Here is a 54,403-nt window from a genome sequence, read left to right on the forward strand (position 1 = left end):
GGCGCGGGCGGCCAGCGCCCCGATACAAAGCGCGGTCACCAACGGCAATGGGGTATGCATGGGAGATTTGCGATGCGTGGATGCCATGAAACTACTGGACCCTGGAGCGTTCGTCGGCCACTGGCAATGGACTAATTGGGGCAACGCTTCAGCAAGTCTCGCTTTGGTCATCGTCTACGGAGGCGCGTTGGCAGTCGTCCCGCCTTCAGGCGGCTACCGAGTCATTGATCGCTGTCCTGTCCGTAGGATCGTACCGGTGGATGCGCCCGTTCTGTCGCTCCCCGGTCACCCAATTAAAGGGACAGGTGCAGCGTTTGTAATTATCTTTCACGTTCGCGTAGTTGCCAGCCCTGCCCGGTTCGCGTACCAACCGGCTTCGGTTTTGTGATGTTTTTATTGGAATAAAAGTGACGAACCCCAGAACCAAGCCCTCGTTGACGCTGGCGCAGATGGACGAGTTGAAGGCCCAGGCCGCCAGCGCCGCCGAGTATTACGGATAAGAATCTGCTTTCAGGCTTCGCGGAAGATGCGACCTCTCTGGAACACCCGAAGTCTGTGGACGTTGGCCGTGCTCGCCTTGGTCCTGGGCGTGGCGGTCGGGATTCTGTTCCGACGAGTTTCCCGGAACCGGGCTGCCAGGGCTGCGGTCCATCAGTGGATCGGGACAATGGATTGGTGGGATCGGAATGGAACTGTAGCCGAGAACGACCGCCGGAAGCTGGAGGCGCTGCGCGGCCTGGGTAGTACCGCGGTGGATGTGCTCCGGCAGGACCTCCAGTTCGACCCAACCTGGATACGGCTGCTGCAACGGTTCCCCGTCTTGCAGCGGTTCGTCGGAGGACCAGGACCCTCGGATGAACCCAACGAAATCCGCCATCGGGCCATCTTCCACCTTGGACGACTCGGACCGGCTGCCCTGACGGCAGTTCCCGACGTGGCAAGGCTGGCTTCAGACCCCGACGGACGGATCCGGTCCGAAGTCGCCTTCACCCTGGGTCTGCTGAGGTCCCCCTCTCCGCTGGCGCGGAACACCCTGGAGGCGTTACGGACAGACGCCGACCGAGATGCCCGATTCGCGGCCATGCTCGCCTTGTGGAACTTGGATCGGACGAACTCGACCCTACTGCAACAGATCGCGGCCCTGATCACGACAAACAACCTGTCCTGGCCAAGCATCTGTCTCGGATACCTGGGTCCGGACGCAGCCCCGTTCGCACCCACCTTGCGGCAGGCGATGCTACAGTCCGAGTGGTCAATGGCCCGGGCGCAGGCGCTTCGTGCGCTCTGGTTGGTCGAACGTAACCAGGCATCGGTGCTCTCCCAACTGGCTGCACTGGAGGCTGAGTTGACCCGAAGCCACGGAGCGACGCACACGAGCCGTGGATTTTCCCCGGCGGAAAGCAGCGTTGCCCACCTCACCGAATACCTCATGGATGAGCGTGAGTTCCGGAGTCGGGTCAGGCCGATGCTCCGCCAGATCCGGGACAATCCAGAAAGCAGAGCGCAGCGGTTTGCCACCATCTACTTGCAGAAGTTTGATGAACTCGACCGTCGCGGCTCCGGACCCGCCGCCGGCGATCCTGATCCCGGTAAGCTTCCACCCCGGACATCGCCTTGACCTCGCGGACACTCCACCCGCCCATGAGGGGCGGGACACGGCCACCGATCAGCGCGCAGATAAAATAAAGTAAAATATAGTGACAGGTTCAAAGATTGACACACTGGGGGTCACCAAGTAGAGATGCTCCATGCGCATGGCACGGATGAAGGTGAAGGCGGAGGAGGGGCGGGTGGGGGTGTACCACTGCATCTCCCGCGTCGTTGGCGGTCAGCGACTGCTCGACGATCTGTGCAAGGAGAAGCTCGCCGAAATCCTCCTCAAACTCGCCCGGTTCTGCGGGATCGAGATCATCACCTACTGCATGATGGGCAACCACTTCCACCTGCTCCTGCGCGTCCCGGCAGCGCGGGATATCCCGGATGCCGAACTGCTCCAACGCCTGGAGGGGTTCTACGGCAAGAGAGGGATCCTGACCGTCCTGGCCCGGGAGGGATTGGAGAAGCGTGGGGCAGTGGATCCGGATCTTCGCCAGTCGCTGCTGGAACGAATGGGCGATGTGTCCGCGTTCATGAAGGAGTTCAAACAGCGCTTCAGCCGCTGGTACAATCGCCAGACCGGCCGCTTCGGCACGCTATGGGCCGAACGTTTCAAGAGCGTCCTGATCGAGGACAACCCGGGAACGGTCCGCATGGTGGCCGCGTACATTGATCTGAATCCGGTGCGGGCCGGCATCGTGCAGGATCCCAAGGACTACCGGTTCTGCGGCTACGCCGCGGCGCTGACGGGCAACCGCATGCTGCGCAAGGGATTGATGAGCGGTCTGACGCCCGGGGACTGGGGGGTGGCGGCGGCGGAATACCGGCAGAGTCTGTTCGTGACGGCGGGGAGCCCGGGGCGGAGCGACAAGGTGGCGCTGGATCGGGAGACGATCCTGGAGGAGTTGCGACGCGGCGGGGCGTTGAGCGTGCCGCAGGTGCTGCGCTTGCGGGTGCGGCACCTGACCGACGGGGTGGTGCTGGGATCCAAGGCGTTCGTGAACGAGGTGTTCGTCCAGCATCGGGAACGGTTTGGCGCCAACCGCAAGGACGGGGCGCGTCGGATCCGGGGTGTCCCTCTACCCGGGATCAGCGTGCTGAGGGATCTGCAGGTGCGAACGGTCGGGTAGGGGTAGCGGCTCCCATGGAGAAGCAGAAGTTGAAATGACTGATTTGAAGTTTGCGTTGCAGGGTCGCCCACTCTTGGGATCCTGTGCTCTGGAGGCATAGGGTGAGTTGGACGAAGCGAGAACAATGGGGTCGCATCTGAATGTTTGACGTCGTACGGTGATGCTGACGGGTTTTGCCCATCGCCGGGATGTTTCGGGTTGTTGTGGCGAAGGGGCGTTATCCTGTGAAGGCGCATGGGAAGTGAGGGGGAGCGCAGTCCTGAGAAGGGATGAACGGCGTCGTCGCCCGGGGCTTGTGTCGGAGCGTTGGTGTCCCTTCGGCAAGCGTGCGGGATCGGGTCTCGCGGGGTCAGGCAGACCGAGGAGCGATGACAGCACTTACGACGTTCTGCTCGACGGACCTGCGGCTCCTGCAAATCAAGGTCGAATGCTGGTCCGGAGAGGCGTGCGCCTGGCCCCAGCTTGCTGGATGAAGTTCTTCCTCCTCCTGGTGACGGCCCTCGTCCTTGTCGGGGCTGCTGCTCAGTCGCCCGGCATCACTCTGCGTCGCGACGGGCACTGGCTGCTGATCGAACGTCCGGACCTCCCCGGCGGCACCATCCGCATCAACTACCTCGAAGCCTATTGCCGCCCCGGGGCGCACGACGCCGACTGGGTGCGTCACACCGTCATCCCACATACCAACGACCTGGTGGAACTCGCCCCGGACCGCCGTCGCCTCCTTCTGCGCGACCGGCTTGCGGATGGCGTGGTCGTCGAGCACGTCATCACCGCCGCCGCAGACGAGGTGGACTTCCGGCTCACGGCGAGGAACCCGGCGCAGACGGTCTCCGAGGCGCATTGGGCGCAGCCGTGCGTGCGGTTGGGCGAATTCACCGGTTTTGGGGCAGCGTTCCGCGGCGGCGAGGAGGATTACCTGCCCAGGTGCTTTCTCTTCCTCGACGGGCGGCTCTCCCGCCTGCCCTTGCAGCCGTGGGCCAAACAGGCCCGCTACACACCCGGCCAGGTCTGGCGCGGGCCGAGGGTGCCCGCAGACGACGTCAATCCGCGTCCGCTCAGCCCGCTCCTGCCCAGCCACGGATTGATCGGGTGCTTCAACGCGGACGAATCGCTGATCTTCGCCACCGCCTGGGAGCCGTGGCACGAGCTGTTCCAAGGTGTGGCGCGCTGCCTGCACAGCGACTTCCGCCTTGGCGGGCTTCTACCGGGCGAAACGAAGGAGGTGCGCGGAAAGATCTACCTCGTGGCACCCGACGCGACGGCGCTGCTCCGCCGGTATGAGGCAGATTTTCCCGGGCGGGTGGGCCACTGACCGGCATCACCCAGCCGTTGCCGTGTGTCACTGGACGACCCGCAAGAAGGCGACGTCCGGGAGGGATGCCGCCGGCAACGTGAGGGTCGCCGGTGACACATCGGGAACGACCGACTGGAGCGGGCTCCAGGCAGACTCCGGCGTTGCGGACTGCTCAAGCTCCAGGGCGATCCCCACCCGGCAGGTGACCACCAGTTGGAGTGCTCCGGCGGGATCCAGGGTGATCGAGGTGATCACCGGCGCTGCGGAGCCTCCAGACGTGGTCCTCAGGGGCAGTCGGGTGGTGGCGAGTGTCGCCGCAAGCCGGTGGGGGAGCGCGCTGTCGTCTTCGAAATCCCGGCGCGCCAGGATGAGCTCAACCTCGTAATCCCGCCCGGGCTGGAGCAAGCCTGCCGGAATCAGCGCGGAGGTCGCTGGCGTGTCGAATTGCTCCAGTTCGAACACCAGGTCGCCTGTGTTCAGATCCCAAATTTCCAGGGACACCCCGCCATCCTCCGGGGCAGGCGGCGACCATTGGATTGGGAATACAGCGCCGGGGTCCACCTGCTGTGCTGCATCGAAGTTGGTGACGCGCGCCGGCGTCAGCAGGGACTGCTCGGCTACGGGAACCTGGAATATCTGGTCCCCTGTGATCAGGCTTCCAAAGGTGAAGCGGTAGGTTCCGGCACGATAGGCGTTCTCCAGCCCGTCGGCCGACTGAAAGCCCTCCTCTTGAGTGAAGCCGCCATAGAATTCGACGAATTGAAGGGTGCGCAAAGGGCCGGAAGGTGGCTGCAACGTGACGCCACGGACAAACAAGAGGTTGTCGGGGTCGCTGAGAAAGTCGTCCGTCATCTCCATGTTGGCGAAGGCAGTATATGGCAGGACCCCGTCCTCCGGCGGCTCCGGGGCGACGTTGTCCACCGTGCTCTGGACGTAGTTGGCGGTTCGAAACAGGGTGACCGCACTCACATCCTGGGCTTGCATCGCTCCCAGGAGGGTGAGCGACACCGCCAGGAGGAGACCGGCGCTGGGCGAATCGTTTTTCATGCAGCTCGACAAACGCCACCGGAATTCGGGAGTGGGGTCAAGGATCCTCCCCGCCTGCCCAGGATCCCTCCGGGCGGCACCCGGTGGAATGTACGCAATCGCCGGCCCCTATTGCCATGTCTGTCAGAATTTCTGCGTCCTTTTCGCGGATCGTCCGTCAGTACGGGTGAACGAAGATGAATACGAACCTCATGAAAGACCCCCATGCGCTGCGCGCGGAAGTGCGCAGAACCTACGGCCGGATTGCGGGCATTGAGCCCGCTGGCTGCTGCGCCCCGGACCGTCCGGCGGCGACCGACGCCCACGCGCTGGGTTACAGCACCGAAGATGTGACGGCACTGCCCGCTGGTGCGGACCTCGGACTCGGCTGCGGCAATCCCCAGGCCATCGCCTCGCTCAAGCCGGGAGAGGCGGTGCTCGATCTGGGCAGCGGCGCGGGTTTCGACTGCTTCCTCGCCGCCCGCCGGGTCGGGCCCACGGGGCGGGTGATCGGCGTGGACATGACGCCCGAAATGCTCGCCAAGGCCAGAGCGAATGCAACCACGGCATCCGCCACCAACGTTGAATTTCGCCTGGGCGAGATTGAGCATCTGCCCGTGGCGGATGATTCCATTGACGTCATCCTGTCCAACTGCGTGATCAACCTCTCGCCGGACAAGGGCCGCGTCTTCCGCGAGGCGTTCCGCGTGCTCAGACCCGGCGGCCGGCTCGCCATCGCCGACGTCGTCCGCACGGCCGAACTCCCGCCAGAGGTGGCCGACGACCTCGCCGCGCACTGCGGTTGTGTGGCCGGGGCCGCACGTGTGGATGAGATTGAAGCGTGGTTGCGCGACACCGGTTTTGCTGACATCCGCATCCAGCCCAAGGACGCCAGTCGCGAATTCATTCGCCACTGGGTGCCCGGCCGCGATGTGGCAAACTTTGTCGTTTCGGCAACGATCGAAGCCGTAAAGCCCACCGGACGCTGCTGTGAGCCGGAATGCTGCCGTGAATGACGATGCCGGAGCCGACCGGTGGGAGCGTCAAGGCCACATCTCTTCTCGCCGCACCATGAGCACGACCTCCACTGTGGAAGAACTCTGGGCGGACTTCGCCGGCAGGATGCGAAACTTCATCCGCAGCCGGGTGCGCCATCACGCGGACTCGGAGGACATCCTGCAGGAAGTCTTCCTGAAGATTCACCGCAACCTCCCGTCGCTGCGCGCGGACCAGAAGATGGAGGCATGGGTCTGGCGGATCGTGCGTCACGCCATTGCCGACCATTTCCGCGATCAACGGACGGGCGATCCCCTGCTCCACGACGTGGAACCCGCCACGGAACGGTCCGCGGATTTGCCCGACCTGGCCTGCTGCCTCCGCGAGTTTGTTGATCAACTGACGCCGGCGCATCGCGACGCCCTGCGACTCACCGATTGGGAGGGGTTGACCCAGGCCGATCTGGCCAGGCATCTCGGCCTCTCGATCTCCGGCACCAAATCGCGCATCCAACGGGCGCGAGCCGCGTTGAAGTCCCGGCTCGACGCCTGTTGCCGTTTCGAGCTGGACCGGCGCGGCACCCTCATCGAGGCGACTCCGCGGGAACCGGCCTGTGAAGACGAGTGCGGTGATTGATTCCCGATCCGGCACCGCCCACGGGTGTGCCGAAAAGGGTCCCACCATTGGACCTGTCATGGACGGACGCGCCGGCGCCACCACCTCCGGCGACCTGGTGCAAAGCCGGTGCGGCGCAGGGGCAACGCGTGGCTCAACGGTTCGCCCAGATGGGGACTGTTCGCCATACCCCCGGAGCGGCGATGGCTTCAGACCGGTTTCTTGACGCATTCACGCGCAATCCCCACGGTTCAACGCCGGACGCGGGCGGGTGCCGGATCCCGGGGCCCGTTTTCCCGCGTTCCTTGTTGTCCCGCGCATGAGCACACCGCAGACCCCGTTCGACACCCGGAAGACTTTTGACCTCGGAAACGGTCGGAAGGGCTGGTTTCACTCGCTGCCCGCCCTCGAGCAGGCCGGCCTCGGCCCGATTTCGCGTCTGCCGGTGTCCATCCGGCTGGTCCTGGAATCCGTGCTCCGCAATTGCGACGGCCTGAAGGTGCAGGAATCCAATGTGCGCGAGCTCGCCGCCTGGAAGCCCAACGAACCCAGGACCGCCGAGATTCCCTTCGTCGTGGCCCGGATTGTCCTGCAGGACTTCACCGGAGTGCCCCTGCTGGTGGACCTCGCCGCCATGCGCGCGGCCGTGGCCGCGCTCGGCCGGGATCCCAAGATCGTCGAACCGCTGGTGCCGGTGGATCTGGTGGTGGATCACTCCGTCCAGGTGGATTTCGCGGGCACCCCGGACGCCATGGCCCGCAATCTCGACCTGGAATTCTCGCGGAACCGCGAGCGATATCAGTTCCTGAAGTGGGGCATGCAGGCCTTTGACACCTTCAAGGTCGTGCCTCCGGGCATCGGCATCGTCCACCAGGTCAACCTCGAGTACCTGGCCCAGGGGGTCCTCGTGTCGCCCGACGGCACGTATTATCCCGACACCCTTGTCGGCACCGACTCGCACACCACGATGATCAACGGCCTGGGCATCGTCGGCTGGGGCGTTGGCGGGATTGAGGCGGAGGCGGGCATGCTGGGGCAGCCGGTTTACTTTCTGACCCCCGATGTCGTGGGCGTGCACCTCACCGGCACGCTGCGGGAAGGGGTCACCGCCACGGATCTGGCACTCACCGTCACCCAGCTGCTCCGCAGGACGAAGGTGGTCGGCAAGTTCGTGGAGTTCTTCGGTTCGGGCGCCACGGCCCTGCCGGTGGTGGACCGGGCAACCATCGCCAACATGGCCCCGGAATACGGGGCGACCCTGGGCTTGTTCCCGGTGGACGCCGAATGCGTGAACTACCTGCGGGCCACTGGGCGCTCCGAGGCGCACTGCGCGCTGTACGAAAATTATTACCGGGCCCAGGGCCTGTGGGGCATCCCCGAGGCCGGCGAGGTGGACTATTCGCAGGTGGTCGAACTCGATCTCTCCTCGGTGAAGCCCAGCGTGGCGGGCCCGAAACGTCCCCAGGACCGCATCGAACTGCCTGACCTGCGCCGGGAGTTCTTCCAGGCAATCCAGCGTCCGGTGGGCGAGGGCGGCTTCGGGAAAACCCGTCAGGCCTTCGGACAGCGGGTCGCGGTGCAGACGGCGGCCAATAAGAAGGCGACGCTCGGAACGGGTTCGGTGGTCATCGCCGCCATCACCAGTTGCACCAACACCAGCAACCCCAGCGTGATGCTGGCCGCCGGTCTGCTGGCGAAGAAGGCGGTGGAAAAGGGCCTGAAGGTGAACCCGGCGGTCAAGGCGTCGCTCGCCCCCGGGTCGCGCGTGGTCACGGAGTACCTGCGCAAGACCGGCCTGACCCCGTACCTCAACAAATTGCGCTTCAACACGGTCGGCTACGGCTGCACCACCTGCATCGGCAATTCCGGCCCGCTCGATCCGGCCATTGAGGATGCCGTGCTCCGGCACGACCTGGTCACCGCGTCGGTGCTGTCCGGCAACCGGAACTTCGAGGCGCGCGTGCACCAGAATGTGAAGTCCAACTTCCTCATGTCACCGCCCCTGGTGGTCGCATTTGCGCTCGCCGGACGGGTGGACATTGACCTGAGCTGCGAGCCGCTCGGGACCGGGAAGGACGGCCAGCCGGTGTATCTCGCCGACCTCTGGCCGTCGCTTCAGGAGGTGCGGGACGCCATGCAGGCCGCCCTCACTCCGGCGGTCTTCCGCAGGCTCTACCGGAACTTTGCCGCCCAGAATCCGAAATGGAACGAGATCCCGTCCAGCACCGGCAACGTCTACGCTTGGGATCCGCAATCCACCTACATCCAGGAACCCCCATTCTTCACCGCGTTCTCCCGGGAGCCGGGGGGCATTCGCTCGATCACCGGTGCCCGCGCCCTGGGTCTCTTTGGGGACAGTGTCACGACCGACCACATCTCGCCTGCGGGCGCGATCAAGAAGACCTCGCCCGCCGGCCGTTATCTGGAGCAACACGGGGTGGATTTCGCCGACTTCAACAGTTACGGGAGCCGCCGCGGCAACGACCGGGTGATGACCCGTGGCACTTTTGCCAATGTGCGCATCAAGAACCTGATGCTGGGTGGTGAGGAAGGTGGAAACACCCTCGGGCCGGACGGCTCGAAGATGTCCATTTACGATGCCTCCATTGCCTACCAGCAGCAGGCGGTGCCCCTGGTGGTGCTTGCCGGGCACGAATACGGAACCGGCTCGAGCCGTGACTGGGCGGCCAAGGGCACGAGCCTGCTGGGTGTGAAGGCGGTGATCGCCCAAAGTTTCGAGCGCATCCACCGATCCAACCTCGTCGGCATGGGCGTGCTCCCCCTGCAGTTCCACGAAGGGACCAGCGTGCAGACCCTCCGCCTCGACGGCACCGAGACCTACGACATCGCAGGGCTCGACGCCGCACTGCGCCCGCAACAGGACCTCACGCTGCGCATTACCCGTCGCGACGGCACCGTCGAGCCGGTGCCGGTGCGGTGCCGCATTGATACCCCCATTGAAATTGATTACTACCGCCACGGGGGGATCCTGCCCTACGTCCTCCGGCAACTCCTCGCCGGGGCGTAAGAGGCGGGGCTCCCATCCCCGCTCCCTCCTGTTCCCGGGAGCGGCTCACGGCGGGGCTCCGCCGGGCAGCCTTCGGAGCAGGTCCGGGCCGTTTTTGATGAACTCCGGGAGCACGCCCATCAACGAGCCGCCCGCGATGACCCCGGACGCCACGGGAACGGTGAGCTCCCTGGCGAGGAGCGCACGCCGGCGCTCCACCCACCAGCCGACCACGGCGCCGAGGAAGAACAGCCGGCTCCGTTGGCCGAGGACTGCATGCAATGGTTTTCCAGGTTGGTCATGGGCTTCGATGGGGGAGTCCTCATGACGCTGTCCGGGGAAAGGTCACCGATGAGAACTGCGGCCGCCAGCTCCAAACCCGGAACCAAGAGGCCCGCAGGGGTCCGACAGTGCTTTGAGGAGGGTGGGTGGGGGCCATCGGAGGCGTCCGTTCGATCCCGGAATGCTCCGGGTGGGAAGGAAGTTCCGGACGACAGGCCGCTGGATTCCCTCCGAAAGGGTTGAGGAGATCCCCGGACACGCCTACCCCGCCACGTACACGTTCTTCAGTTCGGTGTAACCCTCCATGGCGAACATTCCGAGATCGCGGCCAAGACCGCTCGACTTGAACCCGCCAAACGGTGCCTCCACATGCACGCTGCTATGGGAGTTGATGCTGAGGACCCCGCTCTGCACCGCCCGGCTGACCCGCAGCGCCCGCCGCAGGTCGTTGGTCCAGATGGAACCGCTCAGTCCGTAGGGCGACGCATTGACCTCGCGAAGCATCGCCGCCTCATCGTCGAAGGGGGAAATGGCCACCACCGGGCCGAAGATCTCCTCGCGCCAGCAACGGTCCGCATACCCGACATCCAGCAGCACGGTGGGCTCGAGGTAGTAGCCGCGCGGATGCGGCCGCCCGCCGCCGAAGGCAAACCGGCTGCCCCGCGACCGCGCGTCGTCCAGGAACGACTCCACGCTCTGGCGTTGGGATGCGGACACCATCGGACCCATCTGGGTTTCCGGACGGGTGGGATCGCCCACCACCAGGCGCCCGGTCGCCGCCACGAACTCCTCGACGAAACGGTCAAACACGGGCCGCTCGACAAACATGCGGCTGCGGGCGCAGCAGTCCTGTCCGGTATTGGCAAACACGCTCAGCGGCGACGATTTGGCCGCCAGTTCCCAATCGGCGTCAGCGAATACAATGTTCGGCGACTTGCCCCCCAGTTCCAGCGACACACGCTTCAGATCCCGGGATGCCAGCTCCATGATCCGGCGTCCGATCCCGGTGGAACCGGTGAAGGACACCTTGCGCACGAGGGGATGGGTGACCAGGGCGTCGCCCACAGTGGCTCCTGAACCCGGCACGACCTGGAGCACGCCCGCCGGAACTCCGGCGGCATGGGCGATTTCACCGAGGGCCAAGGCGGTGAGCGGGGAGAGCGACGCCGGCTTGAGGACAACACAGTTGCCCGCGGCCAGGGCGGGCGCCGCCTTCCAACAGGCGATGGGAAACGGGAAGTTCCACGGCACGATCGCCGCCACCACGCCCATGGGTTCGCGACGGGTGAAATCGAACCCGCCGCGCGCCACCGGCAGGGTCTGCCCCCCGAACTTGCCCACAGCGCCGGCGTAGTACTCGAACACCCGGGCCCCAAGTGCGATCTCGTCCCGCGCGTCGCTGATCGGCTTGCCGATGGCCAGCATCTCGAACGACGCCAAGTGTTCCGCGTGGTCGCGAATCCGTCGCGCCACCTGGAATAAAATCTCCGCCCGGCGCCCCGGGGCCAGATCCCGCCACCCGTCCTCCCAGGCGCCATGCGCGGACGCCACCGCAGCGGACGCATCAGCAGCCGAAGCCGCCGCCACATCGGCAAACGGCTCCTCGGTCGCTGGGTTGACCAGGACCGTGCGTTCACCCGAGGTTGCGTCCCGGTGGGTCCCGTCCACATACAACTGCCTGGGAAGTTCCATGGCGGGATTCAGGCGAAGTCGTACACCGTCACCCTTTTCCAGAGCCGGCTGTACTCAGTCACGAACTTCACGTGTTCCGGATGCACCTGGTAGTCGTCCTGTGCCTGCTTGTCAGGGAAGATGAGGTTCAGCGCCACCTGGTAGGTCTGGTCCACCACCGGGCGATGGCTCCCCACCATCCGGCCCATATGGAAATGCAGCACTCCGGGAATGGGCTTCAGGTACTTCTCACCGCCTGCGACCAATTCATCAGCGGCCTTGGGATTTGCGGGGTCTGTCCAGAATACAACAACGTGCGAAAACATGGCGACGTCAGGCTAAAGAGCCGCCCCGGGGGCGATACAAGCCTGCACTTGATCCAATCGATTCCGAGTGGCTGACGCTCAGCCGCTCCGATTCCAGGAGGATTTCGTCCCGGGAGGATTCCGACGGAGCCAACACGCCACCCGCTGCCGCTGCATCCAGTTCAGCACCCGGACGGTGCAGGCATGGGGAGGATGCCCTATTTCTTGCTCACCGCGGCCTTCACACTCCAGCCATGGTGCTCCAGCGCCTCGCGGGCCGCCTCGGGACCGACGCCGGTCAGTTCTTGAACCATCCGGCAGGCCCGGTCCCGCAGCTTCGCGTTGGATGGGTGGAGATCCACCATCAGGTTCCCCATCACCTTGCCCATCCGCACCATCGCGAGGGTGGTGACGAGGTTCAGGATGAGTTTGGTGACGGTGCCCGCCTTGAGCCGGGTGGACCCGGTAAGCACCTCGGGACCGGTGTCCACCGCCACCACGAGATCCGGCTTCCAGCCGCCCCGAAAATCCAGGTGCGGATTGCAGCACACCAGCGCCGTTCCTGCACCGAGCAAGCGAGCACGGGCCAGGGCGCCCCAGACAAACGGCGTTCGCCCGCTGGCGGCGATTCCGATCACGCAATCGGACCGGGTGACCCCGCGAGACACCACCGCCAGTGCCCCGGCCGGGCCATCATCCTCGGCACCCTCGACGGCGCAGTACAGAGCCCGTTCACCGCCGGCAATGATGCCTTGGACCTGGTCCGGAAGCGTCCGGAATGTGGGCGGGCACTCACTCGCATCGAGCACCCCGAGGCGGCCGCTGGTTCCAGCGCCCACATAAAACAGCCGCCCGCCGCAGCGGAAGGTCCGCACCACCTTGCGAACGAGCCGCTCCAGGGTCGCGCGATGCGTGGAAAGCGCGGCCACACCCCGGCGTTCCTCGGCGAGCATCAGGGCGACCGCTTCCCCAAGGGACATCCGGTCCAAGGCCCCCGATCTCGGATTTCGGCGTTCCGTGGGGGACTGGGCACGCGTCCCCGGGATCCAGTCCACCGGAGCCTTTGGCGATCCGGAGCCGGACCGCGGTTGGGTCCTGGGGGCCGGGGGGGCGGGGGGAATCGAGGCGCCGGCCTGCCTGGCCATGACGACGGCGCCCCAGACGGATTCCCGGGGCAGCGGCTGCACCACCGATCCCGGGCGTGCCTTCCGAATCCGCACGCCGATCCGGCGGGCAAAGTCCTTTTGGTTCAACAGCACGCTCCCGGCGAGGACGAACTGAACCGGGCGCCCGGCAGGCGACAGGTGGTGGGCGCAGGCCAGCGCGTCCCCGGCCAGGATGGCCTCCACCTCGATCAGCAGGCGTCGTGCACCCGGGTCTCCCTCTCCGGCTGCGAGAAACACCTCGGGAGCCAGGGCCGCCACGGACGTTTTGTCCGCGGTCTGCATCCATGCAATGAGCTCGTTGGGCTCATTGAGCATCAGGGCACGCAAGGCCCGCCGCCCAAACGGACTCCAGATCCCTGAATGATCGAGGGAATGGGCGGCCTCGCGCAGGGCGCGGTAGGCGATGTCGTACGCGCTGCCGCGATCGCCGAGGTGATGTCCCCAGCCACCCACCTTGGCCGTGACGCCCCGGCGGTTGCGTCCGAAACAGCACGAACCGGTGCCGCTCAGGAGGATCACCCGCGCGTCAAAGGGTTCCGACCGTCCCGCCGGTGGCTCGGCGGCAGCGAGGGCCGATTCCAGATCGTGGTCCACGCGGCGGGGGACTCCCGGCCAGACCCGATCCAGAACCGCCTCCACGCGCTGGCAGTCGGCCCGGTCGCGAACCCCCGCCATGCCGACGCCGATGCCCGAGGGCGGTGGCAGCTTTTCAGACAACGAGCGGAAATGCGCCTCGAGGCGCGCGTCGTCCAGCAGGCGGAGGTTTGCGGGGCCGGACGTCGCCCGGACGTCGCGCCCGCCTGCGTCGTCCACGGCCAGCGCCACCGTGCGCGTGCCGCCACACTCGACGCCGATCCACCAGTGCCCCGCCTCCATGGACGAGACGATGGGGTGGAGACAAACCGCGAGCCAAGCGCGCAGCGGTCCGAAGAACTCACTTGGTCATTGCAGGGCGCGGCCGGGGTTTGTAGAGGGCCAGGACATCGGTCTGATGGCGCGACCCCGGGCGGTCGCCCCGGGAGACCCGGCCAGCGAACACCGGGCTGTCGAGATGGTCGGACGGCTTGCCGGTCAGCACCTCCTGGGTCAACTCCGCCACGCTCTGCAGCACGCGCGTAGGCTGGTACACGTAGTCCCCAATCCCTTCGAGTTGCGTGGATCCGGTGAGGACCAGGTAGCCGTGAATTCCGGCCTCCACGGCACCCCGGATGTCGGTCTCCATGGTGTCACCGATCATGATGAACTGATCCGGTTCCCGAAGCGCGGTTTCGGTGAGCCGCCGGCAGGCGCGGTGAAACATGTAGCCGTTGGGTTTGCCGAGGTAGTAGGCGCGGCGTCCCGTGCTGGCCTCCAGAAATGCGGCCGTGGCCCCGGCGCCGGGACGCGTCCGATCGGACGCCACCGGGCACCAGTTGTCCGGATTGGTGGCCAGCAGCCGGGCGCCGCGTTCGATGCATTCGTGCGCCTTGGCCAGCCGTTCCGTGGTGGGAGTTCCCTCGCCCACGACCACATACGCCGGCCGGATGCCGTCATTGGCAATGCCCCGCTGGTTGAGGGCCGTGAGCAGGCCACCCTCACCCAGCACGAACACGGTGCAGACCGGATCGGTTTCGCACAGGAAGTCCGCCGTGTTGAGCGCCGAGGTGTAGAAGTGCCGGGACGACAGTCCGGAAATGCCGAGATGCTTCAGGCGGACGGCGAGGTCCTCGGGCGTTGGCGCCGAGTTGTTGGTCAGGAAGAGGAAGGGGGTTCCGGTGCTGACGAGTGCCGCCACGAACTCGGCGGCGCCCGGAACGAGGTGATTCTCGCGATAAATCACCCCGTCCATGTCTATGAGGAATCCAGATTTCATGCGTTTGAGTTGCCGGCACGGGTTTGGTGCCCGCATCCACGAAGCAATTTTACTGCCGTCCGAGGAATTCCGAGGGGATTCCCGGCCCCAACAGCAAGGCAACCACCTGTCCGGCAAGCTGATGGGATCCGGGGATTTCGTGGACCGGGTTGCCGCGCGGGGAGCCCGGTTACCGATGCACAGCCGGATTCCTCGCAAGCTGCGCAAAAGCGCGCAGAAACCGGGTCGCTGGCGGTCCCGGTCGCGGCCCAACTCTCCCGAACACGGCAGATTCCCGGCTCGAGGGTTGCCGCGGCCATCCGAGTGGTGAAGCGTTTCAGGACCGGCCTGGCCGGCGATCGAAGGACCGCCCGCCGTGCCGCCCGGCCTCGCGACCAATTGTCATTCGTTTAGATGCGACCCCATTGTTCTCGCTTCGTCCAACTCACCCTGTGCCTCCAGGGCGCAGGGTCGCAGGAGTGGGCGACCCTGCAGCGCAAACTTCAAATCAGTCATTTCAACTTCTGCTTCTCCATGGGAGCCGCTACCCCTACCCGACCGCCCGCACCTGCAGATCCCTCAGCACGCTGATCCCGGGGAGTGGGACACCCCGGATCCGCCGCGCTCCGTCCTTACGGTTGACGCCAAACCGTTCCCGATGCTGGACGAACACCTCGTTCACGAACGCCTTGGATCCCAGCACCACCCCGTCGGTCAGGTGCCGCAGCCGCAGGCGCAGCACCTGCGCCACACTCAACGCCCCGCCGCGTCGCAGCTCCTCCAGGATCGTCTCCCGATCCAGCGCCACCTTGTCACTCCGCCCCGGGCTCCCCGCCGTGACGAACAGGCTGCGCCGGTATTCCGCCGCCGCCTCCCCCCAGGCCCCTGGCTCCAGGCAGCTCATCAACCCCTTGCGCATCACCCGGTTGCCTGTCAGCGCCGCGGCATAGCCGCAGAAGCGGTACTCCTTGGGATCCTGCACGATGCCGGCCCGCACCGGATTCAGGTCAATGTACGCGGCCACCATGCGGACGGTTCCCGGGTTGTCCTCGATCAAGACGCTCTTGAAACGTTCGGCCCACAGCGTGCCGAATCGGCCGGTCTGGCGATTGTACCAGCGGCTGAAGCGCTGTTTGAACTCCTTCATGAACGCGGACACATCGCCCATTCGTTCCAGCAGCGACTGGCGAATATCCGGATCCACCGCCCCACGCGTCTCCAACCCCCTCCCCGGCCAGGACGGTCAGGGATCCTCTTTCTTGCCGTAAACCCTCCCAGGCGTTGGTTGTTCGGCATCCGGAATTTCCGCGCTGCCGGACGCGCAGGAGCAGAGGGGAAGTGGTTGCCCATCATGCAGTAGGTGATGATCTCGATCCCGCAGAACCGGGCGAGTTTGAGGAGGATCTCGGCGAGCTTCTCCTTGCACAGATCGTCGAGCAGACGCTGACCGCCAACGACGCGGGAGATGCAGTGGTACACCCCCACCCTTCCAGCTCCACCTTTTCGATCCAGCTGTAATGCGCGATTGCTCACCCCCAAAGAGGGGCATGTCAATTTTTGAACCTGTCACTTTAACTGACGTTGATCGTGGCTTTGACGGGGACCTCGTGTTCTCCGCGATAAGAGCGGTTCCAAGACGTTTCCGGGCTGGTGTCCGCCATGCAGGCCTATTCGCGAGGTCTCACCCATCGAGGTCTGCCGTTGCCCGAGACCGTTTGGTTGGATGATCTGGTGCGCCACGGCTTCATTCCGGGCAGCAGCGTCCGCGCCTTTGAGGGCATGGAAGCCAGGGTGTGGTTGGGCGGCAGTGAGACCGTGCCACAAAGGGTGTTGATGGCCGCCCGTCAGCCGGACGGACGCGTGATTGCGACGTTGGCGGACGGTACGGTTCAGCAGTTCTCCGCTCAGGATTTTGCTGAGCGCCTCAAGCAGACCGGCCAGTCCGACGGTGCAACGAACAGGGGCCAGCCGACGCTTTGAACTCCGAAGCGCTGCGGCAAGGCCAGCCATCGCATCGCGCGCCGCTTGATCGCACGGGGTGGTCCTCCCGGTGGTGTCCGTCCACCTATTTGGGCAGGGGGGCTTTGGGTTGGGGTCGCGCGGGCGGGATCGCCGGGGCGCGCGTTCCCGGTGATGTCTGCCGGAGGAACGACTCCAGCACCTCACCATACGTTTCCAGGATTCCGCCCAGGGCGTCATCGCCAAACTCCTTCTGGGCCGCCCGCAATTCCTTCAACGTCGTCGCCGCCTGCGTGCGCACATCTCCAAGAGGCACCTGACCCGACTGCACCCCGCGAACCAGTTCCTGAAACAACTGGTTGGCCTCCGGCGTCGCCGTGGCGAGGTACTCGTTCTGAATCCGCTCAATGGCCGCGGCATCGAACTGGAGACCCTGGCCATCGCGCACGGGAGCACTGGCCGCCGCCCTGGGTGCAGACGGCGCCGGTGTCTGGCCCAGCCGAATTCCCACAATCCGGTTGCGGGGAATGGTCAGCGTGCCGGAAATGTCGTTCTGCAGCTTCACCTCCTTCGCGTCCATGGACAGGACCTTGCCATTGTAGCGGTCGCCGTTATCGCACTCGATGACGTCCGCCCGGGCCAGAGGCAGGGTTGAAACCAGAAGGAGAATCAGGATCGTGCGCATAGGGTCGAATCAGGCCCGGGATGGACGTGCTGTCGGCGCTTGCCCCGCCGGGCCGGAGCATGCGTCCCCGCCAGGACTGGAACGGCGCGTGCCCCCTGTCTTCGGCGTTGGGGGTGATCCCACACTTCACGAAAGTAAACGTCAAGGCCGGATTGTGGCCCGCTTGTGCGATGGAACGACCGCGGAACGGCGCGCAACCCTGGGACGTTCGGTGGTGGGGCAGGACTGCCTCGGCTGGCGCAGGACGGGGCCGTCGGGGTTCCATCTCCCGGTTCCGGCCGGCGGACACCGACAATCGGCTCGCCGCTGGCGTGTGGGCCGCGACATGATGCTCCCCATGCGATCCATGACGGGCTTTGGGCGGGCCGAGGAGGTTCGGGAGGGGCTCCGGATGGCGGTCGAACTGCGGGCGGTCAACCGGCGTCAGCTGGAAATCTCCCTGCGGCTGCCCCCGGAGTTGGAGGCACTGGAGGGGCGGATCCGCACCGAGATCGCCCGCAACGTGTCGCGCGGCCGCGTGGATGCGCGGGTGCTTGCCGAGCTGCCTCCCGAGTGGACCGGCGCGCGGGTCAACGCGCCCGTGGCCGCCGCCTATGCACGCGAGCTTGGCAGTCTCGCCGCGCGGCTTGGGCTGCCAAACACCCTCACCCTCGAAACCCTCGTGCGTTGCCCGGGCGTTCTGCAGGCGGACGCCACCGCAGCGGACCCCGAGGCCCTGTGGGCGGTGCTGGAGCCGGCCATGGGCAGGGCCCTGGAGTCGCTGAACAAGATGCGCGAGCGGGAAGGCACCGCCCTGGCGGCCGACCTGGCCGCACGCATCTCCGCGATGCGGGCGGCCGTGGACCGGATCCGGATCCAGGCCCCCGGGGTGCTGCAACGACATCGGGATCAACTGCTCCAGAGGGTCCGGCTCGCAGGGGTCGAGGGCGTCCACGGCGACGACGAGCGCGTCCTGCGCGAAGTGGTGCTGTTTGCGGACCGCACCGATTTGAACGAGGAGCTGACCCGTCTGGAAAGTCACTGCGCCCAGTTCGACCACGCGCTGGAATCGCCCGAACCGCAGGGACGCCGTCTGGACTTCCTGGCCCAGGAGATGAACCGCGAGGTCAACACCATCGGATCGAAAGCCAACGACGCGGCCATCGCTTCGGAGGTGGTGCACCTCAAGACCGAATTGGAGCGGTTCCGGGAACAGGCCCAGAACGTGGAATGACGATGCGCATCCCCGTGATCCTGCTGCTCTCCGCGCCATCCGGTGCCGGAAAAACCACCCTCGCCAGCAATCTCACTGCGGTGGCGCCGTCCTTGAAACGCGTGATCACCTGCACGACCCGTGCTCCCCGGGCTGGAGAGATGGATGGCCGCGACTATCACTTCCTCCAGGAGGCGGATTTTTCAGCCCGGGTGCAGCGTGGGGAGTTTCTCGAACATGCCATGGTGTATGGCCGGGGTTACGGCACTCTGCGGGCGTCCGTGCTCGACATCCTCGACCGCGGCGATGACGTCTTTCTTGTCATTGATGTCCAAGGCGCCGCCTCCGTCCGCGAGGCGGCGGCATCCGACCCGCGACTGGCTCGCGCCCTGGTGACGGTTTTCCTGACCCCTCCCTCCCTGGCCGAGCTCGAGGGACGCCTTCGCGGACGGGGCACCGATGCGGACGCGGTGGCGCAGCGGCGTCTCGAATCGGCGCGTGCCGAGGCCGCCCGCTGGAGCGAGTTCGACTACCTGATCGTCAGCGGAACTCGCGCGGAGGATCTGGAACGGCTTCGTGCGATTTACACGGCCGAAGCGCTCCGGAGCCATCGCAATCAGCTGACGTTCGGCTGATCGCACGCGGGTGATGACCGCGGACTGCGTCCGGCCCGGCGGGTCCGCAACGGGGGATGGGGCGAGGTGCCGGCCGGGTGCGACCGCTCCGGATCCGCGCTTCAGCCCGGCCGCGTTACCCCGGCGAGGCGGGTGGCCTTGAATTCGCCGAAGCCACACGGCTGCCCCATTCGAGCAGTTCCCTGGTGCAATCGTCCCGGTCGAGGGCGCACTCGATGAGCACCAGCCCGGTGTGGTGCCGGGCGCGTTCCACGGCCGCGGTCAATTCTGCACTGGTGGTTGCCTTGAGGCCCAGCCCGTTGCCCTCGCCGGCATTGAACACCTGGATCAGCCCGGCGTAGTCCCAGTTCTTGATGTTGTTGTAGGGGCCGTCGTGAATCTCCACCTCGATGGTATAACCCCGGTTGTTCAGCAGGAAAATGATCGGATTGACGTGGTATCGAATCATCGTGGACACCTCCTGGGCAGTGACCTGGAACGAGCCGTCCCCGATCAGCGCAATCACCCGCCTGGCAGGACCCGCCCCGATGGACACGCCGAGCGTTGCCCCGGTGCACCAGCCGATGGAGCCGTATTGCATCTGGAAGTGGTAGCCGGCACCGGCGGGCAGCGTCAGTTTCTGTCCGTTGAACCAGGAATCGCCCGTTTCCACGACGATGTGGGAACGGGCGTCCAGCAGGTGCTGCACCTGCGCGCGCAACTCGCGCAGCGACAGAGGCGTGTCGGTCGCCGCCAAAGGGGGTTGCGCGGGGTTCTCGTGCAGGCGCCGGTACGCCAGCAGCGAGGCCTCCTTCCTCGACACCCGTGCCGCCAACGTCGTCAGAAAATCATCCAGCCGGACGTTGTGGAACCGGGTTCCCGTGACGGTGACCCGGTCGGGGTCCGCGGTGATCGCCTTGTTGTGATGGATGAGCGCCGTCCATCCGGTGGTGGTGTAGTCGTTGAAGATGGGCCCGGCGATGATCTGGCAGTCGCTGGACTCGATGACCTCGGCGCAGTCCTCGCTGCTGACCGCGCCCCAATAGGTGCCGACAAAACCGGGATGGTTCTCACGGAACAATCCCTTGGCGTTGGGCATCACGGCCACGGCACAGCCCAGGGCGTTGGCCAGCTTTTCGAAGCTGTCTTGAGCGCCGGCGGGGGCGAGTTTGACCCCGGCAAGCAGCACGGGCTTGACCGCTGCCGTCAGGTGCGCGAGCGCGGCATCAACGGCGGCCTTCAGGGAGGCCGGGTCGCTTGGGGTCCGGGCGGGCGGGAAGCTCATCGGTCCCGGGGCGGGGACCCGGGCGCCGGCCAGGTTGCAGGCCACTTCCAGATAGACCGGCTTCCGGTCGCGCAGACAGAGCGTCAGCGCCTCGTCAATCATCGTCGTGGCGTCGTCGAGATGGCGGATGACAAAGGTCTTGCGAACCACCGGCTCAAAGCATTTCGAGGCCTGGTCAACGTCCTTCTCGCCGATGGTGTGGTGGAGGATGCGGCGGGCCGGGGCGTCGTTGGTGTTCGGTCCACCGGAGACGACGAGCACGGGCAGGTCGTCAGAATACGATCCCGCCGTGGAATTGAGCAGACTGGTGGCTCCCACCATGTAGGTCACCACCACCGCCGAGAATCCGCGCACGCGGGCATAACCATCGGCGGCGTAACCCGCGTTGAGTTCGTTGCAGCACCCGACCATGCGCAGCCCGGGCTGCTTGAGCAGTTCGTCCAGCAGCACCAGGTTGTAGTCCCCGGGCACGCCGAAGAAGTCGGTGATGCCCGTCTGGGCAATGCGGGCGGCCAGGTAGCCACCAAGTGTCGTGGTCGGGGCCGGGGACGTGATGGATCCTCCTTCAGACATAGGGTGTGTAGACGGGGGAGTAGGCACAGCGGCGCACGTGCGCGGGGACGTCGGCAGGACGCGGAACGCGCGCCAGCCCGCGATCAAAGATCCGCTGGGCCACACGGGTCGCGGCGTGCTGGGATGCTTCGAGAATGCGGCTTTGCGGCGGATAGATGAGGCCGCTGTCGAGCTGATCCTGCGTCACCTGCTCCGCAACGGCCTGCGCGGCGCAGATGAACAATTCCTGGGTGACGCGGCTGGCCTCGGTGGCCAGGACCGCCAGACCGATGGCGGGGAAGATATAGACATTGTTGCCCTGTCCGGGAATGAAGGTCCTGCCGGCGAAGTCCACCGGGGCGAAGGGGCTGCCACTGGCGAAGATCGCCCGGCCTGCGGACCAGGTGTAGGCCTCCTCCGCCGTGCATTCCGATCGGGAGGTTGGATTCGAGTAGGGGAAGATGACCGGACGCGGATTGATCCGGCTCATGGCCTCGATGACGGCTCGATTGAACAGCTTCGGGACCGTGCTGACGCCGATGATCGCGGTCGGTCGGATCGCCTCGATGGCGGCAACGAAGCTCGGCACTGCCGGGTGATCGTGCGAGAAGGGTTTCTGGAAATCCGTCAGATCGTTGCGGTCGGCCGTGACCAATCCCTGGATGTCGTAGAGCCAGTTCCGCCGGCGCGCCTGTTCGATCGTCAGCCCTTCGAGGGCCATGGCGTCGCTGATGAGTTCGGCGATTCCCGTGGCCGCGGCGCCGCCCCCGAGGAAGAGCACGGTCTGTTCGCTGAGCTTCCGGCCGCTGATCCTGATGGCACCGTACAGGCCCGCGAGTGCCACGGCCGCCGTGCCCTGGATGTCGTCGTTGTAGGTGCAGACCTTGTCGCGATAACGATTCAGGATGGCGTAGGCATTGAAATTCGCAAAGTCCTCCCACTGGATGCAGCACTTCGGATGGAGTTCCTGCACCGCCGAGACAAATTCGTCCACGAACGCATCATAGGCTGGCCCGCGGACACGCTCCTGCCGCAGGCCCAGGTAGAGCGGATCCTCCCGCAGATCCTGGTTGTTCGTTCCGACGTCCAGGGTGACCGGCAGGGTCAGATCCGGCGGCACGCCGGCGCAGGCCGTATAAAGCGCGAGCTTGCCGACGGGGATGCCCATGCCGCCCACGCCCAGGTCTCCCAGACCGAGAATCCGCTCCCCGTCTGTGACCACAATGAAGCGTACGTCCGTCTCCGGCCAGTTCTTCATCAATTCACGGACCCGGCCTTTGGCGGTGATCGGCAAGTAGAGCCCGCGTGAGCCCCGGAAAACATGGTCGAATTTCTGGCAGGCCTCACCCACCGTCGGCGTGTACACCAGCGGCATGAAGCGGGCCGGATCCGACATCAACACCGCATAAAAGAGCGTCTGGTTCCGGCTCTGCAGATCCGACAGGAACAGATACTTCTGCAGATCATCCGGGATGGACTCAAGCTGGTTGTGCACGCGGGCGATCTGCACGCGGATTTCCTGGACCTGATCGGGCAGGAGGCCATTGAGTCCAAGCGCATCGCGTTCCGCCTGTGTGAATGCCGAGCCTTTGTTGAATCGGGGATTGTGAAGCAGGGCGAAGCCGCGGAGGTCTTTATCGAGAGTCATATGGATTGCGTGCTCCAACGATCCGCCCGGATGGCAGGGTTGATCCGATATCAGGTTGCGTTTTTTCTGCCGCCGGCTGGAAATTCGGTTTAAACGCCGCGATCGAGGATGGAGATCCGGCTGGAATGCTCCAAATCCCTGTCGAGTGAACCGGGCGACCCGGGCTGTGTCAACAGCGGGCGTTCTGTCGCAACGGAGCACCCTGTTGCGGGAATGGGTTGAGAGGCTGTCGAACGACTCCGGCGCGGGCGGCGCACGCCGGGACGTGGTGTGAGGCCGCAGACCCGAGGCTGGAGGCTGGAGGCGACCGATTTTGACGCCGGGGGCGCAGACGCCGCTCCTCACCTGGAGCGCGCTCCAGGCGGAGAGAACTCAATGGGGTGATTCCCTTTGACCGTTTGTTCGGTGAGGGCTCCTTGAACGCAGCCTTCATCGCCATTTTTGGACGCTGCATCCAGAATCGCCAAATGCACTGCGCCGGCAGTTTGAAGCTTCCTCTGCGGGGCTTCCGATTCCCCTCGGAGCGTACCGGCGAATCGTCGGCCGCGCGACTGCCGCTTCGAGGGCGACGTTGCCGAGGTTGACGGCCGGCCCGTTCAAGAGTCCAGCCACTGTGGGGAATCGGGCCTCTCATCAGGGCGGAATGCCTCAGGTGAAATAGAACCGCACCAAATGAAAGAACACCGGCGCGGCGAAACAGAGGGAATCCATCCGGTCCATGACGCCGCCATGGCCCTCGATCAGTGCGCCGTAGTCCTTCACGCCCCGGTCGCGTTTGATGGCGGACATGACCAGCCCGCCCGCGAAGCCGAGGCAGGCAATCGCCAGCGCCATGCCGGCCGATTGCAGCGGTGTGAACGGCGTGATCCGCCAGAGTGCCGCGCCGATGGCCGTGGCCGAGGCGATGCCGCCGATGAACCCCTCCCACGTCTTGTTCGGGCTGACCGTGGGCACGATGCGATGCCGTCCGAGCGTCTTGCCCCAGACGTATTGCAGCACGTCGCCGAGCTGGGCGACGACCACGAGGTAGAAGATCAGCTCGGCGTTCCGCCCTTCGTAGCCGGCGATCTCCAGCGTCATCAGGGCGGGCACGTGGCTCACGCAATACACGCAGAGCAACAGCGCCCATTGGATCTTGGCGGTCCGTTCCAGGAACCGTTCGCAGTCGCCCACCACCGCGCTGCGCACCGGGATGAAGAGGAAGACATAGACCGGGATGAGGATGCTGAAGAGTCCATACCACTCCTCGGCGATCAGCCAGTATTGCAGGGGCGTGATGATGAAGAAGGCCCAGAAAAGTGTGCGATGATCTGCGGGTCGCGTCGGGGTGAGGGTGATGAATTCCCGCAACGCGAGGAATGATGCGACGCCGAAAAGCGCGATCACGCCCGGCTTCCCCAGCAGCAGCGCGCCCGCGAAGACCGCCGCCATGACCCACCACGCGGCGGTGCGGGCATTGAGATTGGCCACGGTGGCGCGCCATTCGTCGTCGCCGGGCCTCCGGGCCAGCCACCCACCGACGACGCTGGCCACGACGAGGATTCCGAGGATCCCGCCGAAGAGCCCTAGCAACTGGGGATCGAAGTTCATGGGTTTCGAAGGTTCCAGACGGCGCGTCGGGCGCGTTCGAGGAAGCCGGGCTTGGTCTCGCCCGCCTCCAGCCTCATCGGCGCCCCGACGGTGAGGCTGCACAGCATCGGGACCGGCAGGCCTTCACCCCTGGGCAGGACGCGGTTCAGGTTCTCCAGGTAGACGGGGATGAACTCGACGTCCGGCTTCTGCTTCGCCAGGTGATAGAGCCCGCTCTTGAAGGCCTCGGGCTCGGGGCCGTTCTTGCGGCCGCCTTCGGGGAAAATGATCAACGAATCCGTCGCGCCCATCGCTTCGGTCATGGCGGTGAGCGGGTTGGTGCTGGGGGTGACCTTCTGCCGCTCGATCAGCACGGCATGGAAGACCCGGTGCGCCAGGAAGCGGCGGATCGGGCCCTTTTCCCAGTAGTCGCGCGCGGCGACCGGACGCGTCGTGGCGCGCAGGCCGGGAGGCAACGCCGCCCAGATGACGAGGGCGTCAAGGTTGCTCGTGTGGTTGGCGAAGTAGATCCGCTGCCTGGGAACGGGGGCGCAGCCCTGCCAGTGAGCGCGGACGCCGCAGAGCAGCCGGACCAGGCCGGTGAGCAAGAGCGAGGTCATCGAGATTCCAGATCGCGGACGATCCGGCCGGTGCGACGAACGATGGTGACGAGGCTGCCGACCACGACGACCGACAGTCCGATCGTCAGTGCCTTGGCGGCGACCGCCCACCATGGTGCGGCGCAGGCGATCAGGCACGCGACGGTCATCACGGCCATGCGATGTTGCTTGGCCATCGGGCCGCAGAAGTGCTGCGAAGCGCCGCCCGCCGCGCCCATCGCCCGGACGTAGGCTGTGGTCACGGCCAACACCGCTGCCAGCCAGCCCAACGTCGGCATCCACGCATGGCCGGTTGACAACGCGTGGCCCGCGCCGGCGAAGACGAAGGCATCCGAAAACCGGTCAGGCAGTTCGTTGAAGACCTCACCGGACTTTGTCTTGAAGCCACCCTCGATGGCGACCATGCCGTCGAAGAGGTTGCAGAGCAATCGGAGCTGCATCCCGGCCATCGCACCGACCATGCAGGCGATCCAAGCCGCTGGCGCTTCCACGCGTCCCGCGAACCAGAAGCTCAGACCGGCCACTCCGCCAAAGACCGCGCTGAGGACCGAGATGGTGTTCGGCTTCAAGCCGGCCCTGACCAAGGCACGCGCGGCGGCGGCGGCCCAAGAAGTGTTCCGTGCGGCTATGGGGCGACGAGAGGGTCCGTTCATGGCCTGGGGCGGGTTCCGCAGGCCATCATTGATCCAGCACACCGCCGGGAATCAAGCCTCACAGCCCCCGACCTGGGGCGACTTCCCCGTGCCGTGCAGGGCAGCCGCGTCCAATCAATGCATTCCATCGTCGCCCGCCCTTTTCCCACGATCCTCAGGAATCACTCCTGCGTCGCAGGACGGGAATTGGCAGGAGGGGCTTGACGGACCAGCGGACCCCGGGTGTTTAGTCCTCCCGTCCGGACGGGAGCCGCCGCGATTCCCGGGACGACCGCTTCAGATGAACGCCAACCGCCGCCAGTTTCTCCTCCAGTCCGCCGCCGCCCTTGCGGCCGGATGTGCCACCCGGCCCAAGCCGCCCGCCTACGAGATCAGCCTGGCCGAATGGTCGCTGCACAAGGCGCTGTTTGGCAAGCAGATGACCCATCTCGATTTTCCGAAGGTCGCGCGAGAGGACTACGGCATCGGGGCGATCGAGCTGGTCAATCAGTTCATGATGCAGCAGGCGACGGATGCCGCCTACCTCCGCGAGTTCAGGAGCCGTGCGGACGGGGAGGGGGTGCGGGTCCTCCTGATCATGTGCGATGGTGAGGGGAATCTGGGGGATCCGGATCCCGCAAGGCGGCGTCAGGCGGTGGTCAACCACCACAAGTGGGCGGACGCGGCCCGGTATCTCGGCGGCCACAGCATCCGGGTGAATGCGGCCACCGGAGACATCGGCTCCTACGAGGAGCAGCAGGATCGTGCCGTGGACGGGCTGTCTGCCCTTGCGGACTACTGCGCGACGCTCGGCATGCATTGCCTGGTGGAGAATCATGGCGGCCTCAGCTCCGATGGCGCCTGGCTTTCCGGGGTGATACGCCGGGTGGGCAAGCCCAACTGCGGGACGCTGCCGGATTTCGGCAACTTCCAGATCCGGCCCGGGGAATGGTACGACCGCTATCTGGGCGTGGAGCAACTGATGCCCTTCGCCCGGGCGGTCAGTGCCAAGTCCAATGATTTTGATGCCGATGGGAACTGTGTGGAGACCGACTACTTCCGTATGATGCGCATCGTGCTGGATGCCGGCTACCACGGGTACGTGGGCATTGAGTATGAGGGCGGCACCCTCAGCGAGCACGACGGCATCGTCGCCACTCAACGGCTCCTGGAACGGGTGCGCAGCACCCTGGCGTGAGTCGCGGGGCCCGGTTGGGAGTTCCCGGCCCTCACGGCAGCGGCTGCATCGTCATGGGATCACGCAAGGGGACCCGCGTGACCGGGCCGTCCGACAGTTGGCGGAGGCCGACGGGGTGCGCCGGATCCCCCTCCTCGATGGCACCGGCCTGACCCACCATCAGGATGACCGCGCGATCCGGATGCAGGTGCTCCCGGGCCACGCGTTGGACGTCGTCGCTTGTGACAGCTTCGATGCGCGAACGCCACCGCTGCCAGTACGTGGGGTCCTGTGCATAGCGTCCCGTCAACTCATCTCGGGCAAACACGGCCGCGACCTTGGCCTTGGTGTTGAAGGTCTCCGGGAATGTGTCCACGAAGGAACGCTTGGCCGTGGCGAGTTCGTCATCGCCCACCGGTTTCCTCCCGATGGAGGTGATCTCCTCCAGCACGATTTGTGTCGCGTAGGTGACCGTGCGGGACTTGGAGGCGAACGCGGCGAGGAACGGAGGCGGGTAATAGATCCCGCCCTGGAAGCTGCTGCCGGCGCCGTAGGCCAGTCCCTCGTCGGATCGCACCCGGTTCATGATCCGCGAGGTGAAGCCGCCGCCCCCGAGAATGTCGTTCATCACCAGGATGGCGAACATGTCCGGATTGCTCCGCAACACCCCCGGGAGCATCACGGCGACCCGACCCTGGTTGACGTCCTTGTTGACCAGGTAGATGCCGGGAGGGGCCATCTGGATGTCGGTGGGGATGGCCGGCGGCGGCTCGCCGGTGTGGGGCCAGTCGGAAAACAGGGATTCAAGCCGGCCGATCATGGCGTCCCGATCAAAGTCACCGCTTGCCGCGACCACAAAGCTGCCGGGATGGATCCACCGACGGTGGAAGCCATGGAGGTCCTCGGCGGTGATGGACTGCACGCTTTGTGCGGTGGGAAAGCGGCAGAGCCAGAAGTGGGTGCCGTAGGCCAGGAACCGTCGTTCGCGGGACTCGATGGCCGTGGAGTCATCGTTGCGCTGCTTCATCGCCTGCAGGGACTGCTGACGGTACAGGTCGAGTTTGTCCTGCTGGAACCGCGGCGCGGTGAGCACCTCGCGCAGGATCTCCAGGCCTTCGGGCAAGTCCTTGGACAGCAGGTTGAGCGAGACCGAACCGGAGTCATCGCCGATGCCGGAGCCCAGGTTGGCCGCCAGAAACGCGAGGCGTTCCTCGAGGGCCTCGGCGGTCATGGATTTCGTGCCGCCGCGGACCAGCAAATGCCCGGTGGCGTCGGCGAGGCCCGCCTGGTCTGCCGGGTCGAGGTAGCTGCCGCACCGGATCAGGATGCTGAGCGTGACGAGGGGCAGGGTGCGGTCCGGAACCACATAGGCGACGGGGCCGGACTTCAGGGCCACCCGGTAGTCCGACGGATTCGGTGGCTCATACACCAGCGGCGGAAAATCCAGTTGCTCGGGCCGATTGGGGATGTCCGCGGCGGTGGCGATCCACGGAGCGAACAGAAGGGCGAGGGCGAGGGCGGGGGCGGCGGACGGACGGTGGAACTTCATGGCGTGCGAAGGCGTGTGGTGGGGACGTCCGTCAGTTGTTTTCGAGCTCGGCGATCCGCTCGGCGAGTTTCTTCCGGATGATCCGCTGGAGTTGCTGCCGCTTGGGATCCGCGTTGTCGCCCTCGGCCTGCATCTGGGCAAGCGCCTGGCGCAGTTGGGCGACATCGGTCTCTGCCGTGAGCGACTGCACGATCCGCAGGATGATGGGGCGCTGGTCGGCGCTGAGCCCCGCGAGGTCGGGATCCTCGGACGCGTCGCCGGTCCCGGGCTTGCGGGTATAGATCGCCACCGCCCGGTCCTCCCGGGTGAAGTATTTGCGCGCCACGCGCTGCACATCCTCCGCCGTGACGGCCTGAAGTTTGGCGGCAGCCTCGTTGACCTCGCGCCAGTCACCCAACCCCTCGTTCTGCAGCACCTGGAGGAAGATCGGGAAATTGGCGGTCAGCTTCCGGTACTCGAAGGCGGCGAACTGGTTCTTGACCTTCTGCAGCTCCTCCGCCGGGACCAGTTCCTCCTTCAGGCGGTCCAGTTCGGCATCAATCGCCGCTTCCACCTCCTCCGGGGTCCGACCCTCCTTGGCCTCGCCGCCAATGTTGAACAGGCCGGCCCATTTCCTGGAATCCTGCTGGGCATAGGTCTCGGTGGCGACCTCGCGGCCCAGCACCAGGCCCTTGTACAGGCGCCCGGTCCGGCCGGTGAGCAACAGCTGGAGCACGTCGAGCGGATAGCTGTCGCGGTGACGGAAGGCGACCGTCTTCCAGAGAATGTCCACCTGCGGGTTGGTCTCGGCCTCCGCGTACATGCGCTTCTCAGCCACCCCGGGCGGCTCCTGGGTGGTCACCTCCGGCGGCGGGCGGATGCCGGCGGGGATCCGTCCGAAGTAGCGCTCGACCAGCTCCACGGCCGCCTCCGGCTGGAAGTCGCCGACGAGGATCAGGGTGATGTTCTGCGGTTGGTAGAAGAGCGCGTAGAATTCGTCGGCCTCGCGTCGGGAGATGTTGGCCACGTCGCTGGGCCATCCGATGACCGGCCACATGTACGGGTGGGCGTCCCAGAACACCGCATTGAAGGTCTCGGCAAATTTCCCGAGGGGCGTGGACTCCACGCGCAGCCGGCGCTCCTCATAAACCACGTCGCGCTCGGCATAGAACTCGCGGAACACGGGGTGCAGCAGGCGCTCGCTCTCCATCCAGCACCACAACTCCAGCTTGTTGGCCGGCACATTGATGAAGTAGCCGGTCATGTCCTCCGAGGTGAACGCATTCATTCCGGAGGCGCCGGCGGTCGTGTACACCCGGTCGAACTCGTTTTTCACCAGCAGCTCGCGCTGTTCCTCGATCAGCCTGCGAAACTCCGCCTGCAGCTCCTGGTGGCGGGGCGTGGCATTCGTGGGAGGACTCAGGTCGTCCACCTCCCCCCGTCGCAGGGCCAGGCGCATGGACGCCTCCTCAAGGCGCATCAGGTCCCGGACCCGTTCCTGCTCCGCAATGAGCTCCAGATCGCGTGCCGCGTCGCGGGTGCCCAGGGTGGGGGTGCCTTTGAACATCATGTGCTCGAAGAGGTGGGCGATCCCGGTGATCCCCAGGCGCTCGTTGGCGCTGCCGACCTTGACCACCCAGCCGCCGGCGATGCGTGGTTCCTCGTGACGTTCCACCATCAGCAGCTTCATGCCATTGGACAGGTGCCGCTCGATCACGGGGATCTGCTGGGCCGCGGCCGGAACCGCCAGAAGCGTGGCCGACACCAGGGAAAGGCCCGCGCAGCGCTTGAGAAATTTCATGGAAGCCACCGGCGGCAAACATGCCGACCCGGGTTCGTTCGGCAAGCCCGACAGGCGGCGGATGTCCGGGCGCCCGTGGCGCCAAAGTTCGTCTCATCACCGTGCCGGTCGGACCGGTGCCGCCCCCCTTTTCTTGAATCATCCATCCCGGGGTTCACGGCCCGGAGCCCCGAACGGCGGGATCCTGACGGGCAGGGCGGATGGATGGGTCCGGCACCCGCCGGGCGGCGCCGATGCCGTGCCTCGCGGGAAAAATGTTCACGGTCTGGTGAACACGGGTGATGGTCGTCGGGAACTGGAGCTCAATCGGGAGCCGAAGGACGGATGAACGAGGTCGTGCAACCCCCATGGACGCGGTGGCTCTGGCTCACCGCGTCGCTGCTGCTTCTGGCCGGGGTGGCGGCGGCGGATTACCTGACGGGGTTCGAGTTGTGGTTCCTGTTCTTCTACCTGGTATCGGTGTCAGTGGCGACCTGGACCACCGGGTGGGGCGCCGGACTGCTGCTGTCGGTGCTCAGCGTCGGGGTGTCGCTCGCCGGGGATTTGGCCAGCGGTGCCCGGTACGCGAACGCCCTGGTCCCCTGGTGGAACGCCCTGATCGCCCTGTCGTTCTACCTGGCCATGGTGGCCGCCCTGACCTTCCTGCGCGCCTCGCGCGACCAGTTGGAACGGCGGGTGCAGGAGCGCACCCGCGAGCTGCGTCATGAGATTGCCGAGCGTGAACGCCTGGAACGGGCGCTCCTGGAGGTGAGTGAACGCGAACAGCGGCGCATCGGCCATGACCTGCACGACAGCCTCTGCCAGCACCTCACCGGAACGGCCCTCGCGGGCCAGGTGCTGCGGGAGAAGCTGATCGCCCGGGATCTCGACGAAGCGCGTGACGCCGAGCGGTTGGTGGGCATGGTGGAGGATGGCATCGGGCTGGCCCGCAGTCTGGCACGGGGGCTGGCGCCGGTGGAGCTTGACACGCAGGGGCTCATGGCGGCGTTGCGGGAGCTGGCGCGCACCACCAGTGCCCACAGCCCGCTCACCTGCCGCCTCGACCTGCCGGACCCCGTCCTGCTCAATGACCCGGAGGCGACCACGCAACTCTTTCGCATCGCGCAGGAGGCCGTCCGCAACGCGGTGCGGCACAGCCGGGGCCGCGAGGTGGTCATCGGACTTCACCAGAACCGCCTGGGCGTGCGCATCACGATCCAGGACGATGGCGTCGGACTTTCGCAGGCCGTCCCGGATTCCGGCGGCATGGGACTCAGCATCATGCGGCACCGTGCGGCGATGATCGGTGCCGCGTTCGCGGTCGAGTGCCTGGAGCGGGGCACCCGGGTGAGCGTGCAGACCCGTGAACTCGGGGCGGAACTGGCGGCCCCGCAGCCGGGGGGACCCGGGGCACCCCAATGGGAGATCCCGGCATGAGCCTGCCACGCCGCATCTTCCTGGTGGACGACCATCCCTTGGTCCGGGAATGGCTCACCACGCTCATCGAGCAGCAGGAGGACCTCGTCGTCTGCGGCGAGGCCGGGGATGCACCGCAGGCCCTGCAGTCCATCGAGCGGCTGCGTCCGGACGTGGTCATCGTGGACATCACGCTGCCCTCCGGCTCCGGGCTTGAGCTGGTGAAGGACATCCGCTGCGTTTCTCCGGAGAGCATTCCCCTGATGCTCAGCATGCACGACGAACTGACCTACTGCGAGCGGGCCCTGCGGGCCGGGGCCCGCGGCTACGTGTCGAAGCGCGACACCACGCGCAAGATCATCACCGCCATCCGGGAGGTGTTGCAGGGCCGGCTCTTCGTCAGCGACGAGTTGCGAACCCTGATGGCGGAGAAGTTTGTCAGCGGTTCGGCGCCGGTGTCGGATGTCCGTCAGCTCAGCGACCGCGAACTGGAGGTCTTCCGCATGCTGGGCGAGGGCCGGGAGACCCGGGAAATTGCGGAGACGCTCGGCCTGAGCATCAAGACCGTCCAGGTCTACTGCGCGCGCATCAAGGAGAAGTTCGGCCTGGCCAATGGCACGGAGCTTCTGCGGGAGGCGATCCGTTGGTGGGACGCCGGCGGAAGCCGGCGTTGAGATGGGCCGCCACCGGGGTCGAATCTCCTGTAGGGCGGCACCCGACATCACGAATCGCCGGCGCCTGACATGCCGGGGGTCGGGGGTCGGTCTAGGATCGGAGATGGGTTGCCGACATGGCTTGCTTCGCCGGGTGCTGCGGATGGTTTGCGCGGCCACGGTGGTGGGTGCGGCACACGCCTCGGGCCGGGCGCCGGCGGACGTTCTGGAGGCGGGGCCCCCAGGAAAACCCGAGGGTCCCCATATCCCGGAGCCGCTGTTGTTCGATCTCGTGCGGCCGCTCGGCGCACGGAAGGGCGAGTTGGAGGCCAATGTGGTGGGCCTGGTGCCGCTCCGGCGGACGCGAAATGGCGCGGGGCAGGCGTCGGACGAACTCGGCCTGGTGCCCCTGAGTCTCGACACCTCCCAGACGGAGTGGGCTCCCGAAATCGAGTACGCCATCCGGGACGGGCTGGCGCTTGAGCTGGAGTTCCCCTTTGAGGGGACCCGGCTGGAAGCGGTGAAGTTTGCGGTGCAATACACCATCGGAACGGCGTTTGAGGGGCAATACATCCACGGTGTGCAAACCATCGCCGAGCGGGCCGTCAACAGCACGGCCACCACCTGGGTCGCGTTGTACCTGGGCGGCTGGCGGTTCACGCCGCACTGGTCGCTGCTGGGCATGTGGGGGGTGGCGCATGAGACGGGTGCCGGAGCGGGCGGGGAAGGGGGCGACCGCACCCAGTTCCTCCAGAACCTGACGCTCTTCTACGAGCTCACGGATCGGCTGCACTTCGGAGTCGAGACCAATCTGGCGGTGTCCGGACGCGCCTTCACCACGCTCCTGGTCCTGCCCCAGTTGCAGTACGATTTCGGAAGGCATTTCTCCCTCCAGGTCGGGCTGGGTGTCGCCCGGAGCGAATCGAAGCTGCTGCCGGAGGCGGCATTCCGGGTGATCTTTGCCAACTGATCCGGGAATTGGTGGCGCCTTCACCGAGGTCTCCGGATCGAGTCCGATCACCATCAATCTCGCGGAGAGCACGGTGGACTGGAGGTTCTTCCGGGCCCGTCGCTGATTCAACCTTGCGCCGACGTCGCCCGGGCCAGTTGCCAGGCGGTAGCCAGCGTGTCGGCGTCGGCCGGGGCCTTGTCGTCCCGGATTCGCACGATCCTCGGGAACCGCAGGGCCAGACCACTGTCGTGGCGGGTGCTGGGATGGATGCTGTCGAAGGCGATCTCGAGCACGATCCCGGGCTCGACCTCGAGCCGGCGTCCGTGCCGGCGAACGACCCGCTCGTGGAGCCGGTCAGACAATCGGGCGATCTCCATGTCGGTGAGCCCGCTGTAGGCCTTGCCGAGTGTTCGGAGGGCTCCCGTCGCCGGATCCCGAATGGCGAAGGTGTAGTCACTGAGCAACCCATTGCGCCGGCCGTGCCCGTATTCCGCGGCCACGATGACGCAATCGAGGGTTGCGAGCGCACGTTTGAGTTTCAGCCAGGCGAGCCCGCGGCGTCCGGCCAGGTAGGCGGAACCGGGGTCCTTCACCATCAATCCCTCGTTGCCACGCGCGCGGGACTGGTCAAAGGCCGTCTTGATGGCCGCCGCAGAATCCACGTGATGCCCCGGCGCGCGCAGCAGCGGGGGGGGCAGCGGCAAGGCCTCGAGTCCGGCTCGACGCTCACGGAGCGATTGGCCGAGGCGGCTGGTGCCTGCCTGCCAGAGCAGGTCGAATGCCATGAGCACCACCGGCAGGTCCGCGGCCAGAAACAGGTCGGGTTCCCGCCGGCCAAGCCGTCGTTGGAGATCGGCAAAGGGCCGCGCCCGCCCGCCCTCCATGACGAGGATCTCGCCGTCGAGGATGACATCGGCAGACAGCCCCCGCGCCGCCTCTGCGAGTTCGGGGAACATCGCGGTGATCTCCTTGAGGTCCCGGGAATACACGGCCACGCGGCTTCCCACCCGGTGCAGCTGGCAGCGGATTCCGTCAAATTTGTCCTCGACCCAGACCGTCGGGGTCCCGGATTCGCTGCTGGACCTGGACCATTGGGCGGCGCGTTCCCAGATGGCTTCGGGAGTCGGCTCGGGCGAAGCGAGCATCAAACGAAGTGGCTGGAACGGCTGGAGGTCTGCTGCGTCGAGGCGTCCTTTGCGTGCCATCAGCGCCACATCACCGAGACGTCCGATGCGCCGGTGGGCCTCGCGAATTCCCTCGGGGTCGTGCCCAAACGCCAGGGCCACCGCTTCCTCAACCAATCCCTCCTTCAAGCCGATGCGCAGGTTGCCCGTGAGAATTTTGCCGAGGTATCGGGCTTCGGTTGCCTCACAACGTGCGAATGCGCGCTGAAGCAGCGGGATCCGATCCGGGGGGCCTTTGGCGGCGGCGAGCGACTGCAGGAGCGAGTGCACCGCCTGCAATCCAAGCCCCCGCTGGGCCGCGGCTGGACGGGCCGCCAGCAGCGCGGCAGCCGTCTCGCCCGTGTCGCCATGTTTCAGGTAGCCGCTGCGGAAGTCTGCATCCGAAACCCCGGCCGCGGCCGCGATGGCCTGACGCAACACCGCCCATCCCGCTCCGTGAGGGCGTCCGTCTGCAGTCAGCGATCCCCCGGCAAGCCAGGTGGTCACCCAGCCCAGTGCGGGCGGTTCGATCGTTGCGAGATAGTCCGCCAGGAGCCGCACCTTTTCCGATTTGGCCCGCAGGCTTCCAATCCGGGCGCAGGTCCGCGCGAAGCCGGCGAATGGGGGGCCGTCGTGCGGGGCCAACGCGTCCTCCGCGACGGTTGTGGCCGGTGTTTCGGTCACCGCGCGGGCCGCCGGATCCCGCCGCATCGCGCCCAGCGACAGTTCCAATTGCTCCACCTCGCTCAACGCACAGGCATCATGCCCCAGTCCCCGGAGGTGGGCGGCGAAGTCGGCCGCGAACCCATGCAGGGTGAACACGCGCCTCGGGGCGACCTGTCGGACGAAGGCCACCAGATCGGAGAAGTCGGCATGATCGCTCAACGGAAAGGCGGCATCGGCCTGGTGGCGGAAACGACAGCCGGGATCCACGGCCCATCCGGTCAGGACGGCGATCCGGCAGGATCCGAGCCGACGTCGCAGGGCCGATATCGCCATTCCGGGCGGGGCCAGCACGACCTTCCCGGCCGCCTTGCCGGCGTCGAGCGTCTCATGGGCGGGGAAGCGGTGTCCGAGCGACTCATAGACCGCCGTCAGTTTCGCCGCGGGACCACTCAACGCGACCGGGAGGCCTGCACCCGCCAGTCCGCTCAGGATTTCCTGCGACTTGCCGAGGGAATAGCCCAGGAGCACGGGCGTTTCGTCATTGTCGAGCGCCTCGCGGCAGAACCGGATCACCGACTCCAGAATCACCGCCGTCGGCGGAAATACATACTCCGGACGGCCGTACGTCGTTTCCATGATCAACAGGTCCGCCTTGCGCGGCTCGCAGGCCTCGGCGCTCAGGCCGGGCCGGAGCTTGAAATCCCCCGTGTAGAGCAGGGAAGTCCCCGAAGCCTCCAGGAGCAACATGGCACTGCCGAGGATGTGCCCCGCCGGCAGGAGGGTGATCGCCAACCCGGGAGCCGGCAGCCCGAGCCCCGCCCCGTCATACCGGCGTCCGAAATCCAGCACCTGCTCCATCCGCTCCCCCGCCACCCGGGCGCGCATCAAGCGTCGGGTGGGTTCCGACAGGAGCACCCGGGCATGTGCCGCCGTATGGTCGGCGTGCGCATGGGAAACGAAGACCGCTGCGTCCGGACCCATGGGGCGGTGGGCGTCGAGCCACAGTCCGAGGGCCGGCAGGTGAACGGCCCCCTCGTGGTAGCGAAATGCCAGCAGGTCCATGGCCCGGACACGGTACCGCGATCCGGTGGACGGGCGAGCGAGTTGCCGCCAGGAATCAGTCGAGCCTCCGGTACAGCTTCCCCGGGAGCTGACGCACCAAGCGTTTCAATTCGAGACTGAACAGCGCCACGGACACGGCGCTGGCCGGCAGCCCGGTGGTGCGAATGATGTCGTCCGGGAGGTGCTCGGCGCCGGCCTGCAGGGCGACGAGCACCCGGGATTCCGGGTCGGAGAGCGTCAGCCCCGGAAGAACAGTGGCGTCGCCATCCGTGCCGGCGGCGGGGCGGTTGGAGGGCGGAAAGAGGTACTCGAACTCGCTGAGGATGTCCTCCACCCCCTCGCACAGCTTGGCGCCCTGCTTGATGAGTTCGTGGCACCCCTTGGATCTTGGGGAATCCACCCGCCCCGGAACGGCGAACACCTGCCGCCCGTACTCGATGGCAAACTGGGCGGTGATCAGCGCGCCGCTGGTCAGGTTGGCCTCGATCACCACGGTCCCCTGGGTCATGCCGGCGACGATCCGGTTGCGGATGGGAAAGCTCTGCCGATCTGCCGGGCGGTTGAATGGGAACTGGGTCAGGACGGCGCCGTGCTCGGCGATCCGCTCGTAGAGGGCGGCGTTCTCCGGCGGGAAGACCCGGTTGATCCCCGTGCCCAGCACCGCAAGCGTGCGGCCCCTGGCGGTCAGTGCTCCCTGGTGGGCCGCGGTGTCAATGCCCCGGGCCCCGCCGCTCACCACGGTCACCCCTGTGAAGGCGAGTTGGTAGGCCAGCTTCCGGGCCACCTCCTGTCCGTAGGGTGTCGTGAGCCGGGAGCCCACCAGGGCGACTCCATTGCGATCCGCGGGGAGCAGGTGACCCCGCACGTACAGGACGATCGGCGGATCATAGATCTGACGGAGCAGGGGCGGGTACTCCTCGTCGGATGCGATCACGACCCGCACTCCCGAGGCTTCGATCCGCCGCAATTCCGCCCCGAGATCCACGGTCCGTTCCCAGCCGGCGATGGCCTCCGCGGTGTCGGTGCCGATTCCCGGAACGGACAACAGCGCCTCCCGCGATGCCCGCAGGATGACCGCCGGGTCGGGCCCCAGGTGCGCCATCAATTGGCGGAGGCGGACCGGTCCGACGTGATCCACCAGGTTGAGGGCGATGAGGGCTTCCCGCGAGGTCATGCAGCAACCCGCATAAGCGATGGGCATCCCATGCGGCAATGCCGTCCCGTTCCCCAAGTTTCGGGAGGGTACCCCGCCGAAGCCCGTCTGACGCGTGGGCCGGGATTGTGGCTCGACGCCCGGCCGGGGTTGACCCAAGACTCCGCGCGTTGTTGCCGTTGCCGCCCATGAAGCCCGCTCCTCTGTTCCGGTGCCTGATCGCCACCCTCATCGTCGTCGCGTTTGCCGGATGCGCGACGAGTCCCCGGGGGACCGAGCGGGACCTTGCGGCCTCCGGGTTCCAGGTGGTCCCCGCGACGACGCCGGAGCAGTTGAGGCAGCTCAACACCCTGCCGAACGAGCGGATCTCGGTGATCAACCGTCAGGGCGAAGTGTATTTCGTCTATCCGGACCGCGCGAAGAACCAGCTCTACGTGGGCCGCAACGCGCAGTATTCGGCCTACCAGAACCTGCTGCTGAACCAGAAGGTGCAGACCGAGGCGCTGCAGACCGAACGGGACGCCACCAATGCCGAGATCATCAACACCGAGGCCACCGCGTTGAGCGACGACCCTTGGGCGGCCTTTGGCGTCTGGCCGCTGGCTCCTTTTTGATCCGCGCGTGTGCCCCGGACTCCCGCCATGAACCGCCCTTCCATCCTCCTTTCGCTGGTCGTCGTTGCCTGGATTGCCGGGTGCTCCACCCCGTCCCGGACGGAGCAGATCGAAAGCCGGCTTGCGGCCGCCGGGTTTCGGGTGGTGCCGGCCACCACGCCTGAGCAGCGCCAGATGGTTCAACAGTTCCCCCCGGGCGAGCTCACCCTGGTGACCCGGGATGGGAAGCAATTCTACGTGTACCCCGATCTGGCCCGGATGCAGCTGTACATCGGGCAGCAGGAGCAGTACCGGGCGTACCAGGCGCGAGTGGAAATCGAGGCGGCGGCGGGCGCTGAAAACCGGGCGGCGCAACAATCGGTGATGGAAGCCCGGAACGACTCCCTGCCGGAATGGAACGAGGCCTGGGGGTCGTTCACCGGGGATTGATCCGCCCGCCCTCCCGGGGGGAGGCCGGATTGAACCTCGTGGATTTTATACAACTTCCCTTTCCCAAGCGCGGAAATCTGGGACAGTCCCGGTGTGTCGTGCCCGGGTCTGACCGTGGATGGCGACGTCATCAATGCTCTCCACCCTGATCTGGTTTTCGGCTGCCGCCGTGTCGGCCGTCGCCTTCGCCTCCCTGTTTGAATGGCTCCTGCACCGGTATGTCATGCACCGGCCGGTCGGGCCGTTTGACTACCCCTTCCGCACCCACGCCCTCATCCATCACCACGTCTTCCGGGCGGATGAGTCCTACCACGTGCAACGCGACGAGGACCGGGAGATCATCCCGATGGCCTGGTGGAATGGCCCGGTGCTGGTCGCCCTGGGATGCATTCCCTACGCCATAGCGGGCTGGGCACTGGGACACTGGGAGGTCGTGCCTGCAGCCGCCGTCGTGTTTGCCCTCTACTACGGGGTTTACGAATACCTGCACTGGTGCATGCATCTGCCGCGCCGCCGCCGGGTCGAGCGCTCCGGGATCTTCTTCCGGCTCAACGGCCATCACCTGCTGCACCACCGGTACATGCACAAGAATTTCAACGTGGTGCTGCCCCTCGCCGACCTTTGCCTTGGCACGCTGCTGCCCCGGGCCAGAACCCATTTCGCGCAGGCTCGCGGTCCGTCCGTGCCCAATGTGCAGCCGCTGACGCCCGAGCCCGTGCCGGTGGCGCACTGAGGTTGCCCGGATGGCCGGAGGCGGCCGGGCGCCCGCAGGCGAACCCGACGCCACGGGGAGTGTCCCGCGTGCCCCTCAGGAGACCCCCGCCATCCGGCGGAGGATTGCCGCCTGTGAAAATTCGGGGCGGCTGAGTTCCCCGGCGATCCGGCCCTCACGCAGGACAAGGATGCGCCGGCTCAGGGCCATCAGTTCCGGCAGTTCGCTGGAGATCAGCAGAATCGCGGTGCCCGCGGCCGCGAGGGTGTCGAGCAGACGATGGATCTCCGCCTTGGCTCCGACATCCACCCCTCGCGTGGGCTCGTCCACCAGCAGCACCGGGCATTCCAGTGCCAGCCACTTGGCGAGGGCGATTTTCTGCTGGTTGCCACCGCTCAGTTCCCGGACAGGCGCCTCCAGCGATGGGGCTTTGACCCGGAGCCGGTCGGCGTAGTGTTGCACCAAAACCCGCTCCGCCCCGCGCCGAACGATGCCTGCCGTGGCCAGGCGAGGCAGGGCTGCGAGGGACGTGTTTTCGCGGCAGTTGAGGGAGAGCAGCAGGCCGAGGCGCTTGCGATCCTCGGGTAGGAAGCCAAGGCCCGCCTGCATCGCGGCGCCGACCCGGCCCAGCGGCAGCGGATTCCCGCCCACCCGCACCGAACCGGTGGCCGCGCGGTCGAGTCCGAAAATCGCATGCGCCACCTCGCTGCGTCCGGCGCCGACAAGTCCCGCCAGTCCCAACACCTCGCCGGCGCGCAGCGTGAATTCCACCCCGGAGAAGCGGCCGGGCGACGACAGCCCCTCCACGCGCAGCCGCTCCGGTCCCAGGGGGCGCCCGGCGTGAGAGGGTTCGTGCGGGGTGATGTCGCGTCCGATCATCTGATGGACGAGGGCCTCGGGGGAGGTGTCCGCAACCGCCCCGGTCGCGACATGACGCCCGTCCCGCAGCACGGTGACCCGGTCGCACAGCCGAAAGATCTCGTCCATGCGGTGCGAGACGTAGAGCACCGTGATGCGGCGTTCGCGAAGCCGCGCCAGCAGCGAGAACAGATGTTCGCTTTCAGCCACCGACAGGGAGCTGGTGGGTTCGTCAAACACGATCACCCGGGCGCCGGTGCCGACGGCGGCGGCGATCTGCACGAGCTGTTCCTGTCCGGTGGTCAACTCCCCCAACGGACGGTCCACGTCGAACGGTGCATCCATCGCCGCCAGCATCTCGCGGGCCCGGGTTCGCATCGCGGGCCGGGACAAGACGCCGGCATGTGCCGGCAGGTCCCCGAGGCACAGGTTCTCGGCGATGGTGAGGTTGGGACAGAAGGCCAGCTCCTGATGGACCATCGCCAATCCGAGCTTTCGGGCGGCATGGGGATTGGGCGGGGAGACGACCCGGCCGTTGAGGCGGATTTCACCGGTATCCGCGCGGTGCACGCCGGCGAGAATTTTTCCGAGGGTGCTCTTCCCGGCGCCGTTCTCGCCCATGAGCGCGTGGCACGAGCCCTCCTCGACGGCGAAGCCCACCCCCTCCAGCGCATGGACGCCGGCAAAGCGCTTGGTGATGCCGTGGAAGCTGAGAAAGGCCACGGGGACGGAGCCCGCACAGGAACACCGGGTGTCAGTGCCCGACGGCGTCGGGAGCGGGAGTGGGGGTCTTCGGCGGATGGAAGAAGAGGGCGAGCAGCACCACCGCGCCGAGCGAGATCAGGCACGGCAGGACGAACAGCCCGCGGAAGTTGGTGACCCCGTCCTGGGTGTACACCGACTGCAGCAGCCAGGGGCAGATGGAGTTGGCCACCAGGGCGCCGATGCCGAGGATCATCACGTTGAAAAGCCCCTGGGCGCTGGACCGCGCGTCCTTCGGGAAGTAGGCGTCCACGAAGATGTACACCGTGGCGAAGAAGAAGGCGTAACAGATGCCGTGCAGCACCTGCACGAGGATGATCAGGCCCTGATGTTGCGGGAAGAAGGCATAGACCGCGAACCGCGCCGTGTGCCCGAGGATGCCGACGATGAGGGTGGTTCGCCAGCCAAGGGCCTTCAGCGTCGCCCCGAGGATGAACATGGTCAGGATTTCGGCCACCTGCCCGATGCTCATCACCGGCATGATCCAGTTCCCCGGAATGCCCACCGCCGGGCTGCCCAGAAAGACGCCGGTCCAGTTGAAGTAACAATTGTGGACGAACGAATCAATGAAGGTCACCACCCAGAGCACCAGGATGAACGGATGTTTCAGGAAGCGGACCGATTCGAGCCACGCGAGCTTGTTGGCGCCGGTGCCGGGCTTCGGCGGTGTGTGGGGCAGCGCCAGGCTGAAGGCCGCCAGCACGAGGGACGCGATGCCCGCAACGATGAAGGTCCAGCGCGTGGCGCTCTGCAGCGCGGGTCCGGTCAGGCCATGCTTGAGGGCCTCGCCGACCCACGCGACCAGGCCCTGCGGATTGGCGTCCGACACCTTTGCCCAGTCCACAAAGATGAACGTGAACGGCCACGCAGCGAGGATCCATCCGATGGTGCCGCCCATCCGGACCAGCCCGAACTCGCGTTGCGGATCGCGCATGTTGGCAAAGGCGATGGAGTTGGTGATGGAGATGGTCGGGACGTAGAGCAGGCAGTGCACGAGCATCAGGCTGAAGAACGCCCCGAAGGACTCGACGAACCCGAGCCCCATGATCGCCAGGCCGCCAATGAGGTGGGAAAATGAGAGGAACCTCTCGGCGGCGAAGCGCCGGTCGGCGAACTCGTTGCTGAAAAACATCCCCACGATGGAGGCCACCGGGAACGCATTGAGGATCAGCGACTGCTCCCCGGGGGTGAATCTCAGGCTGGGCAGGTAGCCGAAGATCAGCGGCAGCCAGGCGCCCCAGATGAAAAACTGGAGCACCATCATGAAGAACAACTTCAACCGGGGGGTGGAATTCATGGGCAGGGGGGAGCGGTGACCGATCGGGCGTGAAGGTAGGTAAGCCCGGCCCCGCGAAACAAGCACCGACTCCGTCCCCGTGCCGCCGAGGACGCCCGGGAGCGGTCGTTCCGACGCGGGAGCGGTAGATTCCCGGCAGGTGGTTTCGGGTGGAGGCGTTGGGGTCCCCGCCGACCCGCCTGCGGCACCTGGAGTCTTCCCAACGGCATCCGGTTCCTGGCAAGGTGCTTCCGATGATCACGTGGAGACACGGGGCGATCTGCTGGCTCCTGCTGGCGGTTCTGGGATGCGGCTGCAGTTATTCCAGGGAATGGAGGGCGGCGTCCCGACAGGCGGCGCCCACCAATGACATCACCGGCGCCTGGGTCGGGGTCTGGCAAAACTCCAACAATGACCACACCGACCGGCTGATCGCGGTGATTTCAAGGGTCTCCGAGACGGAGTATCACGCGCGGTTCAAGGCCTGGTGGCTGGGCATTCTCAGCGGGACCTTCGAGGCGACGCTCACCGGGCGTTGGGAGGACAACGCGTTTGTCTTCAGCGGCACGCAGCAGGTGATGCGGTGGACGTTTTCGCAGGAGGGCCGGGCCGATCCGCGCCATTTCCAGTCGCAATATTCCAGCGACAGCTACCGCGGAATCTTCTCGATGACCCGCCCCCCCGCGCCCTGAGCCTGCCGCGCCCCGGGCTCACCATCCGGGCAGGAGCGCCCGGATGCGTGCGGCAACCGGGCCTGCGGCAAGACGCTCCAGCTGATCTCCGGCCTCAAGCACCTCCATGCGGTCGCAGCGTGGGCGCCACGTCCGGACCCGGCTAGGCCCCCAGAGGATGAGGCCCGGGAGGCCGAGGGCGGCAGCGAGGTGGGTGATGCCGGAGTCGTGTCCGAGGAACCCCCGGCAGGCTGCAAGATGGGAGGCCACTTCGGGCAGCGGACGCGACCGCAGGACCTCCGCGGCGCCGCGGGGGAGACCGGCTGCGAGGCGATCGAGCCGGTCGCCCTCGGCCTCGCCCCCCACCAGCAGAAACCGCGATCCTTCTGTTTGCGCGAGGCTTTCGAGCAGGGCGGCCCAGCGGCTCTCCGGCCAGTTCTTGCGTTCGCTGCCGGATCCTGGATGCACCGCGAGCGGACCGTTCCGCGAGGCGTCCGCGGCGCGGCCACGAATTCGGGGCACCGGATCGGCATCAAACACGGCGAGGCGTTCGAGCGGGCGCAGCAACTGCTCGGACGCGTGGGTATCGGACGCTTCATCCGGGCGATGGGGCCCCTGAAGGAAGCCCGCGCGTGAGACGCGGCTGACGTTGGTCTGAAAGATCAGGTCCGGATCGAACAGGTAGCTGAGAATGATGTGGAACTTGCCGAAGTACGCGGCCAGTTCGGGATCCAGATCGCCCCCGCGGGCGAAGAACCCGGCGAGCGGTCGCGCCTCGATGTTCCGGGCGGTATCGGCCGCCCCTGAGGCCAAGGCCAGGGCGGCCACGTTGGGGTAGCCCAGCACCTCGATGCGGTTGCCGGGAAAACTCGCGCGCAGGGCCGCCAGGACCGGGAGGGTCAGGATGAAGTCCCCAAGGGCGCCGCCGCGGATGACCAGGATGTTTCCCTGCCGGGGGCCATCCGGACCCGGCCCGCGAATCTCCGGCGGCGCCATGGCCGGTGGCATCTGGGAAGGACCGAACCGGTCAGAGGGGCTGCCACCGCTTATGGCGGTACTTGTCCCACACCCACCGGAAGTCGGGATTGTTGGGGCCGCCGCCGGCCCAGTTGAAGCTCGAGATGCCGACGGCGGAGTCCCGGGCCGCCTTGATGGTCCGTGGATCAATCCACTTGTGCCCCTCGTAGTGGCCGTCCTGGAAGGAGAAGGTGCTGAAGTTCCCGTGGAACACGGCAAACGGATCAATCCAGCTCCGTCCCGCCACGCTCAAGACCCACGTGCCAAGGTTGGAGTTCCTGGGATCCGACTCCTCAATGAAGATGAAGGATTCGGCCGGGCTGGTCACGTCATCCACCTTGATGTACGGGGGCTGCGCGGCCTCCCAGCCCAAAATTCCATTCATCCCGTTCGCCTTGGAATAGCTGTCCCACGCCCATCCCTGTCCGGGGCGTCGGCGCGCCCGAAGGTCGCCCGGGCAATGGTAGGAGTTCACTGCGGTGAGATAGTCCCAGAGCGGTCCGTTGGTGAGGCCGGCGCGGACCCGGGTCATGGCCTGTTCCAGTGTGATGCCTCCCGAAATGTCGGGTCGCGGACCTGCCCAGTACCCGCCGCCGGTGAGCGGGGTGTTGATGCCCTGCTTGTTCCGCCAGTTGTCGGTCGGGGCCAGGTAATCCTGATTGTCACCCGAATACATGATCCAGGCGAGCGCGAGCTGTTTCTGGTTGTTGGCGCAGGCGGCGCCGGTGGCCTTGAGTTTGGCCTTGGCCAGTGCCGGCAGGAGCATGCCGGCCAAGATGGCAATGATGGCGATCACCACCAGCAGTTCGATGAGTGTGAAGCCGCGCGGCTCCCGGATGCGCGTGCGACGGAGTGAGGGGGCGAGTTTCATGGTCTTCAACGTGTCTTAAGAAGGACCCTCGCGGACGTCTGTCCACCTTCCAAGCAGGAGTTGCCAAAAAAAGCGGCCCCCGGGGCGAAATCCGCCCCACCCGATCAGCCCGTGAACCGGCGACCCACAACGATGGCGTTGTGGCCGCCGAACCCGAACGAATTGTTGGCGAACACTTCGATGCGCCGTTCCTGGGCGGTCCGGGGTACGAAGTTGAGGTCGCACGCGGCGCACTCCGGATCCGGTTCCTCGAGGTTGATGGTCGGCGGCGCCACCTGGGCCTCCACCGCCTTGCAACAGATGGCCATTTCGATCGCCCCCGCGGCCCCAAGCATGTGGCCCGTGGCACCCTTCGTGGAACTGGCCGCCAGGTGCCGGGCGTGATCTCCGAACACGTTCCGGATCATGCGCGCCTCGCAGACATCTCCGACCGGCGTGCTGGTGGCATGGCAGTTGATGTAGTCCACGGCGTCCGGACGCAGCCCGGCGTGGCGCAGGGCCATGTGCATGGCCCGGCCCGCACCCTCGCCCTCCGGGTCGGGGGCCGTCATGTGACAGGCGTCCGCAGTGTTCCCGTAGCCGACGATCTCGCAGTAGATCCGCGCGCCGCGCCGGCGGGCATGGTCCAGTTCCTCCAGGACCAGCACGGCCGCGCCCTCGCCCATGACAAACCCGTCGCGCTGACGGTCAAACGGCCGCGACGAGCGGTGGGGCTCGTCGTTCCGCGTGCTCATGGCCTTCATCGCCGAGAAGCCGGCAATCCCCATCGGCACCACGGTGGCCTCGGTCCCGCCGGCGAACATCACTGCGGCGTCCCCGCGCTTGATGGTGGCCCAGGCCTCGCCGATGGCATGGGTTGCGGTCGCGCAGGCGGAACAGGTGGCGAAGTTCGGACCGCGCAGCCGGTAGTAGAGCGAGAACAGGCCCGAGGCGATGTTCAGGATCAGCATCGGGATCATGAACGGGCTGATGCGGGACGGCCCCTTGTCGAGCAGGACGCAGTGCTGCTCCTCGGTGGTCTTCAGGCCGCCGATGCCCGATCCGAGAAAAACGCCGATCTCGTCGCGGTCTTCCCGATCGAGATCGAGGCCGGAATCCTGAAGCGCGCCCCAGCCCGCATAGACTCCGAAGTGGGAGAACCGGTCGGTGCGACGGACCTCCTTGGGGTTCGGAAATGCCGGAGCGGGCGCAAACTCGCGAACCTCCGCCGCGATCTGGCAGTCGTAGGGACTCGCGTCGAACGAGGTGATCCGCTCAATGCCGCATGCGCCCGAGACGATGTTCCTCCACAGGGTGCCGGCATCGTTGCCCAGGCTGGACACGCAGCCGATGCCCGTGACCACCACCCGACGTTCGGACCATGAACTCATCGCTTGCGCGCCATTACCCGGGAAAACACGCGCCGCGGGCAAAGGAAAAGTGACCCCGTTCACCAAAGAAAAAGGCAGCCGGGTCGCCGGCTGCCCTCTTCGGATCGAGCGCGCCCTCGATTACTTCTGCTGGTCCTCCACGTATTTGACGACGTCGCCCACGGTTTGAAGCTTCTCCGCCTCCTCGTCGGCAATCTCCAGCCCAAATTCCTCCTCCAGGGCCATCACCAACTCCACCGTGTCCAGGGAGTCCGCGCCCAGGTCCTCGATGAACTTGGCCTCCGGCGTCACCTGGTCGGCGTTTACGCCGAGCTGCTCGACGATGATGTCCTTGATGCGTTGCTCGATGGATTTTTCAGCGGCCATAGCGCGTGTTGATTTCGCGCGGCCTGTCTAGGCGTGGCCTGTGGGGGCGTCAAGCCCTTGTTCCGTCAATTTCCGCACGGGATGTCCGGGGAATTTTTCAAATTCCGGTCCGGACCCTTCGGCCCGCCCGCTGCGCCGGCTCCCGGGGTCTGCCCGGTGCATCGCATCGCTCACTCCGACAGCGCCTCCACAAGGTCGCGCAGCTCTCCGAGGGTCATCCATTCGCCCAGCCCTCCACCCGGTCCACCCCACGCCGCCGCCATCGGGCGGAAGCGGGTGAAGTTCCGGACGGGCGGCTCAGCCGCCCGAAGCGTGACCTGTCGTTCCGGGGCGACGCGCAGTCGCTGGCGCGCCGATTTGCCGTGCGGTGCGGGGAGCGCCAGCGCAACGGTCAGCGCGCCTCCCCGAACGACTGCACTGCCGTCGTTGCCGTGCCGCCGTGGCGCGCAAGGCAACGCGACGCCGGCCCGACGATTTTGGGAGTCCGGATGCCTCACCGGGTTTCTGCTGCGGCTTGCTGCAAGCCCGTCTGGCCGCGTTGGCCTCGGGTTCCTCACCGGACAGCATGTTCTCATACAGCCCGGCTCGGAACTGCTTTGGGCGCCTTGTCAGACGGGCTTTCGCGGCACCTCGCGACGAAGCCCGGTGAGAGCTCCGGGCTAGCGGGAAAGACCGCACGCGGCCCGGGCGCGCGCGATCACCCTTGAGGCCACGGCGGTGGCGCGTTCGGCCCCATCGCGGAGGATCGCGTCCACCTGGTCCAGGTGGGCCGCCAGTTCGGCCCGGCGCTTTCGGGGTTCGGCGAAATGCGCCCAGCAATGCTCCCAGAGCGCCTTCTTGACGTCCCCATATCCGGTGCCGCCGGCCCGGAGGCGGTCCTCGACTTCGGAGGCCGCATCCGGGGGGGCGACCAGCTTCAGCAACTGGACGGCGATGTTCTGGTCGGCATCCGGCTTGGGTTCCGACGGCAGCCGGCTGTCCGTCTTGATGGCCATGATCTTCTTCCGGAGGGCCTTTTCGTCGGCGAAGATCTCAATGGTGTTGCCGTAGCTCTTGCTCATTTTCCGGCCGTCTGTTCCCGGCACCACGGCGACCGCGTCGCGGATGCGCGGTTCGGGAATCACGAAGACCTCTCCGTACACGGTATTGAACTTGCCCGCGATGTCCCGGGTCATCTCGAGGTGCTGCTTCTGGTCCCGCCCCACCGGCACGACATTTGCGTCGTAGAGGAGGATGTCGGCGGCCATCAGCACCGGGTAGGCGAAGAGCCCGTGGTTGACCTTCTCGACGTCGCCTTCACCCAGTGTGGCCATCTTGTCCTTGTAACTGTGGGCGCGCTCCAGGAGGCCCATCGGGGTGACCGTGCTCAGCAGCCAGGCGAGCTCGGTGACGGCGGGCACGTCGCTTTGCCTCCAGAAAATGCATCGTGCGGGATCCAGCCCGCAGGCGAGGAAATCCAGGGCGACGTCGCGGGTGTATTCCCGCCGGCGGACCGGGTCCGTGAGCGAGGTCATCGAGTGGTAGTCCGCGATGAAGTAGTAGGTTTCCCCCTGTTCCTGAAGCTCGATGGCGGGACGCATGGCCCCGAAGTAATTGCCCAGATGCAGGGCGCCGCTGGGCTGGATGCCCGTCAAGATCCGCATGGGGCGACCATGCGGAACCGGATGGCTGCGAGGCAAGCCACGGCCATCCGGCAGCCGGCGCTGGAGTGGAATGGTGTCCTGCCTCCCCGGAGCCGCGAATCTCCCGTTGGGGAGTCGCACCAGCCGGTGGTCGGGTTCGGGCTGATCTGACCAGCCGACCCACCTGTACGTGTGCCCGCTTGCTGGGTTCCCAAAGCCGGCTCGCGGGTGATTAGGCCGGCGGATCCGTGGGCCAGGGGGCGTTTGCGGATTGAAGGCGTGGAACAGCTCTGGCTACGCTTCCCCCTGTGCATTCGGCGCCGCGATTCCGGGTCATTTCAAACCGAAAGTCCCCGGGACTCAGGGTTCGCCATGGTCTTCCTGGCGCCCTTGCCAGGGCGCGGCCTGACCAGAAACCTGCCGCCATATGAGGCGTTCGAAAGTGATCCGGCCCATTGTCACCCGATTCCCATCCTTTGCCGAAGTGGAGGCTGCGGACCGCGCCTGGCAACGTTCCCTGACCCCGCTGGAACGGCTGCGTCAACTGGAGCTCGCCCGCCAATATGCCTACGGACCTTCGGTATCTGAGCGACGACTTCCGCGAGTTCCTAACCTGTCTAAACGAAGCTGGGGTTGAGTAGCTGCTCGTGGACGGCCACGCCGTGGCGTACCACGGATATTTTCGCCCCACGCAGGATTTGGATGTCTGGGTCGCCGTCTCCGAGGTCAATGCCAGCCGGCTCGTCAGCGCGATCCAGGCGTTCTTCGGCGGCCCATTTGAAGGCCTGTCATCGGAGTGGTTCCTTGACGGGGAAAATGTCACCCGACTCGGAGCGGTGCCGAACCTCATCGAGATTCTTCCGAGAATCTCCGGCGGAGATTTTCGAAGCGCCTTTGCCCGACGGGTGACCGCCACGATGAACGGCCAGCCGGTGAACTTCATCAGCCGGGAAGACCTTCTGGTCAACAAGGGGGCTAGCGGCCGAATGAAGGACCTGGCCGACGTCGAGCAGCTGACCATGCCCGGGTAACCTCCGGATTCCCCGCCGGATACTTTGCCGGAGGGGAGAACCAGCGGACAGGACCGCCATTGACGCCCGCCGGACCCTACTCTCCCGCCGGTTCGCGAGGAATTCATGCGCACGGAACGCGTTTTCGAAGAGGTCGTCCACACGGCCATCCGGCAGCCAGCGCTGGAGTTCAATGCCGTCCAGCCCCCCCGGAGCCACGAAACTCCCGTCGGGGAGTCGGACCAGCCGGTGGTCGGGTTCGAACCCCAGGGATCCTGCTGAGGGATTGCCCGGGAACGAGGCCACGAGACCACCGTCCGAACTCCATCGCTGCAATGGCAGTCCGGTGACCAGACTCCCATCCGATTCCACGAACAGGCTTCGTCCCCACCCGGGCGCCCTGGTGAATTCGGGATCGGTGGTGCCATCGGACAACAATCGGACCAGCCCATAGGGAGCCGGGTTGGTCAACGAACCATCGAAGGACACGCCGGCAGCCGCGGCGAGGAGTCGTCCCTGCGCGTCCAGCGCCAGGACATCCACCACCTGCGATGGCTCAAAGCTCGCCGAAGCATCAAAGCCGGGATCGAGGACGAAATCGGAGGTGAGGCGGGCCATGCGGAATCGGGGAACGCCGGAGACCCGGCTGAACCGGCCGGGAACGATCCAGTGCCCGGTCGGAAGATTCAGGAGGGTGGTCACCGATGCGGCATCGAACTCGGGAAAACGCCGCTCGGTGCGCCGGCCGGTGGACGAGAACAGGATCCGTCCATCCGCGAGGGCCACCAGCCGGGTGATCCGGGACACATGGGCCAGGCGATCACCCCACTGCGGTGCGGCGGCCCCCGGCCGCGGACTGCGGATGCCAGCCTCCGTTCGGCCCAAGTTTACGACGTTGGTCCCTTCGAAGCCTGCGGAAACCATTCCGTGGTGAAGTCCCCCATTTGGACAAAGATTCCGTCGGCCTGCTCGAGATGGCTCTGGAAAGAGTTACGCACCAGGTGGGCCGCCCCGAGGAGTGGGAACCAGAGATCGCGGCTGACGTTCGAGCGTTCAGGCGGTGCCCGCCTCTGACGGGACTTCAGGACGAGAAATCCACACCCGCGGCGAGCAGGACGAAGGGTGCGAGGTTGAAGACCACGTGCGCGGCGACCGGGGCCAGCAGGTTGCCTGTTCGGACATACAACCACGCCAGGAACCCTCCCAGCAGGGACAGGGGCAGGAAGGCCGCACGGTTGGCGTGAATGAGTCCGAACCCGACCGAGGCAACGAGGTATGCCGCGCGGGGCCATCCGGCGTCGCGTAGGGCCGGAAACAGGATGCCCCGGAACAACGCCTCCTCCGCCACGGGGGCGAGCACCACGGCAAAGAGTCCGATCACCAGACGTGTCGGCCAGCCTGAGGTCAGCAGGAGGTCCACCGAGTCCTGCGGCGCCGGGGGCCATCCCAGCAGTTCCAGCAGCGTGCCGGCCGCCTCATGAACGCCATAGACCGCCGGCCCCACCACGAGCATCCACAGAAGGGCCTGCCGGAGCGCCGGACCCGGGGCCTCACACCACCCGAATCCCGAGATCCACGAGCGTCCCTCGTGATGCAGGAAGCGCCCGATGAGCCACAACCCCACCCCGTGGAAGCCGAGGCCGGTGATCACCAGCAGGACGACGGGCGACACCGGGCTTCCGGCGTCGCGCCGGATTGCAATGAGCGCAGTGGCCAACGCCGCCGCAACGAGCCACGACGTGGTCAGCGCCAGCAGCAGCCGGACCACGTTCACCCCCTGCCAGTGTTTTGGCGTCAGCACGGCAGGCAGTGAAGCCGGAAACCGCGCGGGAACCACGCGGAAACATTCCTGCACGGGACGGCGTGGGACCCCGGATTTCGCGGACCGGAAACCGCCCGGGGCATGAATTGCAGCCCCGAAGCGTCACTGCCGTGCCGCGAGGGCCGCCGCGCCTGCGGCACAGGCGAAGAACATCCCGGCCAGCATGCCAAGGGTCATGCCGGCGCAGGCCACCAGGAATTGCTGCGGATGCCCGGGACCGGCCCAGCCCAGGGCAAGATCACCACCCCAGCCCATGCCCACAATCATGCCCATGGCGGACAGTCCCAGCAGCGCCGGTCGCGGGAGGATTCCGGGCAGTGCCGCGGTCGCCCGCCACATCGGTGGAAGCCCCCCCAGCAGCATGCCGATGAACATCCATGGTACGCCCCCGGACATCGAAAAGTAATCGTGGCTCCGGCAACAGAGGCAGACCCCGTCGCGCATCACCGGACCGAATCCGGCATCCACCCACCATCCCAGGAGCATGCCCAGGTTGCCCGGGCCGATCATGGCCCCGGCCATCCGCAGCCCGGGCACGGCCCAGTGGCCCCTGGCAAATCCTGGAGCGGAAAACCTGGGGCGCTCCAGCCAGGCGAACAGGGCACCCAGACCCAGGAGCGTCGCGGTGGCGAGGCAGGCCGTCAGGCCTCCAAGATTCCCCAGATGGATCACCCAGGGGACCTGCAGGGCGCAACAAGCCGGCACCAGCCAGGCGCGAAGACCGTTGGAGCGTCGCGCCGGGGAGGGTTCGGGGTGACAGTCGGCGTCCCGTCCCGAACGGACCGCGCGCCAGGAGACGATGGTGCTGCTGCCGACCATGAGCAGGGCTGCGGTGATCGGATGCAGGTGGCCGGTGGCGGCAAGACCCATTCCGAGGGCGTTGTAGAAGGCGGCGAACAGGAGGTTCGACCGGATGGCGTCGCGTACGCGGCGGGTGAGCTGGATGGCCCGCGGAATTTCCGTCAGGTCGTCCCCGCAAAGCAGGGCGTCGGCACTGGCGGACGCCAGGGGTGCCCCATGGACGAGGGCGACGCCGACGGAGGCGCTTTTCAGCGCCGGGGCATCATTGATTCCATCTCCGACGAAGACCACCGTGTCCCCTGCCGCACGCGCCGCCATCACGTGGTGGGCCTTGTCCCCCGGCGTTTGCGCCGCCGCGATCTCGATGGCCGATACCGGTTCGGGTGTCCCGGCTGTGGCGGATTCCAGCACCTGTTGCGCCCGGCCGGGTCGGTCGCCGGTGAGCACGCCGACCCGGCAGCCGAGGTTCCGCAACCAGGCCAACGCCGGGGCTGCCGACGTCCTGGATCGTTCCCGCACCTGCGCCAGCCCCACCAACTGCCCGTCCACTTCCAGCGCCACGCGGGGGTCGTCCGAACCTCCGCGCAGCTGCGCCTCAAGCACCTCCCGGGCCGCGGTGTGGCCGATCCAGTCCGGATGTCCGATCCGCACGTGAAGCTCCCGGCGGTCCTGCCGGACCCAGGCCTCGATTCCCGCGGCGGGGACCACCTTCACGGACTGCACGAGCACCGGGGGGACTCCCCTCTCGGGGACGGGGGCCGAGACGAAGGCGCGGGCCACCGGATGGCGGGAGCGTTGCTGGACGGCCCGCACCAACTGGAGCCATGCACCGCGCGCCTCCGGCACCCTCGTCACAAAGTCCACCAACGATTGCCGGTCCTCGGTGAGGGTGCCGGTCTTGTCGAAGATCACGTGGTCGGCACGGGCAAGGCGCTCCAGCGCCTCGCCGGAGGTCACGATGAACCCGCGCGCGGCGAGGGTCGCGAGCACGTTCCAAAGCCCGAGGGGCGTGGCCAGGCCCAGCGCGCAGGGACACGCCACCAACAGCACCGCCAGCGCATGGAACAATCCCTCGCTCCAGTGCCCCCGGGCGGTCCAGACGCCGAACGTGATTCCCGCAACGGCCAGGACCAGGGGCAGGAACCACCGCGTGATGCGGTCCGCCAGCGGAAGGGCACCTGCGGCATCCGCCGTTTGTCCTGCGGCGCCGGCAGTCTCCTGTCGCGTTGTCTCCACCAGCAACAGGAGTTCATCGAGACGTCGCCGCCGCCCCTGGGTGGTGGCGGCGATCAGGAGTCCCCCATCCTCGGCCCAACTGCCGGCAAGCACCGCGTCTCCCGGACGCCGGACGACCGGGAACGGTTCCCCGGTGAGCGGCGTCTCCCGCACGAACGACGATCCTTCAACGATCCTCCCGTCCACGGGCACCGCCTCGCCGGGATCAATCCGGATGCGGTCGCCGGGCTCGATCACCGCGACGGGGACCATCCGGGTCGAGCCGTCGCCCAGAAGCTGGCGGCAATGATCGAAGGTGTCGCGCAACCGCCGGCTTTCCGCCACCGCCCGTTCGCGGGCGCGCGCGGTCAGCGCCTTTCCTGCCGCGTACACCACCAGCAGGACGGCGACGACCTCGTAATAGACCGCCCCGATGCCGGTGAACGTGCTCCACACGGAAGCCCCGAAGGCCCCGGCGATGCCCGTCAGGAAGAGCAGTTCGACGGTGACCCTCCGGCGGCAGGCGCACTCCCAGGCCGCGCGAAGCATCGGTCCGCCCAGCAGCACAAACACCACCGCGGCCGATCCCGCCAGCAATCCATGCAGCAACCCGCGCAGGCGACCCTCCGGTGGCGTCAGGTTCACCGCAAATCCCAGCAACATCGCCTGGCTCGCCAGCGCGACGCCAATGCCGATGCGGAACCACGGGTTCCCCGCGGCCGGTTCCCGCACCGGGCCCGCACCGGGCGGCCGCGGACGCCGCTCGCCCAGCAGGCGGCATCCGTAACAGCAATAGCGCTGCGCCGGTTCCCCGGATGCCGACGGCGCCGCCAGGAAGTCCACGGGCAGCGGGCCGCCGCAGTGGCTGCAGCCCTCCCTGCTGGAGACCGACGCGCTGACCGTCGTTGACACGTCCGGAGTATGGGACCGGACGGCCGGGGTGCGAGCCTGGAAGCCATCGGGGCCGTCGTCGGGGCGCATTGCAATTCCTGGTGGGCCGAGCCTCCGGAGTGCTCGTGTCGAGCCTCCACCAACTTGGCTTGCCGTTTTACGGACCGCCCTGCGGAGCGCACCCCTGTAAGCCAGGCTCCGGGAACTCCATGCGCTGGCTCAGAAGAACCTTCGCCCCCACCGGGAACGGGCCTGGATGGTGTACGAGGATCCACCATGGACCTGTCCCTCTGTCAGTCCCTCTGAGCTGCGGGACCAATGGCGGCGGTACGTGCAGGGTCGGTGGGGATACTACCGACTCGCGACGGAGCGGCGACCGATCTACCGAACTGAAGGGTGGATTCGACGACACATCCGCTGTTGTTTCTGGCAACGCTGGCATGACTGGCGGGGCCGAAAGCGACACCTCCGGTCGTTGGGTGTTCAGGGAGCCGCCCTGAAGACGGCCCACACTTCGGCGGGGGCTTGGCGGGTGGCCAAATTGCTGGCCCTTCAACGCGCCTTGAACAACGCGCTCCTACGCCGCTGGAAATTCCTCATGCCATCGAATCTTGGGGCCTCCGTGCAACTTGGCCCCTGCGTTCAACCGCCGGATGCGTGAAAACCGCATGTCCGGTGGTGTGGGAGGGTGTCGGGGCGCAATCCCCGGCACCCGACCCGATTTCCGCTTGGGACACCAGATGTACTGGCCTCCGAACTCCTCGGCGAAGGTCTGCTTGTGGTTGACCCACCAGAACCGCATTCCCCGGCCAGCGGAACACGCACACGGTCGGGCAGGCAAGGGGAGCCGCAGCCGAGGCGGGTTGCGCGT

At 66.6% G+C, this 54,403-nt stretch carries 46 protein-coding genes and 1 pseudogene; 19 read left to right on the forward strand and 28 right to left on the reverse strand.

All coding sequences use genetic code 11. The features are described 5' to 3' along the window. Positions 1–526: 526 nt before the first annotated feature. From KF791_17120 to KF791_17130, 3 genes are all read left to right on the forward strand, one after another. The gene (locus KF791_17120) at positions 527–1,618 is read left to right on the forward strand and encodes a HEAT repeat domain-containing protein (protein ID MBX3734300.1); all 1,092 of its coding nucleotides are present in this window, start codon (positions 527–529) and stop codon (positions 1,616–1,618) included. A 136-nt stretch (positions 1,619–1,754) separates the two neighbouring features. Beyond that, entirely contained in the window at positions 1,755–2,726 is a 972-nt protein-coding gene (locus KF791_17125) for a transposase (protein MBX3734301.1), read from the forward strand. 469 nt (positions 2,727–3,195) lie between these two features. Next, a complete protein-coding gene (locus KF791_17130; protein MBX3734302.1) occupies positions 3,196–4,038 on the forward strand; it encodes a hypothetical protein in 843 nt (280 codons plus the stop codon). Positions 4,039–4,065: 27 nt separating this feature from the next. Here the strand turns inward: KF791_17130 and KF791_17135 are convergent, their stop codons facing one another. Next, entirely contained in the window at positions 4,066–5,067 is a 1,002-nt protein-coding gene (locus tag KF791_17135; protein MBX3734303.1) for a hypothetical protein, read from the reverse strand. A gap of 191 nt (positions 5,068–5,258) precedes the next feature. On the opposite strand from KF791_17135, the gene KF791_17140 reads away from it, so the two are divergent. The 3 genes from KF791_17140 (at position 5,259) to acnA (ending at position 9,685) form a co-directional block, all read left to right on the forward strand. Further along, on the forward strand, positions 5,259–6,062 hold the full coding sequence (locus KF791_17140; GenBank protein MBX3734304.1) for an arsenite methyltransferase: 804 nt from the start codon (positions 5,259–5,261) through the stop codon (positions 6,060–6,062). Between the two features lie 55 nt (positions 6,063–6,117). Next, positions 6,118–6,678, forward strand: a complete 561-nt coding sequence (locus KF791_17145) for a sigma-70 family RNA polymerase sigma factor (GenBank protein ID MBX3734305.1) — start codon at positions 6,118–6,120, stop codon at positions 6,676–6,678. A 298-nt stretch (positions 6,679–6,976) separates the two neighbouring features. After that, complete coding sequence (gene acnA / locus KF791_17150) at positions 6,977–9,685, forward strand: aconitate hydratase AcnA (protein MBX3734306.1); 2,709 nt, start codon at positions 6,977–6,979, stop codon at positions 9,683–9,685. A gap of 45 nt (positions 9,686–9,730) precedes the next feature. Here the strand turns inward: acnA and KF791_17155 are convergent, their stop codons facing one another. The 6 genes from KF791_17155 to KF791_17180 form a co-directional block, all read right to left on the reverse strand. Then, on the reverse strand, positions 9,731–9,946 hold the full coding sequence (locus KF791_17155) for a hypothetical protein (GenBank protein ID MBX3734307.1): 216 nt from the start codon (positions 9,944–9,946) through the stop codon (positions 9,731–9,733). Between the two features lie 261 nt (positions 9,947–10,207). Next, positions 10,208–11,638, reverse strand: a complete 1,431-nt coding sequence (locus KF791_17160) for an aldehyde dehydrogenase (GenBank protein MBX3734308.1) — start codon at positions 11,636–11,638, stop codon at positions 10,208–10,210. An 8-nt stretch (positions 11,639–11,646) separates the two neighbouring features. Continuing rightward, a complete protein-coding gene (locus KF791_17165; GenBank protein MBX3734309.1) occupies positions 11,647–11,943 on the reverse strand; it encodes a Dabb family protein in 297 nt (98 codons plus the stop codon). A gap of 197 nt (positions 11,944–12,140) precedes the next feature. Continuing rightward, positions 12,141–13,964, reverse strand: a complete 1,824-nt coding sequence (locus KF791_17170) for an N-acetylmuramic acid 6-phosphate etherase (GenBank protein ID MBX3734310.1) — start codon at positions 13,962–13,964, stop codon at positions 12,141–12,143. Positions 13,965–14,022: 58 nt separating this feature from the next. Continuing rightward, entirely contained in the window at positions 14,023–14,940 is a 918-nt protein-coding gene (locus tag KF791_17175; protein ID MBX3734311.1) for an HAD-IIA family hydrolase, read from the reverse strand. Positions 14,941–15,469: 529 nt separating this feature from the next. Next, the gene (locus KF791_17180; GenBank protein MBX3734312.1) at positions 15,470–16,123 is read right to left on the reverse strand and encodes a hypothetical protein; all 654 of its coding nucleotides are present in this window, start codon (positions 16,121–16,123) and stop codon (positions 15,470–15,472) included. Positions 16,124–16,257: 134 nt separating this feature from the next. Here KF791_17180 and KF791_17185 point away from each other — a divergent pair, with 134 nt between their 5' ends. Both KF791_17185 and KF791_17190 read left to right on the forward strand, forming a co-directional pair. Then, on the forward strand, positions 16,258–16,437 hold the full coding sequence (locus KF791_17185; protein ID MBX3734313.1) for a hypothetical protein: 180 nt from the start codon (positions 16,258–16,260) through the stop codon (positions 16,435–16,437). A gap of 132 nt (positions 16,438–16,569) precedes the next feature. Continuing rightward, entirely contained in the window at positions 16,570–16,899 is a 330-nt protein-coding gene (locus KF791_17190) for a hypothetical protein (protein ID MBX3734314.1), read from the forward strand. 85 nt (positions 16,900–16,984) lie between these two features. On the opposite strand, the gene KF791_17195 is transcribed toward KF791_17190, so the two are convergent. Further along, complete coding sequence (locus KF791_17195) at positions 16,985–17,563, reverse strand: hypothetical protein (GenBank protein ID MBX3734315.1); 579 nt, start codon at positions 17,561–17,563, stop codon at positions 16,985–16,987. Positions 17,564–17,909: 346 nt separating this feature from the next. Here KF791_17195 and KF791_17200 point away from each other — a divergent pair, with 346 nt between their 5' ends. Both KF791_17200 and gmk read left to right on the forward strand, forming a co-directional pair. Next, positions 17,910–18,776 carry a YicC family protein gene (locus KF791_17200; GenBank protein ID MBX3734316.1) on the forward strand — a complete coding sequence of 289 codons (867 nt, stop codon included), beginning with the start codon at positions 17,910–17,912 and terminating at the stop codon, positions 18,774–18,776. Continuing rightward, positions 18,773–19,390, forward strand: coding sequence for a guanylate kinase (gene gmk / locus KF791_17205; GenBank protein MBX3734317.1), 618 nt, complete (start codon positions 18,773–18,775; stop codon positions 19,388–19,390). The genes KF791_17200 and gmk overlap by 4 nt, the downstream gene beginning before the upstream one ends. Before the next feature lie 115 nt (positions 19,391–19,505). Here gmk and KF791_17210 read toward each other — a convergent pair whose 3' ends face one another. The 5 genes from KF791_17210 to KF791_17230 all read right to left on the reverse strand — a co-directional run bounded on the left by KF791_17210 (position 19,506) and on the right by KF791_17230 (position 25,696). Then, a complete protein-coding gene (locus tag KF791_17210; protein MBX3734318.1) occupies positions 19,506–21,227 on the reverse strand; it encodes a pyruvate decarboxylase in 1,722 nt (573 codons plus the stop codon). After that, positions 21,220–22,854, reverse strand: coding sequence for an NAD-dependent malic enzyme (locus tag KF791_17215; protein MBX3734319.1), 1,635 nt, complete (start codon positions 22,852–22,854; stop codon positions 21,220–21,222). Before KF791_17215 ends, KF791_17210 begins: the two co-directional genes overlap by 8 nt. 648 nt (positions 22,855–23,502) lie before the next feature. Further along, positions 23,503–24,444, reverse strand: coding sequence for a phosphatidate cytidylyltransferase (locus KF791_17220; GenBank protein MBX3734320.1), 942 nt, complete (start codon positions 24,442–24,444; stop codon positions 23,503–23,505). Then, the gene (locus KF791_17225) at positions 24,441–25,043 is read right to left on the reverse strand and encodes a 1-acyl-sn-glycerol-3-phosphate acyltransferase (GenBank protein MBX3734321.1); all 603 of its coding nucleotides are present in this window, start codon (positions 25,041–25,043) and stop codon (positions 24,441–24,443) included. Before KF791_17225 ends, KF791_17220 begins: the two co-directional genes overlap by 4 nt. Beyond that, positions 25,040–25,696, reverse strand: a complete 657-nt coding sequence (locus KF791_17230; protein ID MBX3734322.1) for a CDP-alcohol phosphatidyltransferase family protein — start codon at positions 25,694–25,696, stop codon at positions 25,040–25,042. The genes KF791_17225 and KF791_17230 overlap by 4 nt, the downstream gene beginning before the upstream one ends. A 280-nt stretch (positions 25,697–25,976) precedes the next feature. On the opposite strand from KF791_17230, the gene KF791_17235 reads away from it, so the two are divergent. Next, positions 25,977–26,873 (forward strand): sugar phosphate isomerase/epimerase, encoded by an 897-nt coding sequence (locus KF791_17235; GenBank protein MBX3734323.1) that lies wholly within the window; start codon positions 25,977–25,979, stop codon positions 26,871–26,873. Between the two features lie 31 nt (positions 26,874–26,904). Here the strand turns inward: KF791_17235 and KF791_17240 are convergent, their stop codons facing one another. Next, entirely contained in the window at positions 26,905–28,401 is a 1,497-nt protein-coding gene (locus KF791_17240) for an insulinase family protein (GenBank protein MBX3734324.1), read from the reverse strand. Positions 28,402–28,432: 31 nt separating this feature from the next. Then, positions 28,433–30,181, reverse strand: coding sequence for an insulinase family protein (locus tag KF791_17245; GenBank protein MBX3734325.1), 1,749 nt, complete (start codon positions 30,179–30,181; stop codon positions 28,433–28,435). 324 nt (positions 30,182–30,505) lie between these two features. Between KF791_17245 and KF791_17250 the strand changes: the two genes are divergently transcribed. From KF791_17250 to KF791_17260, 3 genes are all read left to right on the forward strand, one after another. After that, positions 30,506–31,597: a sensor histidine kinase gene (locus KF791_17250; protein ID MBX3734326.1), complete on the forward strand. Its 1,092-nt coding sequence runs from the start codon at positions 30,506–30,508 to the stop codon at positions 31,595–31,597. Continuing rightward, positions 31,594–32,250, forward strand: coding sequence for a response regulator transcription factor (locus KF791_17255; GenBank protein ID MBX3734327.1), 657 nt, complete (start codon positions 31,594–31,596; stop codon positions 32,248–32,250). The genes KF791_17250 and KF791_17255 overlap by 4 nt, the downstream gene beginning before the upstream one ends. Positions 32,251–32,353: 103 nt before the next feature. After that, positions 32,354–33,199: a hypothetical protein gene (locus tag KF791_17260; GenBank protein ID MBX3734328.1), complete on the forward strand. Its 846-nt coding sequence runs from the start codon at positions 32,354–32,356 to the stop codon at positions 33,197–33,199. 107 nt (positions 33,200–33,306) lie between these two features. Here the strand turns inward: KF791_17260 and KF791_17265 are convergent, their stop codons facing one another. Both KF791_17265 and dprA read right to left on the reverse strand, forming a co-directional pair. After that, positions 33,307–36,072 (reverse strand): ATP-dependent DNA ligase, encoded by a 2,766-nt coding sequence (locus KF791_17265; protein MBX3734329.1) that lies wholly within the window; start codon positions 36,070–36,072, stop codon positions 33,307–33,309. A gap of 55 nt (positions 36,073–36,127) precedes the next feature. Next, positions 36,128–37,246, reverse strand: a complete 1,119-nt coding sequence (gene dprA / locus KF791_17270; protein ID MBX3734330.1) for a DNA-processing protein DprA — start codon at positions 37,244–37,246, stop codon at positions 36,128–36,130. A gap of 167 nt (positions 37,247–37,413) precedes the next feature. Here dprA and KF791_17275 point away from each other — a divergent pair, with 167 nt between their 5' ends. The 3 genes from KF791_17275 (at position 37,414) to KF791_17285 (ending at position 39,001) form a co-directional block, all read left to right on the forward strand. After that, positions 37,414–37,839 carry a hypothetical protein gene (locus KF791_17275; protein ID MBX3734331.1) on the forward strand — a complete coding sequence of 142 codons (426 nt, stop codon included), beginning with the start codon at positions 37,414–37,416 and terminating at the stop codon, positions 37,837–37,839. Between the two features lie 27 nt (positions 37,840–37,866). Next, positions 37,867–38,268 carry a hypothetical protein gene (locus KF791_17280; GenBank protein ID MBX3734332.1) on the forward strand — a complete coding sequence of 134 codons (402 nt, stop codon included), beginning with the start codon at positions 37,867–37,869 and terminating at the stop codon, positions 38,266–38,268. A gap of 133 nt (positions 38,269–38,401) precedes the next feature. Further along, on the forward strand, positions 38,402–39,001 hold the full coding sequence (locus KF791_17285) for a sterol desaturase family protein (protein MBX3734333.1): 600 nt from the start codon (positions 38,402–38,404) through the stop codon (positions 38,999–39,001). 75 nt (positions 39,002–39,076) lie between these two features. On the opposite strand, the pseudogene KF791_17290 reads toward KF791_17285, so the two are convergent. Continuing rightward, positions 39,077–40,540, reverse strand: a pseudogene (locus KF791_17290) (sugar ABC transporter ATP-binding protein). A gap of 52 nt (positions 40,541–40,592) precedes the next feature. Continuing rightward, entirely contained in the window at positions 40,593–41,897 is a 1,305-nt protein-coding gene (locus KF791_17295; GenBank protein ID MBX3734334.1) for an MFS transporter, read from the reverse strand. Positions 41,898–42,130: 233 nt separating this feature from the next. Here KF791_17295 and KF791_17300 point away from each other — a divergent pair, with 233 nt between their 5' ends. Then, positions 42,131–42,568, forward strand: a complete 438-nt coding sequence (locus KF791_17300; GenBank protein ID MBX3734335.1) for a hypothetical protein — start codon at positions 42,131–42,133, stop codon at positions 42,566–42,568. Between the two features lie 18 nt (positions 42,569–42,586). Here the strand turns inward: KF791_17300 and KF791_17305 are convergent, their stop codons facing one another. The 9 genes from KF791_17305 to KF791_17345 all read right to left on the reverse strand — a co-directional run bounded on the left by KF791_17305 (position 42,587) and on the right by KF791_17345 (position 53,553). Beyond that, on the reverse strand, positions 42,587–43,555 hold the full coding sequence (locus KF791_17305; protein ID MBX3734336.1) for a glycosyltransferase family 9 protein: 969 nt from the start codon (positions 43,553–43,555) through the stop codon (positions 42,587–42,589). 19 nt (positions 43,556–43,574) lie between these two features. Beyond that, positions 43,575–44,435, reverse strand: a complete 861-nt coding sequence (locus KF791_17310; GenBank protein MBX3734337.1) for a type II secretion system protein — start codon at positions 44,433–44,435, stop codon at positions 43,575–43,577. Between the two features lie 104 nt (positions 44,436–44,539). After that, entirely contained in the window at positions 44,540–45,805 is a 1,266-nt protein-coding gene (fabF, locus tag KF791_17315) for a beta-ketoacyl-ACP synthase II (protein ID MBX3734338.1), read from the reverse strand. A gap of 120 nt (positions 45,806–45,925) precedes the next feature. Beyond that, positions 45,926–46,171 (reverse strand): acyl carrier protein, encoded by a 246-nt coding sequence (gene acpP, locus KF791_17320; GenBank protein ID MBX3734339.1) that lies wholly within the window; start codon positions 46,169–46,171, stop codon positions 45,926–45,928. 170 nt (positions 46,172–46,341) lie between these two features. Next, positions 46,342–46,626 carry a hypothetical protein gene (locus tag KF791_17325; protein MBX3734340.1) on the reverse strand — a complete coding sequence of 95 codons (285 nt, stop codon included), beginning with the start codon at positions 46,624–46,626 and terminating at the stop codon, positions 46,342–46,344. A gap of 204 nt (positions 46,627–46,830) precedes the next feature. Further along, positions 46,831–47,814 carry a tryptophan--tRNA ligase gene (gene trpS, locus KF791_17330; GenBank protein ID MBX3734341.1) on the reverse strand — a complete coding sequence of 328 codons (984 nt, stop codon included), beginning with the start codon at positions 47,812–47,814 and terminating at the stop codon, positions 46,831–46,833. 767 nt (positions 47,815–48,581) lie between these two features. Further along, a complete protein-coding gene (locus KF791_17335; GenBank protein ID MBX3734342.1) occupies positions 48,582–49,727 on the reverse strand; it encodes a delta-60 repeat domain-containing protein in 1,146 nt (381 codons plus the stop codon). Positions 49,728–49,884: 157 nt separating this feature from the next. Next, positions 49,885–50,604: a CPBP family intramembrane metalloprotease gene (locus KF791_17340; GenBank protein MBX3734343.1), complete on the reverse strand. Its 720-nt coding sequence runs from the start codon at positions 50,602–50,604 to the stop codon at positions 49,885–49,887. A gap of 123 nt (positions 50,605–50,727) precedes the next feature. Further along, the gene (locus KF791_17345; protein ID MBX3734344.1) at positions 50,728–53,553 is read right to left on the reverse strand and encodes a heavy metal translocating P-type ATPase; all 2,826 of its coding nucleotides are present in this window, start codon (positions 53,551–53,553) and stop codon (positions 50,728–50,730) included. Positions 53,554–53,788: 235 nt separating this feature from the next. Here KF791_17345 and KF791_17350 point away from each other — a divergent pair, with 235 nt between their 5' ends. Then, positions 53,789–54,193 (forward strand): hypothetical protein, encoded by a 405-nt coding sequence (locus tag KF791_17350; GenBank protein MBX3734345.1) that lies wholly within the window; start codon positions 53,789–53,791, stop codon positions 54,191–54,193. Positions 54,194–54,403 lie beyond the last annotated feature (210 nt).

It is taken from the genome of Verrucomicrobiia bacterium, from assembly GCA_019634635.1.
Taxonomy (GTDB): Bacteria; Verrucomicrobiota; Verrucomicrobiia; order Limisphaerales; family UBA9464; genus UBA9464.

Excerpts from the sequence above, each read along its gene's own strand:
- KF791_17120 (MBX3734300.1), top strand. The coding sequence starts at position 527 with ATGCGACCTCTCTGGAACACCCGAAGTCTGTGGACGTTGGCCGTGCTC.
- KF791_17125 (MBX3734301.1), top strand. The coding sequence starts at position 1,755 with ATGGCACGGATGAAGGTGAAGGCGGAGGAGGGGCGGGTGGGGGTGTAC.
- KF791_17130 (MBX3734302.1), top strand. The coding sequence starts at position 3,196 with ATGAAGTTCTTCCTCCTCCTGGTGACGGCCCTCGTCCTTGTCGGGGCT.
- KF791_17135 (MBX3734303.1), bottom strand. The coding sequence starts at position 5,067 with ATGAAAAACGATTCGCCCAGCGCCGGTCTCCTCCTGGCGGTGTCGCTC.
- KF791_17140 (MBX3734304.1), top strand. The coding sequence starts at position 5,259 with ATGAAAGACCCCCATGCGCTGCGCGCGGAAGTGCGCAGAACCTACGGC.
- KF791_17145 (MBX3734305.1), top strand. The coding sequence starts at position 6,118 with ATGAGCACGACCTCCACTGTGGAAGAACTCTGGGCGGACTTCGCCGGC.
- acnA (MBX3734306.1), top strand. The coding sequence starts at position 6,977 with ATGAGCACACCGCAGACCCCGTTCGACACCCGGAAGACTTTTGACCTC.
- KF791_17160 (MBX3734308.1), bottom strand. The coding sequence starts at position 11,638 with ATGGAACTTCCCAGGCAGTTGTATGTGGACGGGACCCACCGGGACGCA.
- KF791_17165 (MBX3734309.1), bottom strand. The coding sequence starts at position 11,943 with ATGTTTTCGCACGTTGTTGTATTCTGGACAGACCCCGCAAATCCCAAG.
- KF791_17170 (MBX3734310.1), bottom strand. The coding sequence starts at position 13,964 with ATGGAGGCGGGGCACTGGTGGATCGGCGTCGAGTGTGGCGGCACGCGC.
- KF791_17175 (MBX3734311.1), bottom strand. The coding sequence starts at position 14,940 with ATGAAATCTGGATTCCTCATAGACATGGACGGGGTGATTTATCGCGAG.
- KF791_17195 (MBX3734315.1), bottom strand. The coding sequence starts at position 17,563 with ATGCGCACGATCCTGATTCTCCTTCTGGTTTCAACCCTGCCTCTGGCC.
- KF791_17200 (MBX3734316.1), top strand. The coding sequence starts at position 17,910 with ATGACGGGCTTTGGGCGGGCCGAGGAGGTTCGGGAGGGGCTCCGGATG.
- gmk (MBX3734317.1), top strand. The coding sequence starts at position 18,773 with ATGACGATGCGCATCCCCGTGATCCTGCTGCTCTCCGCGCCATCCGGT.
- KF791_17210 (MBX3734318.1), bottom strand. The coding sequence starts at position 21,227 with ATGTCTGAAGGAGGATCCATCACGTCCCCGGCCCCGACCACGACACTT.
- KF791_17215 (MBX3734319.1), bottom strand. The coding sequence starts at position 22,854 with ATGACTCTCGATAAAGACCTCCGCGGCTTCGCCCTGCTTCACAATCCC.
- KF791_17220 (MBX3734320.1), bottom strand. The coding sequence starts at position 24,444 with ATGAACTTCGATCCCCAGTTGCTAGGGCTCTTCGGCGGGATCCTCGGA.
- KF791_17225 (MBX3734321.1), bottom strand. The coding sequence starts at position 25,043 with ATGACCTCGCTCTTGCTCACCGGCCTGGTCCGGCTGCTCTGCGGCGTC.
- KF791_17230 (MBX3734322.1), bottom strand. The coding sequence starts at position 25,696 with ATGAACGGACCCTCTCGTCGCCCCATAGCCGCACGGAACACTTCTTGG.
- KF791_17235 (MBX3734323.1), top strand. The coding sequence starts at position 25,977 with ATGAACGCCAACCGCCGCCAGTTTCTCCTCCAGTCCGCCGCCGCCCTT.
- KF791_17240 (MBX3734324.1), bottom strand. The coding sequence starts at position 28,401 with ATGAAGTTCCACCGTCCGTCCGCCGCCCCCGCCCTCGCCCTCGCCCTT.
- KF791_17245 (MBX3734325.1), bottom strand. The coding sequence starts at position 30,181 with ATGAAATTTCTCAAGCGCTGCGCGGGCCTTTCCCTGGTGTCGGCCACG.
- KF791_17250 (MBX3734326.1), top strand. The coding sequence starts at position 30,506 with ATGAACGAGGTCGTGCAACCCCCATGGACGCGGTGGCTCTGGCTCACC.
- KF791_17255 (MBX3734327.1), top strand. The coding sequence starts at position 31,594 with ATGAGCCTGCCACGCCGCATCTTCCTGGTGGACGACCATCCCTTGGTC.
- KF791_17260 (MBX3734328.1), top strand. The coding sequence starts at position 32,354 with ATGGGTTGCCGACATGGCTTGCTTCGCCGGGTGCTGCGGATGGTTTGC.
- KF791_17265 (MBX3734329.1), bottom strand. The coding sequence starts at position 36,072 with ATGGACCTGCTGGCATTTCGCTACCACGAGGGGGCCGTTCACCTGCCG.
- dprA (MBX3734330.1), bottom strand. The coding sequence starts at position 37,246 with ATGACCTCGCGGGAAGCCCTCATCGCCCTCAACCTGGTGGATCACGTC.
- KF791_17275 (MBX3734331.1), top strand. The coding sequence starts at position 37,414 with ATGAAGCCCGCTCCTCTGTTCCGGTGCCTGATCGCCACCCTCATCGTC.
- KF791_17280 (MBX3734332.1), top strand. The coding sequence starts at position 37,867 with ATGAACCGCCCTTCCATCCTCCTTTCGCTGGTCGTCGTTGCCTGGATT.
- KF791_17285 (MBX3734333.1), top strand. The coding sequence starts at position 38,402 with ATGCTCTCCACCCTGATCTGGTTTTCGGCTGCCGCCGTGTCGGCCGTC.
- KF791_17295 (MBX3734334.1), bottom strand. The coding sequence starts at position 41,897 with ATGAATTCCACCCCCCGGTTGAAGTTGTTCTTCATGATGGTGCTCCAG.
- KF791_17300 (MBX3734335.1), top strand. The coding sequence starts at position 42,131 with ATGATCACGTGGAGACACGGGGCGATCTGCTGGCTCCTGCTGGCGGTT.
- KF791_17305 (MBX3734336.1), bottom strand. The coding sequence starts at position 43,555 with ATGCCACCGGCCATGGCGCCGCCGGAGATTCGCGGGCCGGGTCCGGAT.
- KF791_17310 (MBX3734337.1), bottom strand. The coding sequence starts at position 44,435 with ATGAAACTCGCCCCCTCACTCCGTCGCACGCGCATCCGGGAGCCGCGC.
- fabF (MBX3734338.1), bottom strand. The coding sequence starts at position 45,805 with ATGAGTTCATGGTCCGAACGTCGGGTGGTGGTCACGGGCATCGGCTGC.
- acpP (MBX3734339.1), bottom strand. The coding sequence starts at position 46,171 with ATGGCCGCTGAAAAATCCATCGAGCAACGCATCAAGGACATCATCGTC.
- trpS (MBX3734341.1), bottom strand. The coding sequence starts at position 47,814 with ATGCGGATCTTGACGGGCATCCAGCCCAGCGGCGCCCTGCATCTGGGC.
- KF791_17335 (MBX3734342.1), bottom strand. The coding sequence starts at position 49,727 with ATGGTTTCCGCAGGCTTCGAAGGGACCAACGTCGTAAACTTGGGCCGA.
- KF791_17350 (MBX3734345.1), top strand. The coding sequence starts at position 53,789 with ATGGTGTACGAGGATCCACCATGGACCTGTCCCTCTGTCAGTCCCTCT.